General features: G+C 59.8%; 50 protein-coding genes and 1 pseudogene (1 of these 51 cut by a window edge). 18 read left to right on the top strand and 33 right to left on the bottom strand.

The genetic code is table 11. The annotated features are described in order from the left end of the window. Both BBF93_RS04945 and BBF93_RS04940 read right to left on the bottom strand, forming a co-directional pair. On the bottom strand, nt 1–784 hold the 5' portion of the coding sequence (locus BBF93_RS04945) for an amidohydrolase family protein (RefSeq protein WP_114105183.1). The gene continues 431 nt to the left of window position 1, outside the view; the window shows 784 of its 1,215 coding nt (coding positions 1–784); its start codon is at nt 782–784; its stop codon lies off the left edge, out of view. Between the two features lie 206 nt (nt 785–990). After that, the gene (locus BBF93_RS04940; protein WP_255417590.1) at nt 991–2,001 is read right to left on the bottom strand and encodes a nitronate monooxygenase family protein; all 1,011 of its coding nucleotides are present in this window, start codon (nt 1,999–2,001) and stop codon (nt 991–993) included. Nucleotides 2,002–2,092: 91 nt separating this feature from the next. On the opposite strand from BBF93_RS04940, the gene BBF93_RS04935 reads away from it, so the two are divergent. Next, the gene (locus tag BBF93_RS04935; protein ID WP_233349277.1) at nt 2,093–3,004 is read left to right on the top strand and encodes a nitronate monooxygenase family protein; all 912 of its coding nucleotides are present in this window, start codon (nt 2,093–2,095) and stop codon (nt 3,002–3,004) included. A gap of 145 nt (nt 3,005–3,149) precedes the next feature. Here BBF93_RS04935 and BBF93_RS04930 read toward each other — a convergent pair whose 3' ends face one another. The 10 genes from BBF93_RS04930 to BBF93_RS04885 form a co-directional block, all read right to left on the bottom strand. Next, on the bottom strand, nt 3,150–4,004 hold the full coding sequence (locus BBF93_RS04930) for a DUF3237 domain-containing protein (protein ID WP_114105180.1): 855 nt from the start codon (nt 4,002–4,004) through the stop codon (nt 3,150–3,152). Continuing rightward, a complete protein-coding gene (locus BBF93_RS04925; RefSeq protein ID WP_114105179.1) occupies nt 3,928–4,896 on the bottom strand; it encodes a cytochrome P450 in 969 nt (322 codons plus the stop codon). Before BBF93_RS04925 ends, BBF93_RS04930 begins: the two co-directional genes overlap by 77 nt. A gap of 26 nt (nt 4,897–4,922) precedes the next feature. Further along, nucleotides 4,923–6,025 (bottom strand): IS3 family transposase gene (locus tag BBF93_RS04920; RefSeq protein WP_114105178.1). Its coding sequence is split into 2 segments (ribosomal slippage): nt 4,923–5,764 and nt 5,764–6,025, totalling 1,104 coding nucleotides; the frame shifts between segments, so codons are not numbered across the junction. A 174-nt stretch (nt 6,026–6,199) separates the two neighbouring features. After that, on the bottom strand, nt 6,200–7,270 hold the full coding sequence (locus tag BBF93_RS04915; protein ID WP_114105177.1) for an acyl-CoA dehydrogenase family protein: 1,071 nt from the start codon (nt 7,268–7,270) through the stop codon (nt 6,200–6,202). Further along, nucleotides 7,267–8,463 carry an acyl-CoA dehydrogenase family protein gene (locus tag BBF93_RS04910; RefSeq protein ID WP_114105176.1) on the bottom strand — a complete coding sequence of 399 codons (1,197 nt, stop codon included), beginning with the start codon at nt 8,461–8,463 and terminating at the stop codon, nt 7,267–7,269. The genes BBF93_RS04915 and BBF93_RS04910 overlap by 4 nt, the downstream gene beginning before the upstream one ends. A gap of 3 nt (nt 8,464–8,466) precedes the next feature. After that, a complete protein-coding gene (locus BBF93_RS04905) occupies nt 8,467–9,258 on the bottom strand; it encodes an enoyl-CoA hydratase-related protein (protein WP_114105175.1) in 792 nt (263 codons plus the stop codon). Next, entirely contained in the window at nt 9,255–10,538 is a 1,284-nt protein-coding gene (locus tag BBF93_RS04900; protein ID WP_114105174.1) for a MaoC family dehydratase N-terminal domain-containing protein, read from the bottom strand. Before BBF93_RS04900 ends, BBF93_RS04905 begins: the two co-directional genes overlap by 4 nt. A 27-nt stretch (nt 10,539–10,565) precedes the next feature. Continuing rightward, nucleotides 10,566–12,089: a class I adenylate-forming enzyme family protein gene (locus BBF93_RS04895; protein WP_114105173.1), complete on the bottom strand. Its 1,524-nt coding sequence runs from the start codon at nt 12,087–12,089 to the stop codon at nt 10,566–10,568. Nucleotides 12,090–12,179: 90 nt separating this feature from the next. After that, a complete protein-coding gene (locus tag BBF93_RS04890) occupies nt 12,180–13,385 on the bottom strand; it encodes an acyl-CoA dehydrogenase family protein (protein WP_114105172.1) in 1,206 nt (401 codons plus the stop codon). A 3-nt stretch (nt 13,386–13,388) separates the two neighbouring features. Beyond that, on the bottom strand, nt 13,389–14,501 hold the full coding sequence (locus BBF93_RS04885) for an acyl-CoA dehydrogenase family protein (RefSeq protein WP_162786414.1): 1,113 nt from the start codon (nt 14,499–14,501) through the stop codon (nt 13,389–13,391). A 91-nt stretch (nt 14,502–14,592) separates the two neighbouring features. On the opposite strand from BBF93_RS04885, the gene BBF93_RS04880 reads away from it, so the two are divergent. From BBF93_RS04880 to BBF93_RS04870, 3 genes are all read left to right on the top strand, one after another. After that, nucleotides 14,593–15,387 carry an enoyl-CoA hydratase/isomerase family protein gene (locus BBF93_RS04880; RefSeq protein WP_114105170.1) on the top strand — a complete coding sequence of 265 codons (795 nt, stop codon included), beginning with the start codon at nt 14,593–14,595 and terminating at the stop codon, nt 15,385–15,387. Between the two features lie 102 nt (nt 15,388–15,489). Next, entirely contained in the window at nt 15,490–16,278 is a 789-nt protein-coding gene (locus tag BBF93_RS04875; protein WP_114105169.1) for an enoyl-CoA hydratase/isomerase family protein, read from the top strand. Nucleotides 16,279–16,419: 141 nt separating this feature from the next. After that, the gene (locus BBF93_RS04870; RefSeq protein ID WP_114105168.1) at nt 16,420–17,211 is read left to right on the top strand and encodes an alpha/beta fold hydrolase; all 792 of its coding nucleotides are present in this window, start codon (nt 16,420–16,422) and stop codon (nt 17,209–17,211) included. Nucleotides 17,212–17,507: 296 nt separating this feature from the next. On the opposite strand, the gene BBF93_RS04865 is transcribed toward BBF93_RS04870, so the two are convergent. The 5 genes from BBF93_RS04865 to BBF93_RS04845 form a co-directional block, all read right to left on the bottom strand. Next, nucleotides 17,508–17,750 carry a hypothetical protein gene (locus BBF93_RS04865; protein ID WP_114105167.1) on the bottom strand — a complete coding sequence of 81 codons (243 nt, stop codon included), beginning with the start codon at nt 17,748–17,750 and terminating at the stop codon, nt 17,508–17,510. Between the two features lie 166 nt (nt 17,751–17,916). Further along, the gene (locus tag BBF93_RS04860) at nt 17,917–18,498 is read right to left on the bottom strand and encodes an acyl-homoserine-lactone synthase (protein WP_162786413.1); all 582 of its coding nucleotides are present in this window, start codon (nt 18,496–18,498) and stop codon (nt 17,917–17,919) included. A gap of 276 nt (nt 18,499–18,774) precedes the next feature. After that, complete coding sequence (locus tag BBF93_RS04855) at nt 18,775–19,176, bottom strand: helix-turn-helix domain-containing protein (RefSeq protein ID WP_114105165.1); 402 nt, start codon at nt 19,174–19,176, stop codon at nt 18,775–18,777. Nucleotides 19,177–19,359: 183 nt separating this feature from the next. Beyond that, nucleotides 19,360–20,649 carry a serine hydrolase gene (locus BBF93_RS04850; protein WP_114105164.1) on the bottom strand — a complete coding sequence of 430 codons (1,290 nt, stop codon included), beginning with the start codon at nt 20,647–20,649 and terminating at the stop codon, nt 19,360–19,362. A gap of 78 nt (nt 20,650–20,727) precedes the next feature. Next, complete coding sequence (locus tag BBF93_RS04845) at nt 20,728–22,164, bottom strand: TonB-dependent receptor (RefSeq protein WP_162786412.1); 1,437 nt, start codon at nt 22,162–22,164, stop codon at nt 20,728–20,730. Between the two features lie 28 nt (nt 22,165–22,192). Here BBF93_RS04845 and BBF93_RS04840 point away from each other — a divergent pair, with 28 nt between their 5' ends. From BBF93_RS04840 to BBF93_RS04820, 6 genes are all read left to right on the top strand, one after another. Beyond that, nucleotides 22,193–22,546 carry a hypothetical protein gene (locus BBF93_RS04840; RefSeq protein WP_114105162.1) on the top strand — a complete coding sequence of 118 codons (354 nt, stop codon included), beginning with the start codon at nt 22,193–22,195 and terminating at the stop codon, nt 22,544–22,546. Beyond that, a complete protein-coding gene (locus BBF93_RS04835) occupies nt 22,546–23,703 on the top strand; it encodes a TetR/AcrR family transcriptional regulator (protein ID WP_114105161.1) in 1,158 nt (385 codons plus the stop codon). Before BBF93_RS04840 ends, BBF93_RS04835 begins: the two co-directional genes overlap by 1 nt. A gap of 358 nt (nt 23,704–24,061) precedes the next feature. Further along, a complete protein-coding gene (locus BBF93_RS04830; RefSeq protein ID WP_114105160.1) occupies nt 24,062–25,402 on the top strand; it encodes a tetratricopeptide repeat protein in 1,341 nt (446 codons plus the stop codon). Nucleotides 25,403–25,583: 181 nt separating this feature from the next. Further along, nucleotides 25,584–25,718: a hypothetical protein gene (locus BBF93_RS19920; protein WP_255417581.1), complete on the top strand. Its 135-nt coding sequence runs from the start codon at nt 25,584–25,586 to the stop codon at nt 25,716–25,718. 65 nt (nt 25,719–25,783) lie between these two features. After that, nucleotides 25,784–26,467 carry a lasso peptide biosynthesis B2 protein gene (locus tag BBF93_RS20015; RefSeq protein WP_114105159.1) on the top strand — a complete coding sequence of 228 codons (684 nt, stop codon included), beginning with the start codon at nt 25,784–25,786 and terminating at the stop codon, nt 26,465–26,467. A gap of 12 nt (nt 26,468–26,479) precedes the next feature. After that, nucleotides 26,480–28,297, top strand: a complete 1,818-nt coding sequence (locus BBF93_RS04820; protein WP_114105158.1) for an asparagine synthase-related protein — start codon at nt 26,480–26,482, stop codon at nt 28,295–28,297. On the opposite strand, the gene BBF93_RS04815 is transcribed toward BBF93_RS04820, so the two are convergent. The 4 genes from BBF93_RS04815 to BBF93_RS04800 all read right to left on the bottom strand — a co-directional run bounded on the left by BBF93_RS04815 (nt 28,279) and on the right by BBF93_RS04800 (nt 35,443). After that, nucleotides 28,279–30,891: a S9 family peptidase gene (locus BBF93_RS04815; protein ID WP_162786410.1), complete on the bottom strand. Its 2,613-nt coding sequence runs from the start codon at nt 30,889–30,891 to the stop codon at nt 28,279–28,281. The two genes, BBF93_RS04820 and BBF93_RS04815, sit on opposite strands and share 19 nt — an antisense overlap. A gap of 95 nt (nt 30,892–30,986) precedes the next feature. Beyond that, nucleotides 30,987–33,731, bottom strand: a complete 2,745-nt coding sequence (locus BBF93_RS04810) for a TonB-dependent siderophore receptor (RefSeq protein ID WP_162786409.1) — start codon at nt 33,729–33,731, stop codon at nt 30,987–30,989. A gap of 134 nt (nt 33,732–33,865) precedes the next feature. Further along, nucleotides 33,866–34,792, bottom strand: coding sequence for a FecR domain-containing protein (locus tag BBF93_RS04805; protein WP_114105155.1), 927 nt, complete (start codon nt 34,790–34,792; stop codon nt 33,866–33,868). 24 nt (nt 34,793–34,816) lie between these two features. Further along, the gene (locus BBF93_RS04800; protein WP_114105154.1) at nt 34,817–35,443 is read right to left on the bottom strand and encodes an RNA polymerase sigma factor; all 627 of its coding nucleotides are present in this window, start codon (nt 35,441–35,443) and stop codon (nt 34,817–34,819) included. Nucleotides 35,444–35,549: 106 nt separating this feature from the next. Here BBF93_RS04800 and BBF93_RS20010 point away from each other — a divergent pair, with 106 nt between their 5' ends. Both BBF93_RS20010 and BBF93_RS04790 read left to right on the top strand, forming a co-directional pair. Continuing rightward, the gene (locus BBF93_RS20010; RefSeq protein ID WP_370454409.1) at nt 35,550–35,804 is read left to right on the top strand and encodes a helix-turn-helix domain-containing protein; all 255 of its coding nucleotides are present in this window, start codon (nt 35,550–35,552) and stop codon (nt 35,802–35,804) included. 117 nt (nt 35,805–35,921) lie between these two features. Further along, on the top strand, nt 35,922–36,149 hold the full coding sequence (locus tag BBF93_RS04790; protein WP_114105152.1) for a helix-turn-helix domain-containing protein: 228 nt from the start codon (nt 35,922–35,924) through the stop codon (nt 36,147–36,149). Nucleotides 36,150–36,357: 208 nt separating this feature from the next. Here BBF93_RS04790 and BBF93_RS04785 read toward each other — a convergent pair whose 3' ends face one another. After that, the gene (locus tag BBF93_RS04785; protein ID WP_114105151.1) at nt 36,358–37,188 is read right to left on the bottom strand and encodes a DUF3883 domain-containing protein; all 831 of its coding nucleotides are present in this window, start codon (nt 37,186–37,188) and stop codon (nt 36,358–36,360) included. A gap of 369 nt (nt 37,189–37,557) precedes the next feature. Here BBF93_RS04785 and BBF93_RS04780 point away from each other — a divergent pair, with 369 nt between their 5' ends. Both BBF93_RS04780 and BBF93_RS04775 read left to right on the top strand, forming a co-directional pair. Beyond that, nucleotides 37,558–37,968, top strand: coding sequence for a hypothetical protein (locus tag BBF93_RS04780; protein ID WP_114105150.1), 411 nt, complete (start codon nt 37,558–37,560; stop codon nt 37,966–37,968). 194 nt (nt 37,969–38,162) lie between these two features. Next, complete coding sequence (locus BBF93_RS04775; protein WP_233349276.1) at nt 38,163–38,516, top strand: excalibur calcium-binding domain-containing protein; 354 nt, start codon at nt 38,163–38,165, stop codon at nt 38,514–38,516. A 118-nt stretch (nt 38,517–38,634) separates the two neighbouring features. On the opposite strand, the gene BBF93_RS04770 is transcribed toward BBF93_RS04775, so the two are convergent. The 8 genes from BBF93_RS04770 to traG all read right to left on the bottom strand — a co-directional run bounded on the left by BBF93_RS04770 (nt 38,635) and on the right by traG (nt 48,824). Beyond that, on the bottom strand, nt 38,635–39,117 hold the full coding sequence (locus BBF93_RS04770; RefSeq protein WP_162786407.1) for a DUF4411 family protein: 483 nt from the start codon (nt 39,115–39,117) through the stop codon (nt 38,635–38,637). Then, on the bottom strand, nt 39,114–40,301 hold the full coding sequence (locus BBF93_RS04765; RefSeq protein WP_162786406.1) for an XRE family transcriptional regulator: 1,188 nt from the start codon (nt 40,299–40,301) through the stop codon (nt 39,114–39,116). Before BBF93_RS04765 ends, BBF93_RS04770 begins: the two co-directional genes overlap by 4 nt. A gap of 348 nt (nt 40,302–40,649) precedes the next feature. Further along, nucleotides 40,650–41,324, bottom strand: a complete 675-nt coding sequence (locus BBF93_RS04760) for an SOS response-associated peptidase family protein (protein WP_114105147.1) — start codon at nt 41,322–41,324, stop codon at nt 40,650–40,652. Between the two features lie 631 nt (nt 41,325–41,955). After that, nucleotides 41,956–43,743 (bottom strand): DUF4350 domain-containing protein, encoded by a 1,788-nt coding sequence (locus tag BBF93_RS04750; RefSeq protein WP_114105145.1) that lies wholly within the window; start codon nt 43,741–43,743, stop codon nt 41,956–41,958. Nucleotides 43,744–43,838: 95 nt separating this feature from the next. Then, entirely contained in the window at nt 43,839–44,006 is a 168-nt protein-coding gene (locus tag BBF93_RS19455; protein ID WP_162786405.1) for a hypothetical protein, read from the bottom strand. 419 nt (nt 44,007–44,425) lie between these two features. Next, entirely contained in the window at nt 44,426–46,144 is a 1,719-nt protein-coding gene (locus tag BBF93_RS04745) for an ABC transporter ATP-binding protein (protein WP_114105144.1), read from the bottom strand. 306 nt (nt 46,145–46,450) lie between these two features. After that, complete coding sequence (locus tag BBF93_RS04740) at nt 46,451–46,870, bottom strand: ribbon-helix-helix protein, CopG family (protein ID WP_114105143.1); 420 nt, start codon at nt 46,868–46,870, stop codon at nt 46,451–46,453. A 1-nt stretch (nt 46,871) separates the two neighbouring features. Next, the gene (gene traG, locus BBF93_RS04735; RefSeq protein WP_114105142.1) at nt 46,872–48,824 is read right to left on the bottom strand and encodes an IncP-type conjugal transfer protein TraG; all 1,953 of its coding nucleotides are present in this window, start codon (nt 48,822–48,824) and stop codon (nt 46,872–46,874) included. 388 nt (nt 48,825–49,212) lie between these two features. On the opposite strand from traG, the gene BBF93_RS04730 reads away from it, so the two are divergent. Genes BBF93_RS04730 through BBF93_RS04720 form a run of 3 tightly spaced genes read left to right on the top strand, consistent with a single transcriptional unit; the run spans nt 49,213 to nt 50,690 of the window. Continuing rightward, nucleotides 49,213–49,719, top strand: coding sequence for a curlin-associated protein (locus BBF93_RS04730; RefSeq protein ID WP_114105141.1), 507 nt, complete (start codon nt 49,213–49,215; stop codon nt 49,717–49,719). A 59-nt stretch (nt 49,720–49,778) separates the two neighbouring features. Next, nucleotides 49,779–50,180, top strand: a complete 402-nt coding sequence (gene csgH, locus BBF93_RS04725; protein ID WP_114105140.1) for a curli-like amyloid fiber formation chaperone CsgH — start codon at nt 49,779–49,781, stop codon at nt 50,178–50,180. 9 nt (nt 50,181–50,189) lie between these two features. After that, nucleotides 50,190–50,690 (top strand): hypothetical protein, encoded by a 501-nt coding sequence (locus BBF93_RS04720; RefSeq protein WP_114105139.1) that lies wholly within the window; start codon nt 50,190–50,192, stop codon nt 50,688–50,690. 49 nt (nt 50,691–50,739) lie between these two features. On the opposite strand, the gene BBF93_RS04715 is transcribed toward BBF93_RS04720, so the two are convergent. The 3 genes from BBF93_RS04715 to BBF93_RS04705 all read right to left on the bottom strand — a co-directional run bounded on the left by BBF93_RS04715 (nt 50,740) and on the right by BBF93_RS04705 (nt 56,714). Continuing rightward, nucleotides 50,740–51,890 (bottom strand): IS3 family transposase gene (locus BBF93_RS04715; RefSeq protein ID WP_114105138.1). Its coding sequence is split into 2 segments (ribosomal slippage): nt 50,740–51,641 and nt 51,641–51,890, totalling 1,152 coding nucleotides; the frame shifts between segments, so codons are not numbered across the junction. 522 nt (nt 51,891–52,412) lie between these two features. Then, nucleotides 52,413–54,371, bottom strand: a complete 1,959-nt coding sequence (locus BBF93_RS04710) for a nuclease-related domain-containing protein (protein WP_233349275.1) — start codon at nt 54,369–54,371, stop codon at nt 52,413–52,415. A 597-nt stretch (nt 54,372–54,968) separates the two neighbouring features. Continuing rightward, the gene (locus BBF93_RS04705) at nt 54,969–56,714 is read right to left on the bottom strand and encodes a DUF3363 domain-containing protein (protein ID WP_162786404.1); all 1,746 of its coding nucleotides are present in this window, start codon (nt 56,712–56,714) and stop codon (nt 54,969–54,971) included. Nucleotides 56,715–57,146: 432 nt separating this feature from the next. On the opposite strand from BBF93_RS04705, the pseudogene BBF93_RS04700 reads away from it, so the two are divergent. Continuing rightward, nucleotides 57,147–57,671: pseudogene (locus BBF93_RS04700) on the top strand (IS66 family insertion sequence element accessory protein TnpB); the annotation flags it as partial.

Below are 57,671 nucleotides of genomic sequence, written 5' to 3'. Positions count from 1 at the left end.
CAAGTACGCCCCCGCCCACCAGTAAGGTGATGATATCCACCGCATCATTCATCTGACGGGTATAGTTGAACATGCCGGAGCCAGGCCCTTTCAGGGCACGGATGTTCACATTCCCGACGCCGGTATGAAACACAAGCGGGATATTATTTTCGCCAGCGAAGGCGAAAATCGGATCCCAGCGGACGTCATTGTAATTGTCCATACCCTCCCAGAGGCAGAAGGCCGCATAGCCCAGCTCAGCGGTACGTCTGCATTCTGCAAGCGCGTCATCAAAATCGATACAGGGGATCATGGCTGCCGGGACAAGCCGTCCCTGTGAAGCCCTGCAATATTCCCAGGCCCAGTCATTGTATATCTGGCAGGCGGTCCGCTGACCTTCCCGGTCAGCAATCCGCGGCAACATAAGGCCGAGCGAAGGAAAAACGAGTTCTGCATCGACGCCGTCCCGGTCCATATCCTTGAAGCGGAGTTCGAGGTCACGCGCCCCCAGGCGCCGCAAGTCGACAGCACAATCGCTGACGAAGTTGTCCCTAGCATCCGTGCAGGCGCGATCCTCCCGAGCTTCAGCCTGGGCAGTAAAGGATGCGTCGCTCTGTCCGGTCTTGTGCGCGTGAAAATTTGCTTTCACCTTCAGGATTACCTGATCCCCGATACGGGTTATCCTGTAGTCACCGTCCTTTTCACCATGAATAACGAACTGCCGGAGATGATCAGGCATGTTCTTCGAGAAGAGATCTGGCGGTTCGGCGATATGTGCATCACAGCTGAATATGAATGGTCTCATTGCGGTCTCCCTGCTGGCTCCGGCTTATTCGGCAGCCCTCTGCAAGGTCCGCTAAAGCGCCCACCCGGACCATTCGGGAAAACACCTATAGAGATACCTTTTAGGGTTTCTGAGGCGATCCTGTTACGATCGATTGCAGTCCAAAAACCCAATATTAGATACCTTTAACAGACTTCCTACCCTGTGCCTGATCAGGCAGGAACAGACTACCGGCGCATGCGCGCCAGCCGCTGGTCCAGAATGGCTTCTGCCTCCGAAATGATGCGGTCGATCAGGACTTTACAGGTCGGAATGTCGTGAATAAGCCCCTGAACCATGCTCGCCCAATAGATCCCTTTTGAGAGATCACCTGTTTCAAGCAACTCCCGCCCTGCCTTCCCGTTAACGAGCTCGGCAACATCGGAAAATCGCGCGCCAGGAGCCGCCAGCCTTTTCACGACTTCATCAGAAACAGGGCTCTTTCCGACACGCGCGGTATTCTTCAGGCTGCGAAAGATCAGATTGGTTCCGCGTTCATCATTGTCGACATAGGCCTGTTTTACGTTGGGATGGATCCTTGCTTCCTGGGTCGCGCAAAAACGCGTTCCCATATTGATCCCATCGGCCCCGAGCGCTAGCGCTGCAACCAGGCCTCGACCATCCCCAAATCCTCCGGAGGCGATCATGGGTATGGAGACCTGATCTGCAGCGCACGGGATAAGGACGAGACCGGGAATATCATCCTCACCCGGATGACCGGCGCATTCAAATCCGTCGATCGAGATGGCATCAACCCCGCGCTTTTCCGCCGAGACAGCATGGCGAACGGACGTACACTTGTGCAGAATCCGGATACCGTGTGGCTTCAGCATTTCCCAGATTTCCTGGACGGCCGACGTGCCAGCGGTCTCGACGACCCTGACCCCGCAATCGATGATCGCCTGGGCATACGCCTTATAGTCTGGCGAATTCACGGTCGGGAACACAGTCAGGTTGACCCCGAATGGCTTGGCCGTCATCGACCGGCAACGGTCAATCTCGAGCCGTAACGCTTCCGGCGACGGCTGGGTCAGAGCGGTAAGAATACCCAGTCCACCGGCGTTCGAAACGGCCGCGGCGAGCTCTGCCACCCCGACACTCTGCATGCCGCCCTGAACGATCGGATGCTCGATTTCGAGCATCTCTGTAATGCGGGTTCTGATTGTCATCCGGCGCTTTCCCTGACTGCTTTCTTGTATTACTAGGTTATATATATATTTCTACGGAGTTCACGTCTTGTCAAACCGGATCAGGGCATTTGGTCCTCGCTTGCCACTGATGGCCGCGCCGATGTCGATCGCCTCAACTGTAGCCCTCGTCAGCGCGTGTTCCAGGGCAGGCATAACGGCCTGTTTTCCAACCCACAATGCCGCGCGCGATGGCGGGCTTGCCAGCTGGCTTTCCCGCATTCAGGCCGATCAGAAAGCGTTTGCAGATCAGGGCGGATGCCCGGCTCCGTTTGCCGTCAATATCAATGTCTCGCGGCATAAGCCGCAACACGTGCTGGATCAGGAAATCGCCGACTGCAGGGCCGCCGGGATAAGCATCATCACCTCAAATGCAGGTAATCCTGCGGAGCTCGTCAAACGCGTCCACGACTGGGGCGGTATTGTCATCCATGACGCAACGACCGTCGAGCAGGCCGAGAAAGCGGCGGCGGCGGGCGTCGACGGCCTCATGCTCGTCTGCGCCGGGGCGGGCGGGCTTGGCGGGCTCCTCTCACCCTTCGCTTTCGTCCCTAAGGTCCGCAGCTTCTTCGGCGGTATCATCCAGCTGGCAGGCGGCGTTGCCGACGGCACGGGTATCGCGGCGGCAGAAATACTTGGCGCCGATATGGTCTGCATGGGCACGCGCTTCATTGCGACCGAAGAGTCTGGCGTAGCGGCGGGCCACAAGCAGATGCTCGCCCGCGCCCGCATGAGCGACATTGTCTGGACCGAGAACATCGTTGGCATCGGCGCAAACTTCCTGCGTCCTTCCATCATTGCCTGCGGTCTGGATCCGGACGACTTGCCACAACTGACTGCAGATGGTCGTACAACCATGTCACGCTCCATAAAGCCGTGGGCTGATGTCTGGTCAGCCGGCCATAGCGCGGCTCTCATCAAGCATGTGCCAACTGTCGCATCCCTGATCGTTCAGCTCGAAGATGAATACCGGGAGGCATCCCAGCCAAGAAAGACTGCAGTTCCTTGTCCATAGAAATTGGCGCCCCCCCAATACGATGGCACGCATTGCGATCGTGACGCCGGGGCGCTTGCCAGCACTCGCTTCGCGCGACGGCCATTGGTGTTTGCTGAAGACAAGACTGGGACTGTAATAGCACGTTGGGAGCGGGAAAGCTCATTCAACGTACTTCGTAAACCTCATATACAAGTTCACTCATTCCCGTTGAACGTCCCTTGGCGATCGCCTGCACCTTGTTGAGCCAGGCGTATTTGGGATCGTTTGTTTCGAACAATGGCGCCACGATGATTGGAGCCCGGCCGGCCTGCGTATAGTCTGACCGCCCTTCGTATCGGACGAAAATGGTCGCCCCGTCATCCGTTTCGAGCGTTGCGCGGACGTCAACGTTCAGTGTTCCATCCGGCGATACGACGGCCCAATCCCCCGATGGCTGAGCGAGCTGATTTGCCTTGAGCCGGTCTCCTTCCCAACGCGCCTCTTCAATATCGACAATCATTCGCATCCCGCGAGGAGTATTCGGCATCACAGCGGGAACACCAAGTTTCAGAGTCACATTGGCATGCGGCACGAGCTGGATCCCGCCAGGCCGGCTGTCAGCGACTGTGGGCGCGGCTGCCGCAGCTGTACGCGCTGCCCTGGCGGCGATAAGCGGTTCGTTGGTTCCGCTCGCATAAAGTTCAGCCGCCCCCTCGCCGAGACGCTTTCCAGGGGTGAACCGAACGGGCATCTTCTTGATGCCGTTTGTGAAGTTGGACCTAAGTCGCGCAACCGGCCCATCGAAAGTGATATCCGGCAAACGGGTTAGCGTTTCTTCGAACATCGCTTTCAACTCGGCGCGCGCCAACATTCCGCCGAGGCAGCGATGAATTCCGCCAAGGGCGCCGAATGACAAGTGCTGCTTCGCATTCTTTCTATGAATGTCGAAGTTATCGGGGCTTTCAAAAAACCCTCTCGTCTCGGTTGCCAGAGCAATACCAAAGCATGACCCGGTCGCCGGACTTGATCGTCTGGCCATGCATGTCAAAATCTCTCAACGCTTTCCGGGCGAATCCAAGTGCAGGCGTTGTGAACCTAAGCATCTCATCGATCGCATTGGGAAGAAGCGAAAGGTTTTGCCTGATCTCATCCGCCAGGTGCGGGCGCTCAATCAGATCTGCTGTTCCATGAAGAAACTGGGTTCGGGTGGTTTCGTTTCCGGCCGTTGCAAGCACAATGAATGTCGCGCCAATTTCGGTATCGCTGAGTTTCCTGCCACCTTCTTCAGCATTCGCAATCATGGAAAACACATCGTTGAGCGGTGAACGTCTGCGACGCTGAGCCGTGCGACGCACGTAGGAAATCATCTGAAAGCCGCTCAACACAGACTTTTGATGGTCACTGAGTTCCGGGTCGGACTGACCAAACATCGCGTTTGCCCAATCGAAGAGTTTTTGCCTGTCGTGAGACGGCACTCCGAGAATATCCGCCACAATTTCGATCGGCGTATAGGCCGCTACGTCATGCCAATCACAACTTCCGCTCTCAATGACGGCGTCAATTGCGCGGCGAGCATAAACCTGCATGGCCTCTTCGAGCTTCTTGATCGCAGGCGGCGTGAAGCCATGCAGAATCGACTTGCGAATCCAAGTATGTTGCGGCGGATCGCACAGGATGATTGACCGATCAATCGTATTTGCAAGCTGCGCTTCTACGACTTCGAGAGGCGAGACGTTGGTTCGTGAAGAGAAGACTTCGACGTTCTTCTCGATCTCTGAAATGTCCTCGTAGCGAACAACGTTCCAGAATCCGCCATCAAACTGGCGAGGCGAGAATGTCAGAGGAGCTTCCTGTTGACCTGAGACCCAATTGGTCCCGCATTTGAATGGAGAGTCTGTCGTAACGTGCTCTGAGACCCAAATCTGGACCATTCCGGGCTGGAGTTTTCCAGCCTTTCTCACACTGGCGGACTGGTGACGCCGGCATGATTGATCAGCGACGCCGGGGGTTTGTTCCCGATGGCGCTGTGCGTTCTTACCGTATTGTAGTCTCTACGCCAACACTCCAGCTTTTCGCGGGCATCTGGCAGGCTCATGAACCAATTTGCCGACAGGCACTCCGCTCGAAGTCTACCATTGAATGCCTCGATGAACGCGTTGTCAGTCGGCTTGCCGGGACGTGAGAAGTCCAGGGTGACGCCGTTCGCATAGGCCCAGAGATCGAGATCCCGTGAGATGAACTCGGAGCCCTGATCGACCCGGATCATCTTGGGGTAACCTATCTGGCCGCAGATCCGGTCCATCGTCTGGACGACATCCTCACCCCGATAGTTGTAGCGCGCATCGATCGCTGGAACATATCTCGACCAGGTATCTACGACCGTCAGTATCCGGAACTTGCGGCCTGTCGCCAGCTGATCGTGGACGAAATCCATCGCCCACACTTCGAGTGGCGAAACCGCTTCCTTGCGATCGCGGATGAGCTTGGCCCGCACCTTCCGCTTCGGATGTTTGTTGCGTAATTGCAGGCCCAACTCGTTGTAAAGCCGCCTGACCTTCTTCTGGTTCACGAACCATCCCTCCCGCCGAAGTATGACGTGGACACGGCGGTAGCCATACCGCACGCGTGTCTCGCAGATCTCCTTGATGCGCTCTTTCAACGCGGCCTGATCGGGTCGCCGAGAGTGGTAATGGAAGGTGGACGTGTCGAGCAGCAGGTTGCTGCAGGCTCTCCGGATCGACATGCCCCATTCCCGAACCGCCTCTTTGACAAGCTCTCGCTTACGACCAGGCCTTACGTCTTTCGTTTGAGCACGTCCTGTAACATCTCCTTGTCGAGGGAGAGATCAGCGACGATCCGCTTCAGTCGGGTGTTCTCGTCTTCGAGCTCCTTCAGGCGCTTCATCTCTGATGGCATCAGGCCGCCGTAGCGCTTCTTCCAGTTAAAATACGTCGCCTGGCTGATCCCGGCCTTGCGGCAGATCTCCGCCACCGGAATCCCCGACTCGCCCTGCTTGATAATGAACGCCTTCTGCGCGTCCGTGAACTTCGATGCTCGCATCCTTCTGTCTCCTCCCAGCCAGGTTCCAGGATACCGGAAACTCTAAGCCGAAACGATCCAGTTTGTTGGGGGCAGAGCACTGTCTCAGAAAGCGAAAGTAGTCATGCGGAACTTCTTTTAAGAATGCATCCGGATCAGCCAGATTTACCCCGCCGCTTGTGTGAGTGTTGATGCCTACCAACCTCCCATATTCGCTGCGCGTATCCGGTGCACGGCAGAACTCCCCAGATAAGCCTGATTGAATACCGACCGGCGGAACCAGATGTTCAGACCGTACTCCCACGTGTAGCCAATACCGCCATGGGCGGCGATGGCGTCGCGGGCCACTTCAGAAAACCGGTCGCAGATATGGGCCTTAGCAATGGCTGCTGCTCTTGAAGAATCCGGCAACTCTTTGTCCCAAGCATACGCCGCATACCAAAGCAGCGCGCGCGCCGGCTCAACATTCATTGCCATGTTTGCCAGCTGGTGCTTCAACGCCTGGAACTTGGCGATCGGCTGGCCGAACTGCTGGCGCTCCTGGGCGTAAGCGACACTGAGATCGACACAGTGTTGCGCGCCGCCCAGCGCATCGGCGGCAATCAGCACCAGCGCTGCATCAATGACGCGCTGAACAGCCGGGTCGCCGCCCTCAAACAGGATCTGCACCGGCGCATCCTGAAGGGTCACACTGGCGCATTTCCTTGTCCTGTCGGTTGACCGGACCGGTTCTACGGACACACCCTCGCCAGCCTCGGCAAGCGCCAGTCCACCGCCCTTGAGGCCCACGAGGAAGACGCCGGCGCTGCTGGCAGAGACAACGAACCTGACTTGTCCCGTGGCACGTCCGGCTTCGGATACAACGCCCCAACTCTCGGGAAGACCGTTGCCGCTGAAGGCGAGCCCGGCAACCACCGAACCGCCGGCCACATTCTGAAGGAAAGCTTCTCGCGCTGCCGAGTTGCCTGTCTGCGAAAGTGCGTAGGCGGCCAGCATCTGTCCCATAACCGGGCCTGGCGCAGCGCTGCGGCCGAGGGCCTCGGCGCAAAGCGCCGCTTCAAATAGTCCGAGCCCGCTCCCGCCCGCCTCTTCACTCAGCATCATGCCGGCAAGGCCGAGTTCCATCAGCGCGCGCCAGCTACCCGGTTCGAGATCCGCGTCCGCATCCAGAAAAGCCATCAGTTTATCGCGAGGCAGCGCATCCTGCACCGCGCCGAAGACGGTATCCTGAATAGCTGTCTGATCGCTGTCCGGATGAAATCTCATTTGCTGTGCTCCGCCGGAAAATCACGCGGCAGCCCCAGGCCGCGCTCGGCAATGATGTTGCGCTGGATATTGGTGGTACCGCCCGCAATGGAGTTGCCGAGTGAGCCCATGATCTGATCGAGCCATTTTTCAGGCCCGCGGCCTTTCGAGCCGGGAGACTCCGGCTCCAGCAAGGCGTCCTCACCAATGATCTCCTGCGCCGCGCGCGCGATGTCATGACCGATTTCGGTGAGGACAAGTTTCATCATCAGGCTGACGGAGCCGGGAGACTCGTCCGCAACGGCATGCGACATAATCCGGTAGCTGGAATAGCGATGCGCCATGACCCAGCCTTCGATGCGGGCCAGCATGTCGCGAATGAGGGGGTCTTCGATTGCCGGGCGCCCGTTGCGCTCGACTTCCCTGGCGACTTCGACAAGTTTTTCGAACTGGTTACCGAGGACGGCTGCCGATCCGATGCTTGCCCGTTCGTGCTTCAGGGTCGTGCGCGAAACGTTCCATCCTTCCCCCCGGTTTCCGACGATCCAGTCGGCTGGCGTTTCGGCATTGTCGAAGAAGAATTCATAGAACCCGCTCTCACCGGTCATCTGCCGGATGGGCCTGCGGGTGATGCCGGGCTGGTTCAGGTCGATCAGCAGGTAGGAAATCCCGTCATGCTTGCCAGCATCAGGTTCGGTTCTGACAAGGGCAAACATGTGCGTCGCCTGACCGCCCTGGCTGGTCCAGATCTTCTGCCCGTTGATGATCCATTTGCCGCCGGCGAGTTCCCCGCGGGTGCGGACCGATGCGAGGTCCGAGCCCGTGCCAGGTTCCGAGTAACCCTGTCCCCACACATAGTCTCCTGCCATGGTCGGGCGGATGAAGCGTTCCTTTTGCTTTTCAGTCCCGCGCTCAAGAAGAGTTGGCACCAGCATGTTCATGCCATTGCCAGTCACTTCCATCGGCGCACGCGCCCTTGCAAACTCCTCCCGGATAACCTGCGCCCGGATCACGTCGGGCGGCTGCTCCGAACCGCCATAGATCCTGGGGATGGAGCGGTAGAGATATCCGGCTTCCGTCGCCTGAAGCCGGAATGAGGCGATGAACGCCTTCATATCCGCCCTGTCGACATCCTTCGGTGTCCACGCGGTCTTCAGAAACGCGCGGACGTCCTTGCGAAAGGCTTCCGCCTCCGGTCCATAGCTCAGATCCATGCTCTATTTCCCGTCATTCTTTTTCTGGAGCGCCGCATGAATGCGGCCGGCAGCCTGGGTCGACAGGCCCATATAGAGGCTTTCCTGATCAAGGTGTTGCTCGAATACTCCGTCTTCGGCATTGTTGAGATTGGCTTTCATGTACCGCCAGCCCATGCGGGGTCCGGCAGCAAGCCGCCGTGCCACCTTCAGGGTCTCTTCGCGAAGTACCTCATCTGCAAAGACGCGCGTATACAGACCAAAGTCCAGCGCCGATCGGGCATCATACTTTTCGCCGAGGAAGAAAAGTTCCCGGGCTTTCCCGCTGCCGAGAATCTTCGGCCAGAACCAGGTCGATCCGAAATCTCCACTCCCGCCGATCCGGTCGAACGCCGACAGAAAGGTTGCTGAGGCACCGGCAAATCTGAGGTCACACGCTCCGGCGATCCCAATCCCGGCGCCTGCGACCGGGCCATTTACCATGGCGATGGTCGGCTTTCCCATTTCGTGGAGCAGGCGGGCCGTTTCCATATGGGCGCGGAGCCTCAGATGCCCCTGCTCTGTCGGCCCGCCTGTCTCAGGCGTTGCCTCGGCCGGCACCCGGCTTCCCTTGATGTCTCCGCCCGAGCAGAATCCCCGGCCAGCGCCGGTGACCACTACGCAGCCGATCGCGGCGTCCCGCGCTGCGTCTGCAACCGCATCCGCCAGCGGCGCCATGATCGAATCATTGAGTGCGTTCAGCCGGTCAGGCCGGTTCAGCGTTATGATCCGGACGCCGTCGGTATCCTCGAGGAGGACAGTGGCTTCCTCGCTCATGTCTTGGACAATTCCCAATGGCGCGCCATCATGCGGGCAGCTTCCTCGGCAAGGCCGGCCGGAACTTCCGGATACATCGCCATTCGGCCCCTGCGCGGCAATGCGATCGACGCAGTCGCCTTCACCGTTACTTCGTCCCGCTGATTGACAAACTGCGCCATAACATCGACGAGGCATTGCCCGTTCTCTTCGCGCTTACCGACCACCTCACCTGTGATAAACTGGGTGTCGCCCATATAGTTGAACTTGCGGATCTCGTCATGAACATGCGTGATAATCCCGTCATCGCCGGCCCAGTCCTGCAGATAGTGGAAAAGGTAGTTCTCGCGCATCACCCCATAATCATAGGCCATCGGATTACCGATCGCCTGCGCCCATTTCGGATCCCAGTGAAGACGCTGCGCAACATCGGGAATACCCTGTTCATTCTTGACGTAGAAGGGCGCGATCCTTTGGCGGTTCTTGTGAGCGAGACGTCCGACGGTCGGCGCGTAAGGCACAAATCCGTAGCCGCCTGAATGGAAGCAGATGACATCGGTGACGGTGAGCGGGCCTTTGGCCATCTTTCCAAGCGTGTCTCCGACAACGACATCTTCGAAGTAGCGCGTTTGCGCACCGCGAACGACTTCCGCGGCATAGACAGCATCGATCGCTGCCATATCTTCATCCGTATACGTGGCGGGTTCAATTGCAGCGTATTTCCCTTTTTTGGCCGCCGTCTTGCGTTCGGTCAGGATACGCAGGATGCGATAGACGGCCACGACCTCACCGCGCTGATTGACCTTCACGTCCTTTCGCGTACAGATCACGGACCGCCCGGAGAATTCCGAAGGTTTAACTTCGCATGTCTCGTCCCCATTATATGAGTAGATCGTATCGCCTGGTCGCATCGGGCGATAGAAATCCCAGGTAGACCCTGAAACAAAAACATGAATGCCGCGAAAGAGCGACTTCCGGAGTGCCTTGATTTCCTCAGAAGGCGGATCACCTTTCATGGGAGAATTGACCGAACCGATCATCATCCCTGGTGCGATCACGCCGCCCCACCGCGTACCGGCCGCATAGTCAGGATCGCAGAAAAGCGGATTGTCGTCACCGCAACCATGAGACCAGTTGCGGATATTGTCGATCGTGGCGGTCTGATTGTATTCACGATGTTTAGACGGGGACATGTGACCGAGCAGCTTCATCTGCCGCTCGATATCCTCGTCGGTGATCGTGTAATCGACCGCTTTTTTCCATTCGTCGCTTTCGAGAATATCGTTCTTGGACTCGGCCATCTTGTATCTCTCCCTCTGGGTCCACATTCAGGTGGACGCTTCAACCTGATTTTCGAACATGGCGCGTACTTCGGCGAGAATGGGCTTCAGAGAGGGCGTGCGCGGAACGTCCTCCACAAATGCAAACCGAACGGGCACCTGGTAGGCAATGAGCCGCTGCCGCGCGAATGCCTTGAGATCGTCCTCGCTGGGTTTGTCCGCCCCTGCCCTGAGGATAATGGCGGCCACAGGCACCGCGCCGAGCCGACGGTCAGGAATGCCCACTACGACGGCTTCCCGAACAGCCGGATGACTTTCCAGGACGGCATTTACATCGTCGGGATGGACCTTGAAGCCGCCCCTCAGGATGGCATTGTCGGCTCGCCCCCGGATGAACAGGAAACCGTCTGCATCGATCACGGCACGGTCTGTCGTGCGCAGCCAGGCATCCCCGTTGCCAAACTGGCGCGCCTTCATTTCCAGTACACCCTCTTCTCCCGCAGGGAGCGTCTCTCCCGTGACAGGATCGACAACCCGCCCGGTCACACCCGGCTGGAAGCGGCCGACACTGCCAGGTTTACTGGCGTAGTATTGCCGGAAATCCGGCAGCGACCAGCCGGCGACCGCGCCGGAAAATTCCGTAGCACCGTAATTCTGCAGGACCGGCAAATCATATCTATCGAGGAAAGCCTGCGTGATGGCCGGATCGAGCGGCTGGGCGCCTGTGCGCAGGGCCACGAGACTCGAAAAAACATCCCTGGGCAGGTCCGCGTCCAGAATCATGCGCAGCCCCGTCGGCACGGCGCCGGCCACTTTCGGCCGGTGGCGCACGATCGCATCGCGCCATGAATCAACGGAGAATTTTTCTATGATACAGACCTTGCGGCCCGCCAGGATCGTCGACAGGGCGTGCCACAGACCTCCGATATGCGCCATAGGGCTGTTCAGCAGCTGCACGCCCGACCGCAGTTTTGGCGGATCATCCGGATTCCGGCCCGTTTCATAGGACATCGCCGATCTGAAGCTCTGAAGGAATGCGTCGCGCTGCAGCGGAATGCGCTTGGGTGTGCCTGTGGTGCCACTGGTCAGCATTTCAATAATCACGCCGGGCTGTTCCCGGCGGATGTTCCGCCCCGTGATCTTTTCAAAACCGGGGCGGAGCCGCGCGCCTTTGAGAACCGGATGGGTCTCTATGATGGCGGTTCCGGCTGCTTTCAATGTATCCAACAGGCCAGGCCTGTCAAAATCCTCATCTATGCCAATGACCACGGGAAGATCGAGCTTTTCGAGATCGGCCCGCAATTTCTCTTCCGGCAGGACGTGATTGATCGACACCATCGTGCCATCCGTCGCTACGGCCGTGAGTATGGCGGCCAGAACATCGGGATGATTGCGGATCATGACCCCGATCCGGGCGCCTTCACCAAGACCCAGTTCCGCAAGGGCAGCCTTGATCGCGTCGATCGTCAGCTTCAGGTCGCCCCAGCTCGACCAGCTTTCATTGAAATCGATGACCTCGGCGGCCGGATCTATTTCGACAACCCCATTCAGAAGATCCGACAGAAACGACATTCCAGGGCTCCGGCAGTAACAGCTCAGCGGCGAACAGGTCTTCTTATATAACTAAGTGTGCCTTGTGAAAAGAGGCAAGGACAGCCGCGCTCACTTTAACTCACTGAAAGGAACACCCTTGTCGGCCCGCATTTCGCCGGGCATACCGAGAACACGCTCAGCAATCTGGTTGCGCAGGACTTCGTCGGCGCCGCCTGCGATTCGCAGGGCCGCGGACCATATGTAGTCATCCCAGAGTTCCCGCGTCTGCGACTCAGCTGGCTCAACAGCGAGCGCGCCAGCCCCCCGGATTTCCATCGCGATCGCGGAAGATTTCTGTAACCGGCTGGCATAGGAGAGTTTCATCATCGCCGCCAGCGCGCCGGGATTCTCTCCGCGCGACACCATCGTGCGTAAACGAGCCTGAAGGTAGGTCTGCGCCTGTTCCTCTGCATAGGCGGTTGCAAGGGAAAGTCTGTTTACGGACTGGTCCAGCGCCGTGCCCGACGCGGCGGGCGTCTCGGCGGCATATGCCATGAGGCTGGCAATCTTGCCTTCTTCGCCCTGATTGAGCCGCTCGCCCATCAAAACGGTCATGCAGCATGCCCAGCCGTCCCCGATGGCACCGATCCGCCAGGAATCGGGAATCCGGACATCGGTCAGGAAGGTCTCGTTGAAATCCGAAGCACCGGAAATCTGCCGGATCGGGCGGACCACGACGCCGGGGGTCTTCATGTCGATGACAAAGAAGGTCAACCCCTTGTGCTTGGCGACGGACGGGTCCGTGCGCACGACAAGAATCCCCCAGTCCGAATGGTGCGCCCAGCTCGACCAGACCTTCTGGCCATTGATGATCCAGTCATCACCGTCCCTGACAGCCCGCGTGCGGACCGCAGCAAGATCAGATCCGGCTGCCGGCTCGGAAAAGAGCTGACACCAGGTCAGGTCCCCTTTGAGCGTGGGCTCGACAAAGCGGGAAATCTGGGCCTCGGTTCCGTGCTTGCCGATAACCGGCAGGGCCATGCCTAGCCCGATCCCGATATAGGGACCCTTCGGGAGATTGTAGCGCGCCTCCTCCTCATCGAAGACGACCGCTTCAATGATCGTGCCTCCCCGGCCACCGAGTGCCTTGGGTAAGGTGATCCCGGCATAGCCCCCGTCATACTTGGCGCGCTGCCAGGCTTTGCCCCGTGCAACCTGTTCGCCATCGGAAATCTGCTGGCCCGCGGCAAGGGCGTGAGCTGGCGCTGTCTTCTGAAGCCATGCCCTGACCTCGGAGCGGAAAGCGGCCTCTTCCGGTGTGTCGTTGAAATCCATGTCTTATGCTGCCTCATTATTCTGTGTCCGGACGGTGTCCACGAGACGCCCGGCCCAATAGTCTTTTGGTCCCAGGGTGAGGGCCAGGGTGCGTTCCCGCCGATAGTAGAAATGGCAGTTGGCCTCGAAAGTGTAACCGATCCCGCCATGGACCTGCAGGTTCTCGCGCGCCGCAGCGGCAAGTGCGTCGAGAGATGTGAGGCGGGCTGCTGCCGCAGCCACGGCAAGCTGTCCGGGCGCCTCCGTTGCGGCCCAGCCGGCAAAATACGCGTTTGATCGCGCGAGCTCCGTCGCCATCAGGATGTCGGCAAGCTTGTGCTTGATCGCCTGATAGCTCGCGAGCGGCCGCCCGAACATCTGACGCCCCATTGTATAGTCCCGCCCCATCATCACGCAGGCTTCAGCCGCGCCGACGGCTTCAAAAGAGGCCTGCACTGCTGCACGGTCGAGAAGCGCGCTGATCCGGGTTTCCCCGCCCTGTGGCATGAGTTCGGCACGGGCCGCCCGGAATTCGATTTTGTAATGGGGCCGGAGCTGGTCGAAACTCTGCAGGCGTGTCCGCTCAATTTCAGGCTGGCCCATATCCACCAGCGCGAGCGCTTCCTGTCCTTCGGCAACGCATTGCACAACGGCCAGGCCTGCAATACCGGCATCGGCCACGGGAAACTTGGTCCCCGTAATTCTGCCATGCTCGAAGCGCACGCCCGGCTGAGCAGGACGCCATCCCGCCTTTCCTTCCGCGCTGGCGAAGGTTGCGATCTGATCCCCGCTGGCAAGGCCGGGCAGCCAGTTCATCTTCTGGGCTTCCGTGCCCGCCATGACGAGGGCGTCAGCCGCGCAGACAATTGAAGAGAAAAAAGGCACGGCCGCATTGGCCCGCCCGAGGGCCTCACTTATGACGCCGAGGTCGAGATCCGTCAGGCCCAGACCGCCATAGGCTTCGGGAATGCGCGCGCCCGGCAGGCCCATTTCGCAGAGCGCTCCCCATGTCACCTCGTCCCACTCGGCCTGCGCATCGACAAGTGAGCGCAACCGGTCATAGGGTGCGTGCTCGGCCAGCAGGCTCCGGGTTTGGTCCGCCAGCAGTTTCTGTTCTTCTGATAGATCGAAGTTCACGCTGTCCTCACCTTGCATTTTCTTTGGGGTACAATATCGACTTATATAACTAGGTCAATTAGCATCATGACAAACAAGGGAGACAGACCCAGTGACTTACGAGACCCTTCTTTTTGACGTTTCCAACCATATCGCCACGGTAACGCTCAATCGGCCCGAGGCGATGAATTCCTTCACGCGGAAAATGATGGATGAATGCGCCGAGGTCTGGCGCCACATTGCCGAGACGGACGATATTCACTGCGCCGTCCTGCGTGCCGCCCCGGGCCGGGCTTTCTCCACGGGCGTTGACGTCAAGGCGGCCGCCCAGCCCGGCGGTTCGGTCATGCATGACAATATCTGGACGGCCGAAGACCCCGGCGAGAAGCTCGGTCCCAAGTCCAATCGCTGCTGGAAACCCGTGATCTGCGCCGTACATGGCATGGCCGCCGGCGGAGCCTTCTACTGGATCAATGAAGCGGACATTGTGATCTGTTCGGAAGACGCAAGTTTCTTTGATCCGCATGTCACATACGGAATGACTGCGGCGCTCGAACCCATCGGCGCCACCTACAGGATGCCGCTGGGTGATGTCTTGCGCATGGCGCTTCTGGGGAATGATGAGCGGATCTCGGCAGAAACCGCGTTGCGCCTCGGGCTGGTGACGGAAATCACCGCCAATGAGGCGCTCTGGGACCGCGCGCAGGCGCTGGCCGAGATCATCGCCGCCAAGCCGCCCGCGGCCACGTCCGGCACGGTCAAGGCAATCTGGGAATCGCTGGACATGCCGAGATCCGTCGCGCTGCGCACCGCCCTGAAATACTGCCAGATCGGAAATCCGGTCGGCACCTCGCAGGTAGACCGCGCGGCCCTGATGGGCACCCGCCAGGGATACACGGTCCGCTAGCCCCGCCCTGCCCCCCGCGAACCATCCTCCAGGGCAAAACAGTTCGCCCTGGGTCGATCCGCCGAAGTCCTGCCGCGCGCAGGCATCTCAGGAGCCTGTTTCTTGACCTTCCAGAATGTCCTTTTCGAAGTATCCGGCGGGGTCGCAAGACTAATCCTCAATCGCCCCGAAGCGGCCAATGCGATGAACCTCGACCTGCTTCGGGAACTCGCAGAAGCCCTTCTCGTCTGTGAGGAGTCGGCGGATGTCCGAAGCGTCATCCTGACCGGAAGCGGCCGCTTCTTCTGTGCCGGTGGCGACCTGGCCGCCTTTGCAGACGACCTTGAGCGGTTGCCCTTCTTCCTGAAGCAGCTGACCTTTCATCTGCATGCAGCGGTATCAAGGATCACGCGCATGCGCCAACCGGTTGTCGCCGCCGTCAATGGCCCGGCGGCTGGCGCCGGCATGGCCCTTGCCGCCGCCTGTGACCATGTCCTGAGTGCGGATGCCGCAATTTTTACCATGGCGTATACCGCTGCAGGTCTGTCCCCGGACGGGGCGAGCAGCTGGGTCCTGCCACGACGGATCGGCCCGGGCCGAACGCGGGAACTGATGCTGACGAACCGCCGCCTTTCCGCAACAGAAGCGCTTGACTGGGGGCTGGTCAATGAAATTGTTCCGGCGCCGGGCCTGGCAACACGGGCCCAGAATGTCGCCGGACAGTTTGCAAACGGACCGACGGCCGCTTTCGGAGAGGTCAAGGCGCTCCTTGCGAGCGCGGCAACCCATCCGATCGAAACACAGATGGAACTGGAGGCGCGCTCCATTGCTGCCTCTGCCCGCACCTGGGACGCGCGCGAGGGCATTGAAGCGTTCGTGCAGAAACGCAGGCCCCGGTTCACAGGCAACTGACACATGCGCCGCCCTCCCCAATCTGAAGCCAGAAAAAAAACATTCCAGCCTGTCTCAGGTACTGGAAGCAGGTGCCAACAGCATTTGTCATCGACCTCAGGGTGTCAGAGGACAAGTAACTCGTCTTAACGCGGAGAACAGATGACGGACTCATGCTCCCCCGAAGCCCTGGCCCTTCTCGAGACGCTGAAACCGCCAGCGCCTGTGACAGGTCCCGGTGGCAACCTGATGCCGTTGTCGGCACGCGTAACCATAGACGGCGCGGAAGGAGCCATAGGTGCCTGGCGTGCAGGCTCCGGACCTGCGATCCTGTATGTACACGGATGGGGTGACACCCACCGGGTCTGGAAACGCTTTGTTCAGACGGCGCTGGCCGATGGCCACGCGGTTATTCTTATGGATCTGCCAGGGCATGGCATTTCCAGCGGCACGTTCACAACCTATCACAATGCAGGAGAAGCGATACTGGATGTCTGCCGTGCCACAGGACCAGTCTGGTCTGTGGTTGCTCACTCTTTCGGGTGCATTGCAACAGCGCGCGCAATCGAATGCGGGCTCGGGATCGAAACGGCAGCGTTGATCGCGCCGCCTGTGCCGGGTGAGACCTCGCACTGGATCACGCAGTGGCGGACGGCCGGCACAAGTGAAGATGTTATCCGTGAAGTCGAAGACCTCTACCTCGACCGTACGGGCGTCAGCCTCACACCGTTCGACCTGCGCAAAGCGCTCAGTTCGTGGGAGGGTGACCTGCTTTTTGCCGCATCATCAGAAGACAAGGTCACCCGGATAGAGCCCATTCGTGACCTCGCTGCGAACCTTCCGGCGGCAACCTTCGATGGCAGTTTCCAGTCAGGTCACCGCGATATGCCCGATGACCCGGATGTCATCGCGGCTGTATTGTCCTACCTAGACTGCCCCCGCGGTGCCTACTGAACGACCGCCGTCTACCGGTCAGTCCACACGGCTGACGGCTCAACCAGCATCGCCCGATCTGGCGTCGGCGCAGCCCGGCTGATCCCGAACGAAGACGGAGGGCGGCGGCTCTTGGCACACGGCGCAACTGCCGCCGGATTGCCCAGCGCGCGCTGCTGGCAGACTATTTCTTCTAAGAGGAGACCTGCACTGAATGAGCGGCTGGGACCGGGACGAGTCGGGAGATTATACGCCGCGCCCGCCGCCGGCCTGGGTCTGGCTGCTGGCGGGCGCTGCGCTCCTGCTCGTCCTGTTTCTCAGTCTGAGGGGATAAGGTCCTCTGTCTTCTCCAGGGACGCGCCGAGGTTCAGGAGCAGCTTCCTGGCAATCAGCTCTATTCGTTCTTTGAGGTCGCGCGCCGTCCCTTCAAGGGCGGATTCGTCGATCCGGAAGCTGACCGTCACCCGGGCGAGGGATTTCGGGTGGGTGAACTGGACGGACACATCGAGGTCCTCCAGGTCGATCTTCGTGTATCTGAAATCCCACAGGTTCTTACGCATGGTCGTGTCTCCATTATCTGGCCGGGCCATTCCCGGCCCCGACATCTGACACGCGCCGATAGATCTGCGTTCCCCCCTAACGGGATTCTGCGCGCCCGGACCTTGTCCGCCCGCTCCCGCATACCTCCCCAGGCGCCTGTTCAGTCAGCCGCCCGCCGGCAACGCGTCAGGCGATGCATCCGCCGGTCTGATCGAGTCCGGCCGCAATCAGACCGGCCACCGTTTCCGGAGGGATACGCAGGCGATTGATGAAGTGGTCGAGCGCCCCGAGGCCCACCTCAGACACGGCCGGGACCCAGCCCCCGCCTTCGGCCAGCCGGATGGGATCGCAGAGCGGCCGTGTCGGGAAGGTCTCTGCCACCTGCGGAAAACTCTCATGGCGGATCAGCCAGATCAGGTGCCGGATCTTCTCATCAAGGCACCAGGCGGTGATCCCAAGCCCCAGACGGCCACGGAGTCTGAACTGAGCCAGCGTGTCTGGAACGCTGACGGTATCAATCACGAGCCGCGAACATTCCCAGATCTCCGGACCGGAAGGAACTTCGCAGAGCGGCGCGAGGAATTCTCCCAGCATATGCGGCGCCGTCGTCGGGTTGAGCCGGACGCAGGCCTCCACCCGGCGCTCCTCTCCGGCCAGCACATAGACGGACCCGTCCGTGTCAAACCGGTCGCGCCCGGCCTCCGGGAACGCGCGGGCGTAGATACCTGGCGGAGCCGCGCTGACCACCGCCTCGCGCAGATCAAACATGGCATCAAGGAGGTCCCTGTTCTGCCTCCGGGCATGGGGGCCGATTACCCGGAACATCCCTGCCTTTCCTGCCGGCCCTCCGGCGCAAAGTCTGACGCCGGAAAATCCCAGCCGTCCGCGTGCGAACATTCACCTGTTGAAGCAGGATACACACCCGGCAACCCGTGCGTGTCGCCCGCCTCCGACTCTGAATCAATGGTGCTGCAGCGCGTCATGAGGGGACTCCTGATGAGTACCCTATACTAGAACATGAAATCTACTTTTAAAAGAAAAAGCTCAACTTTTCGCTGACATCGCCCGCAGCACTGCGACCATCATTTTCAGATCTGTTTCCGACTCGGTCCGTGCCAGCAGCCAGCCGGCCTCTTCCCGCAGAGCGTCGAGCCGGCGCGCGGCTTTCCCCGGCCCGCTCTGACCGGTAGACTGCTTGGGACGGGTGAAGAGCGATGCGATCGATACGCCAAGGACCGTCGCGACCCTGTCGATCATCCCCGCGCTGAGCCGGTTGCTGCCCGTCTCATACTTCTGGAGCTGCTGGTGACTGATGCCCAGATCTGCAGCCACCTCCATCTGGGTTCTGCCCCGCCGCGTCCGGGCCTGCCGCACATTCTCACCGACGACCCGGTCCACCTCTGTCGGTGCCCGTGAGGCCGACGCCGTTTTTTTCGACTGTCCCATGGATATCCCGGCTCCTGTTCAGCCCCCCGGCTGAACGTTTAACGATTATAGGAGGGCGATCATCACCCGTCGAGCAGCAAGGCTGTGTGTTTCCGGACAATTCCAGCTCCCTGCATGCAGGCCCGCCACAAACGGGCTGCGGCGCACGCAACCGCGCAGGCGGGCCCGTCAGCATAGCGGGTTTCAGTCCTCGCCGGGCCCGTACAGGGCTTGGCGCACGCGGGCGGTCAGTTCAACAGAGCCGATATCGTCGGGGATGACCTGCGTGAAGACGAGGCCTGCGAGATCATTCTTCCGGTCGATCCAGAACCCGGTACTGGCCCAGCCGCTCCACCCATATTCTCCGACCGCGCCCGGCGGCGCGCCGTCCGGCTGATCGACCGTCACATAGCCGCAGAGCCCGAACCGCGTGCCGGCGCCCCGACCGGACGCGGCAAGGGGTGCCTCCCCGAACTCCGGCCCCAACTGGTTGCTGGTCATAAGGGCGACCGCCTCAGAGCTGAGAACCCTGCGCCCGGCAAACATCCCGTCCGCCAGAAGCATCCGGGCAAAATTCATGTAATCCCCGGCCGTCCCGACAAGGCCCGCGCCGCCATATTCAAGAAGGGGCTTTTCCAGATAGCTGCCGCCATAAAGGGGCGCATCGCCCGCATGGGTCAGCGTCCCGTCCGTGCTGCGGTGATAAAGCTGCGCGAGCCGCGCGGCCTTCTCCGGCGGAACGTAAAAACCGGTATCGTCCATACCCAGCGGCGTCAGAATGCGCTCCTGCAGATAGGTGCCAAACGTCTTGCCGGAGACGACCTCAACAATCCGGCCCAGCACCCCCATCGATTCCCCATAGTTCCAGACAGTCCCCGGGTCTGCGACGAGCGGCAGCGCCGCGAGACGCCTGACGTGCGCCTCCAGCGTTTCAGCCTGCCTGTTCTCGATCGCAAATACACCTGCCTGGTTGTAGTCTTCCTGCACCGGACCAGGCAGTATCCTGTAGCTGAGCCCGGATGTGTGGGTCATCAAATGCCGGATGGTCAGCTGCCCGGCCGCAGGACGCAGCCCCTCCTCCGTGCGGACCGACATATCGGCGAACTCCGGCAGATAGTCCTTGACCGGATCCTCCAGGCTGATCAGCCCGTCATCAAGAAGGGTCAGAACGGCCGCGCAGGTCACCGGCTTTGTCATGGAGTAGAAGCGGAAGATCGTGTCTTCGCTGACCGGGACGGCCTGCTCCAGATCGGCATAGCCCCGGGCATGGGTGTAGATTTCGCTGCCCTGCGAGATCATGACCAGCGCGCCGGGCACCTGCCCTTCCCGGACAAGGCCGTCTGCTGCGCTTCCGGCGGCGCCGGCACGCTGAGAGAGTATTTTCTCAGGGGCGGCCCGTCCGTTCCGGCCCTCTTCTGCACTGGCGCAGGACGTCAGAAGGAGGGCGCTCGCGGCCGTCAGCGCGTTTTGAAGGATGCCAGGTCGTTTGGTCATGGGGCTCTGCAACTCCTGCTCAGCCAGAGAAAAAATCACCGGCGCCCGGGAGGACGCGCGCCGGTGCCGGAAGGCTGCCTAGAGGGCAGGCCGCCAGGTAAGCTTGAGGAACACTTCCCGGCCGCGCGAGACGACCGCGCTCTGATCGCCTGGCACAGCCGTCGTAATCCCGCTGCCGCCGCCGGTCAGCGTGATCGGCGCTGACGCATTGAAAGTGTATTCATCCGTCAGGTTTCGTCCGATGACGGACACCTCCCAGCGGTCATCCTGGCTGAACAGACGCAGCGAGGCGTTGAGTTTCGTAAACGCTTTCTGAAGGTCATAGGGCGACTGGCGCAGATTGGCCGAATAGGCACTGGAATAGGTCGCATCCAGTCCGAGATCGAAGCCCATCCCGTTCCCGAGGGTCCCGGAATACAGAGCCCCGGCCGTCGCGGCCGTTTCGGGGGCATTGTTCATCTGCCGGCCCGACAGGTCCTGCTGCAGGAACGCGCCCGTGACGGGATTGAGATTGATATTGCACCCCATGGCCGGGGTCTGGCCAAGATAGCAGCCCGACAGAAAATCCTCAAACTTCGCGTCATTGAGCGCCAGCGAGCCTCTCAGCCACAACCCGTCCAGAGGTGTGCGCCAGTTGGCGTCTGCTTCAATGCCCCGGACCTTTGCGGCGGCCGCGTTCAGGACCTTGAAGGAAATCGAGTCCGGATCAAACGCCCCGACCTGCAGGTCTTCGTAATCATAGTCATAGGCGGTCAGGTTCACGACCAGCTGGCCGGCAAGCGTGGCCTTGATGCCGCCTTCAAACCCCGTGACAATTTCCTCATCGAAAGTGTTGGCGAAATTGCCCGCCGCGATGGCACCATTGGTGAAACCGCCATCGAACCCGCCGGATTTGAACCCTTCCTTGTACGATCCGAAAATCATGACGCTGTCGCTGACATCGTACGACACCGTCAGTTCCGGTGAGAGATTGTCAAAGGAGAGCGTGTCGCGGACGAGATTGGCGGTAACATCTACCCCGCGCCGGAAGAAACGCAGGCTCTTGTCCTCTTCTGAATACCGGACGCCGCCTGACACTTCGAGCCGGTCGGTCACGTCCCAGATCAGCTGTCCGAAGGCCGAGAACGCCTCCTGATCCTGGAAGGTCTGCTCCTGTCCGATGGCAAATGACGCCGGCGGGAAGGCCGTGATCACGGCGTCCTGCGCCCCATAAGTGTCGCGCGTCTCATAGAAGGCGCCAACCGTGAAGTTGACCGGGGCGTTCCAGTCGGAGGCAAGGCGCACTTCCTGGCTGAACTGGCGCATTTCGAACGGCAGATAAGGCACCAGCAGGACGGCGCGCGGCCCGATGGAGGCATCATGCGCATTGACCTCGTCAAAAAGGTAATAGCCCGAGACAGACGTCAGCGTCAGATCCGGGGTCAGATCATAGTCTGCCTGCAGGGTGCCGAGGATCTGCTGATTGTTGCGGAAACCGATGCCGTTCCGGCTGGGCGCGCCCGCCGCCAGAGCCACATCTTCGGGGCGGCCGTTGCCGGCATAGATGTCCCGGCCCGGCTTGCAGGGAAATGACCGGCTGGTCGAGGTGGAGGCCGGCTATGAGGCCGTGTCGCAGGACGCCTACTACCAGGCACTCTATTCGGACCGGATAAATGACAAGGTCGGGGTGCGCCTCGTGGCGCGCTACTCTGATCTGAACGGATATTTCAAGGTCAGGTCGGTGCCGTCGAATGGCGATCCGCTGATCACGCCGGCCCCGTTCAGCCGCTGGCCGGGCGGTGAGGAGTTCTTTGCGCGCGCTACCGTCCTGGTTGAGCCGAATGAGGCGCTGAGGATCCGGCCGCGACGTCCCGGAAAGGGTCAAAACAGGAGGCGATTCTCCGGGAGGCGGCGCTGATGTTTAACGAACACGGCATCGGCGCGGTGGGATTTGGCGATCTTGCCAAACGCATGGGTGTCGGCCGGGCGACCTTCTATCATTATGTCGCGGACCGGGAGGACCTCATCTTCCGCTGCTACCAGCGCAGCTGCGAGGCCGAAACCGAGCGGCTCGACCTTGCCAGTGAGGCTCCCACGGGACTTCCCCAGGTCCTGGCCTTCATGGAGCTCAGCCTCTCAGCGGAAGCGGAACAGACCGCGGTGATCGTCGATACGTCTGTCCTGGGAGACGCTCACCGGACCATCATTGAACGGGCGCAGCGCCGCAATTATGACCGGCTCGCCGCAATGATCGGGGCGGGAATCGATGCGGGCAATATCCGTCCCTGCGATGAGCAGCTGATCGCCCGTATTTTGCCTTCCATCATCCTCTTTGCACGGATGTCCGGCCGGTGGCTTCCGGGAAGGCCGGGCGCCGCCGACCCGGAGGCGGTTGTCGATTTCATTGCCAACGGATCGGCCGCGCGCCGGGACACCGACATCCGGGTCTACAAGAACGCCGACGATTTTGCCCGGATCACGCTGGCCGATTTCGGGGACCGGAAAATCTCGGACCTGAAGATGGAACAGATCCTGATGAAAGGGTCCTGGCTGATTAACCGGCATGGCGTGGCGAACGTGTCCCTCGAGGATGTGGCCGGCGCCATGGGGGCCACACGCGGGACCGTCTATCACTATTTCAGTGACCGGGAGGACCTGGTGCGCAAATGTCTTGAGCGCAGTTTCGAGATCTATGATGCCTTCGTCGACTATGCGGCCGCCCATGGGCGCAATGGCCTGGAAAAGGCAGCGATCGTTTCCCATCTGAATACGCAGGCCATGGCCGGATCCCTGCAGCCGGTGGCTGGCTGGATGGGCCTCGACGCGCTCTCGCAGGCTTCGCAGAAGCATGTGACGAAGCGCCTTCGGGAAGTCCTTGCCCGGACCGAAGCCTTTGCCGAAGAAGGCATGGCCGACGGCAGCCGGCGCCGCCATGATCACAAGGCGGTCACTGTTGCCCGCGCCGGCGCCTATCTCTGGATCCCGAAATGGATCGGCGATATCGAACAACCCTCACCGCACCGAATTGCCGATGAGGTGGTGGCGCTGTTCAACCTCGGTCTCGCAGCAGGCTGATTTGCCAGGGCAATCAGACGTGCCCGCAAAAGTCCGCCCAGCTGATTCGCACACCTGACCGGGCTCCCTGAAGGGTCATCATCTGCGGAAGCCCACCGTATACGTGCCGCTGAATCATCTCCGGGTCTGAGCGATGCCGGACGAGGACAATTCCACCCCACGACTGCGTGCACAGCGGGCCTTCTTGCGGGGCAGATGGTCCGGCCCACACCGCCCGCCTTTAGCGATCCTGCACCCATCTGACATTAGGCATCCGGTCTCGGAACGGGCGCCGACCACGATTTAATGAATTCACCTGGGGTGGTTTTTATTATCACCTTTTGATAGAATTCCTGCCTCATCAGAAGAGGCAGGCAGGATGACGCAGGACGCTCCCGGTGACCGGGCTCCCATACGAGACCAGCGCCTCCGGCGAGGCCTTGCCTGGCTGCGCGGCGGCAGGCCGGATCTCGCCCTGCCGCTTCTCAGGACGATGCAGGAGAACCAGCCCGGCGACCCGCTTGTTACGCTGGCCCTCGCCACAGCGCTCCTTCGCAACCAGAACCCGGACGCCGCGCTGGCGGCATTTGACAGCCTGCTGACAGACCATCCCGAACACACAGGCGCGCTGCTGGGCCGCGGCCTCTGCCTGCATGCGGCAGGCGATGTTCCCGGCGCGCTCGATGCATTCCGCTGCAGCGTGGCGGCTGATCCCCTTTCCTGGCGCTGCTGGCAGTCCATCGCCGACACGACCCCGCATGAGGATGAACGCGTCCATGCCCTGGAAGGCGCCGCCGATGCGCTGGTCGTCCGATGCCAGGCGCCGTCCCCTCCCGCCTCCCTTCTCGCAGCCCTCACAACGGCGCTGATCGACGCCCGGCAGCCAGGAACAGCAGCCCGCATCCTTGAGCCCCGAACTGCGTCTGACCGCCCCGATCCGGTGCTCCTGCGCGCCCGGGCCCGCGCGCTCTATCATGCCGGGGCGTATGACGCCGCCTTCGTCGAAGCCGCCCGTCTCTGGCACGCGATCCAGGCGAGCCCGCCAGCAAACCCTTCCACAAGGCCGTTCAGCCCGGCACATGCCACCGATGTGTTGATCGAGATACGGTCCCTCCTGTCCGCTGCAGGGGTCGACACTTTCCTCGTTGCGGGCACCCTGCTCGGTTTCCACCGTCACGGCGCCCCGCTCGCCCATGACCGCGACATCGACCTGGGCGTGGTCCGCACCTCAGCCGGTGGACCCGACATCGCCGGCATTCTCCGCGCTGCGCCGGGCATGCTCCTTCCCCGGATCGCCAGGCCGGGTGACCGGTATTTCGGCCTGATGCACAAGGGCGTCGCCATCGACATCTTCGTGCATGAGAAGTCCGGCCAGCATATCTTCGCCGGTGTCAGCCACACGCCCGGCGACCTCCGATGGCGCTTCTCGGATTTCGGGCTCATCCCGGCCCGCTATGCCGGGCAGACATGGTCCATCCCCTCAGACCCCGGCCGCTATCTCGCTGAGAGCTATGGCCAGGGCTGGCGCTCCCCGGATACCGCATTTGCGTCCGCCGTCAGCTCTCCTGCTCTATACGATACGAGCCCCCATGTGCGGGGCTATTATGCCGTCATGCGCGCCATCCGCGCCCTCTCCTCCGGCGACAGCGTCAAAGCTGCCGCCCTGATCGCTGCTTCTCCCGTGCCGCTGCCCCCTCACGATACGCAGCCTACGGACTGAAAAGACAGTTTCCCGCCCACCCCGCCCGGCGAGCCCCGCGGGTCTCTCCGGCATGCGCCAACCTCCTGAAAACATTCACAATTTGTAATCTTAAGTCACGTTGACTCTACCTTAGATTGCTACCATTCTCCCCCGGTCGCCCGGCCAGCGACAAAGAACCCCAAACCCAAGGAGAAACACCATGAAAGACCTCATCAATGACACTCCGGTCACGGACGACGTCGACCTGATCGAACTCGGCTCGGTCTCGGAAGAAACCAAAGGGATCGGCCAGGTCGAAGAAGAGTTCGCTGGCGGCCCGAATACCCGTCTCTGAATCAAGCATACGGTGAAGGCGCACCGAGTGCGCCTTCATTTGCTCACCACTTTCGGCTGCGACACATGATCTATCTCCGAAGCCACATACACTTCTGCCAGCTAGGCAATGTCACTGTGTTCATGGATATCCGCGCAGATCGTTACTTTTCGCTGCCCGAAATCGCCAGCGCAGCTTTTACTGAGCTTTGCGCGCCAACGGGAACCGGCCTATCGCCTCAGGCCCAATCGCTCGCCGTCCGCCTAGAAGCAGAAAACGTCATTACACGGGATCCCCGCCTGGGCCGTCCTCCTTTCGAACCGAACACGGAGAGATTTAAGAGGTCGATTTTCGATCTGCCCAGAAATGCATTTTCCGCTCCCGGCGCTAAAGACGCTATTCTGCTGATGTTAAGCGTATCAGATCTTCGACTGCTTAATCGGCAGAGAGGTTTCTTGCCAACATTGCTGCCTCGTCTATCCGCTTGGAAGGCAAAGATGGACCCTGGAAATCAGCGGCATCAAGACGCCATCGTCCAAGCCCAGAAATTCTTACAGCTTGCCCCATGGTTTATCAGCTCACGGGATGCCTGCCTTTATCGAAGCGCCCTTCTCGTCAGGTACCTAGCCCGCCGAAGCATTCCCTCCCAACTGAATATTGGTGTGCGCGCCGCCCCATTCAGTGCTCATTGCTGGGTCAGCTCAAACAGCCTTGTACTGAACGACCATCTGGAAACCGTGAACGAGTTCAGGCCCATATTTTCGGTATAGGCGGCGACCGATATGAAATCATTCCTTGCCTTCTACCCCACCCCCTCTTCTGAGCGAGCGGCCCGTGCTACCAGGGAACTACTGGACCGCTTGCAAAATCAGGCCCCTAAAAGCGCGACCTTCGATCTGAAATCACTTTCAGTGTTCGACTTATCCTACAATGGCGCAACCCGCTCCAGAGTGGCGATAGAAATGCCGTCGGGTGGGGAATGTTACCTCTACGGTGATCTGTTTCGCAGCGCCGTCAAAGGCCCCCAATCACCTGTCGAAGCTTTGACCGCCGAAGAAAAACGCCGCCTTGAAAACACCGGGGGCGCCTCTCTTCTCAAGGATTTTTGGGGTAGCTATGTGGGATTCTATCGGCACAAGGACGAACTTTTCATACTCGCGGACATCGCAGGAAGCATTCCCTGCTATCATATGGAAATAGATGATGTTCACCTGTTTTTCTCACACCTCGAACATTGCGATATCCTGGATCGCACCCGGCTTACGATCAACTATCCCTTCCTTCAAAGGCTGCTCGCATACGACAAAATACAAACTGGCGAGACCGGGTTGAAAGAGGTTGCAGAGCTCCTGCCAGGAATGCGGTGGCGGGTGGTTGAAGGCGTCCTTGCCAGGGAGCAGGTTTGGGACCCCCGAACGCTCGCTGCGGCGCCCCTGAAATTAAAAGACGCCGACGCCATGGACATGCTGCGGGATACAACCTTGTCTGTGGTCCAGTCTCGCGCAAATGCGCACGGATCAGTGACCGTCAGCCTGTCTGGCGGACTTGATTCCTCAATCGTTCTCGGTTGCCTCGCAAAGCATCGCTGGCAAGGAGATGTGAATGCCCTGCATCATTCCCTCGGTTCTGAGGACCCATCAGAGTACAGATTTGCCGATATGGTGGCTCAGGCAGCTGAGCGGGATTTGTTCGAGCTTCCCACCCCCATTGTTGAGACGTTGGAAGATCCCGAAACCCACCCGCTCTCAGCGCGGCCGCATCGCTCGTTTGGCGCCATCAATCCTCAGGCACTGGCGCAGCGGCATCACGCACCGCTAGGCGCCGCTGTCTTTACGGGGCAAGGCGGAGACCACTTGTTCCTGGCATCGGACCTGCCCCTTGGATTTGCCGATTATCTTCAAGAATCCCCAAGAGGGGGGCGCATACCTTCGGAACTGCTTTCGGCGGCCCGCTTGTCAGGCCTGTCGATCTGGGAAGTGCTTAAGCAGACGCTACCCTATACTGTGGGACGCAAACCGGAGAGCAGCCTGTTGGCGGCCATTCAGAAGCGGAGCACAGATGTGAATTCGGAAGCCTTGTTCTCCGCTGATCTGGAGACCACGCTGCCGGATTGGGTGACCAACCCCCTGGATTTGCCGCCCGGCAAGTTCAGCCAGGTGAATCATCTCTTTCACATGTTTCAGATCAGAAGTGTACTTACCCAGCCAGGGCAACCCGAGACGTGCCATCCCCTTATTTCCCAGCCCCTGATCGAGCTCTGCCTCCGCCTGCCGGTCTACCAACTTTGCCTCAATGGCACCAACCGGGGGCTCGCGCGTGAAGCATTCCGGGAATACCTTCCGGACGCAGTCCGGCTGAGGGTCACAAAGGGCAACGCCTCCCGCTATTATGCCGCCACCCTGGAGCGCCATCTGTCAAAGATTGCCGCACGACTGGCGGATGGCGCCCTGGTTCAGGCCGGCCTGATCCGGAAAGAAGACGTCCTCCACTTTATGTCGGCAGACGGAATTACTTTGCGCAAATGGCGCCGCATGGCATTGATCTATTACGCAATAGAAGCTTGGCTTACGCGCTGGTCAACTTATTTGCGGCAAGGCTGATCTTCACATACAGCTGGCAAAACGCCGCTCTCAATCAGGAAGGCATCTGTCTGGTGCCACAAATCCCGCAGATTGGCGGGGGACGATGGGCCATGCCCCTCGCCCCAATAGCGGACGTAACGCGCCTCTTTGCCTGCCCTGTAAAGCGCTCCGAACATTTCGTCGTACTGGCTCATATCGAAGTAATCCCAGTCCGAATGAATGAGCAGGACCGGCGCAGATACCCCGCGCGCGAGGGCGACAGGGCTTGAGCGGGCATAGGCTTCAGGATCATCCAATGCGCTCTCACCGAAACCGAAAGGACACCGGTGATCGGCCCCCGTCCCTAAGCATTCGTAGCGCCAGCGATTGTCCCCGCCATTCTGATCAAGATGAAAGTATCTCATCAGCCCCCGTCCGCTGAAATAATGGCTGAAGAAATCCGCCCAGCCGTTCATAGAAATTGTGGCAGCGAACCGGTCCGACTGAGTGGCGACATAGAGAGACGCTGCTCCACCCTGGCTGAACCCGTAAAGCACGGCGCGGCCTGGATCTGCCAGTCCTTCGCTGACAAGCACATCAAGGGTCTGCTCCAGCAAGTCGTCGAGGCCAGCGATTGGCCCCTCTGGGGTCGCCACCATGTCCAGCGGAACCGGTGGCATCATGTAAATGAACCCCCGTGATGTCCAAAGATCGGCGAGATTTGGCGCGACCCAGGGCATATCTCCCAAGGACCGGCATGCCGGCGCGCATCCGACCGGATAGACGTCGATTACAACAGGATAACGCCGCCCCGGCTGATAGTCTGGAGGGAGGAGGAGGCAACCGTCAACGCGCCGTTGCTCACCGTTTTGCGAGCTGAGCGTATAACTCAGTCTCCGGACGGAGGGCGGCAGCAGGTGATTGAGGTGCCGGTTGATTCTCGCTAATTCCATGGCCTCCCCCTTCCGTCCCGTTAGCAACAGCCGCGTGGCGCTGCCGTCTTTCACCGTCACCAGGAGCTCACCTCCCGGGCCCGCAGCAAGGACGCGCGCGCCCTCTAGTCCTGGACGTGCAACGATTGGAGACGCCGTTGGATCTGAAAGATCGACCATAGCAATCGCGCTGTCCCCATCGGGACCAAACTGCATAAGATTGATCCGGGGCGCTGGATCCAGCCTGGTGCGCTGGTACCGGAAAAAGAACTCATTCGCCCATCCATGGGCTGTATTCGATCTGTAGACCAACCTTCCAATCGGCCCTGCGGGTAAGCCAGGAAACGCCTCTGCCGGCCTTCCCGGGACAAGGCGGTAAACCCCGTCCTTTGCGAGGACTTGGACACCGTTGTCCAACAAATGAATGATCTCACCGGCAGGGTCTGAAATCTTTGCAGAAAGGTTCTCGGCCCGCCCAGCCCTGTCAAAGTAAAACCAGTCATATCTCGCCGTGCCTGTCTTCCTTGCAAACGCGATCAGGCCGGTTCCAGCAGGGGCTGCGCGCACGGGTCCAGCAGGATGCTCTCGGTTTCCGGGATCGCGCCGGTCCGCCAGCTCATAGTCTGCGGGCGTCTCTAGGATCAGCTCTCCGCTCGCCCTTTCGACAAGGCGGTAGCGGCCACTCTCAACCGGTCCGGCCATCGGCCAGGCAAAGTAGGCAAACGCCTGCCCCGAAGCGCCCCACGCCACAGAGTCCGGATCAAGATTGCAATCACAGGTCAGTTCACGGACAGAATTATCCATAAGATCCATGAGACCGAGGGCATATAGCCGATCAAACATGGGGTGGGTTTCACGGGCTTGCGGCGCAGCATCAGCGGGCGGCCTGCGCCGTTCGCCGGCTTTACTGATCAGGAGATACCGGCGGTCAGGGGATAGTTGGCCTCCCGCATGCCGGCCGTTACCAATGAGTTGCTCCCGCCCGGTGCGGATATCGAACCGCACGAGCCCGCCAGCGTCCCAGGCATTTGCATCAAGCTCACGCCTGCTTTGGGCGACCGATCCTGTCGGCCGGCTACCCGACCACGCATCGTTCCAGGCTTGCACGAGATAGTCCGCGGTTCCTGCACGGTTGCGGAGTTCCGAGCCGGGAAGATCCCTGGGGCGCACCGGCAGGAGGAACGAGAAGTCATCCGTCCAGATGAGGCGCTCATTCCAGGCCGCAGGGGCCACATACATATCCCTGATGTCCGGCATGGACGCAAACCGTTTGCAGTCAGCCCCGGCGACCGGACAGGCTGCGAGCACGAAGGAACCGCGGGAATGCTCAAGCACCATCAGATGCGACCCTGAAGGAGAAAAGCCAATCAGATATTGGCTGGCGGACGGATTGAGCCCTGGGTGCGCTCGAGAGACCCCACTGGTTGAGAGGTCTCGCAGGAGAATTTTGTGGCCACTCAGCCCGCTTGCGCGAAGCCAATAGGAATAATCCCCGATCTTCTCATAGGGTGGCACCAGCGTGTATGCGAGCCAGCGGCCATCCGGGGAAAAATCGGCCGGACCTATGAACTCCACTTGGAGCATATCTTCTATGGTCGCAGGCCGTTTTATCACATGCACGCTCTGTTCTTCTGCCTGCAGGCTACCGACGCAGCCCGGCAACACGCCCAGCAGGAAGGCGCTCAGAATTGCCCGGGACAAGCCCCGCCATCCTGCCCTGCGCCCATCGCTACCAGCGCTTTGCAGGCGCCGGCCAGCCACAATCGGGGCCAGCCGGATACCGTCAGGGGCCAACATCAGAAAGCCTTGCTGATCTCGAAGGTTACAAACCGGCCAAGCGGGGTGGCGTTGGCAGGGTCGTAGCCAGTCAGGCGGAACCGGCCAAGAGAGGGTGTCGAGGGCGGATCCTGATCGAGGACATTGACCGCCGAAACGCTGAGCCTCAGCCCATCCGCCAGGCCTGCGCCGCTAAATTGCTTGGTCAGGGTCACGTCAACAGTTGTCCAGGAACCGATGCCACGAGATAGCGCGGTGCTGTCGGTCTGGTACGACGCAAGATGATTGACGAATGCGTTGGCAGACCATCCATCGACTTCAAATCCGGCGCGGCCGCGGATCTTGAAGTCTACAGGATTGTACAGCGTGTTGAGAATATCTACGGGCGGAGCGCTCGGAGAGGCCTGCTGATTGAAATCGAGAATGTAGCTGGAGTTGATACCGGCCGACAGGCGTCCCCAATCGGTTGACTGTTCCCAATCCAATTGCACATCCAATCCCCGCGTTTCAGTGGAGGCGAGGTTGCGCGTCACCGACGCAAAATTGATGAACCCGATATTCTCGGGCCCGGTCGCGCCGCCAGCGAGGAATACGATCCGGCCGTAATCCTGGAGCGCCGCCTGTACCTCGGCCTCGGTCGGGAAAAACACGACCGTCCCTGCCGGCAGGGAGGCAGGATCCTCCCAGGCAAGGCTTGGGGCCCAGGATTCTGGCAGGTTACCCGGGATCGGGGTCGCGCCAAGCCGGCCTTCAAAGCTGATATCGTAATATGTCAGCCGTGCCTCAACTGAATGCTGGCCAACCGTCTTGGAATAATCGGCCCCCAGAGTGAATGCTTCGGAAGTCTCGGCATTAAGGCCAGGCGCTGTACCGTTCACGACCATGAAATTCACATCGGCAAGCGACGGATCGGGTAGCGGAATTCCGAGAAGGTTCCGGTTGAACGTATACGGCATGATTGCCACGGTCTGGTCGAGCGCGCCAGATCGTCCGAGCGGTGGCGGCGCGAAGGACGTGCTGTAGGTGCCCCGGAACCTCAGAGCTTCTGCCGGCGCCCAGAGAAGCCCGACCTTCGGATTTCTGGTCGATCCAAAATCAGAATAGTCTTCCAACCGGGCCGACACGTTAAGTTCAAGCCGCTGCATCCCGGGAAGTGCATTGTCCGCGCCTATGAGGGGCAGTTGCACTTCACCGTAAAGGGCCGCCACATCCCGGTCCCCATCGCGCGATACTTCGCCGGTGGTGACATTCCGGTTGGTAAAGTCCTCCTGCCGGAGCTGCACTCCCAACGCGGCCCGAATGTCTCCGCCTGGCAGGGTTAGCACACGCCCCTCAAATTGTCCGCCTACCGACCACATATCAGAATGAGAGACCTGGACACCGAGGCTCCGCACCGTTGGCGCAAGCGCTGTGACGGACCTGTGGGTCCGGACCTGGCTGAAGCTGCCATCGGCCCGGAATGCCCAGTCCCCGCTCAGCGCGTAATCGGCGGCTGAGGACACGGTCAGCACTTCCGAGACGGGACGGTTCACCACCCAGTTGTCGCCCGTCGTCAAAGCATAGTTGCGCCCCTCCGCCTCGCGCCGGGAAAATAATGCGCTTCCTGATAGCTGCAGGGCGGGTGTCACAGACTGATGCGCCGCCAGGAGGATACTGTGCCTCTCCTGCGCCGGCAGCAGGTCATACTCGAAGGAAGCTGGCGCCGGCCGGCCATCAAGATAGGTCGGCGCCGAAATACCCGGCCGGTCCAATAGGGTAAGATTATCTCGCTTGAGGAACTCATAGGAGGCAAGCAGGTTACCCGTTTCCCAAGCTGTCCCGAATGTCTGGGCATACCGGGCTTCTGCCATCTCGCCAGATGTCACCGTGCCGTATCGTCCCGACAGCTCCACGCCCTCAAAGTCGCGGCGCAGAACGAAGTTCATGACGCCGCCGACCGCATCTGCGCCGTAAATCGAAGACGCGCCATCGGTCAGGACATCCACGCGTTCGACCGCCGAGAGCGGGATCAGGGACAGGTCAACAAAATCCCCGATCTGGGAAGCTGGCGCGATCCGGTTCCCGTTCAGCAGGGTCAGCGTTGCCCCTGCGCCCAGGCCCCTTATGTTGGCGCCGGTCCCGAATGACTGGTTCTGGATGGAGTTAGGATCACTCGGCGTCCCACCCGGCAAAAATTCGGTAGACCCGCCCCCGAAGTTCTGCGGGAGCGTCCGGATGAACTGCTCCGTGGTCGTCACGCCAGATCCCAGGATATCCTCCCGCGAATAAATCTGCAGCGGTGAGCTCTCCGGCGCGATCCCGCGCAAACTTGTCCCCGTAACCGTAACCTGCCCCAGCCGCTGCTCCCCAACAGAAGATGCCGCTACCAGAGGCTCCGCGCCTGAGGGCGTCCGGGCTGGCGCCGTCCGGACCGGCGGCGGATTATTCCCAGATCCTCCCTGCCGCACCCGGATTACGTAACCATTACCGCCCGGCACAGCCTCCAGCCCCGTCCCCCGCAGCAGTGCCCCCAGCGCCGCGCCAGCGTCCGCTGTGCCATCTGTTCCGGCAGACATCTTTCCCTGTACGACCGCTTCGGTGAACACAACGGCGACCCCCGTCTGCTCACTGAAGACCTTCAGCGCCTCCCCGAGAGGCGCCGCCGGACCCGAAATCTCCGGAGTTCCTTCCGACTGCGCAAAGGCCGGACCGGCCAGCAGGACATGAGACAAAGAAAGAGCGGCAGCGCCCGCGAGGCGGCGCCGGAAAGACATTGAACGATGCACGAAATTCCTCCGAAAGTCGGTTGACCCCGGGCAGCCCCTGCGCCGCCCTCACATCAACAACGGAGCGGACTCTTTCTTCATCGGAAAAATATCGGGGCCTACAACAGGCTACACCAACCGCCCACGGATTATCCTCACTCGCCAGCAGGAACAATCCGGATTTCGGCGGCCGACCGTTCAGCCCTCACCGGAAGGAACACTTCCATGGCTGCGGCAAAGCCTTCCTGATCCCCGGCCCGGAAAGACCCGCTGAGGCGTTCCTTTGCGATGCGCTCATCAATCCGCAGCTTGGTCTCGGAGTAGCGGTTCATTTCGGCAGCCGCCTCTTCGAGGGTCACATCGGTGAACGGGATCATTCCGCCCTGCCAGGCGGTCAGCTGCTTGGCGTCTACCCGGGCCACGTTGACGCCGCCGGCCACCATCGAGAGCTGTTCGCCGGGTGACAACAATACCGGCCCGGCTTCGCCAGCGGCGACCTGCACCAGCCCCTCCACCAGCGTTACCCGTACGCCCTCTGGCGGTAAGTAGACCTCAAACAGTGTTCCAAGCGCTTTCGTCTCCGAGCCGCCCGCCGCCACAACAAACGGCCTAGGGCCCCGCGCCACATCAAACAGTGCCTGCCCTTCAGAGAGGGTCACCTGCCGCGCGCGTTCTGAGTAGACCACCTCGATCCGGCTGGCCGTATTGAGCCGCACCTGGCTGCCATCGGCCAGCACCACCGTGCGCTGCTCCCCGACGGCCGTGGCATAGACATCCGGTGACATGACTAGCTGATCATCCGGCGCGGCAGCGAGCCGTGGAAGGATCGAAACCGCCGCCAGTACGACTGCCGCGGCGATCCCCGCTACAGCCCACCTACGGGAGGGTCTCCGCGTTTCAAAGCGTGAGCGGTCCAGCGTTTCCATGGCGCTTTCGACCTGCCGAAAGGCGTCGGCATTCTCAGGCTTGCGCTCCCACGCCAGGAAGCGTTGCCAGAGCTCAGGACTAGCGGACTCATTTGAGAGCTCAGCATACCAGCGTGACGCCTGCTGGAGCGGGCTCTGAGGCGTATCGCTGGACATCCGGTGCCTCTTGCGTTCTGCCGGTTACCGGCCGGGCGGGAGGCGCCGGCCCTCTGCACGCGCAAGCCCCTCGGCCAATTCGGCCACGGCCTCCGCGATCGCCACAATGACTCCCGTACGGGACATAGACAAGCGCTTTTCAATCTCAGCGTAAGTCAGTCCCTCGATCCGGTGGAGCAGCAAGGCCTCGCGCCGGTGCGGGGCCATGGCATCAATAATCTTCTGCGCCGTCTTCAGCCTATCAGCATCCATGAGCTGTTGCTCCGGTGTAGGAGACTGGTCGCAGGCAATGAGGTCAGCCGCTTCCCCGATCTCAACCGAGGCCTGCCGGCGCCGATGGTCCCCCGACCGCAGGAAATCCAGTGCCCCGTTACGCACCAGCGTGAACAATAAGGGCCTCAGCTCCTCAATCCCTTTGTCCGGATAAGCCCGCCGCGCGCTCAGAAACGCCGCCTGCACAATATCCTCAGCGTCCGCCCGATCGTGTACCCTGGTCCTGCAGAACCGCACCAACTGCCGGTACTGGCTCCGGAAGAGCTGTGTGAGGGCAGATATCTGCGCTTGGGATTTGTAAACACCGAACGCATCCGCTGATCCTGGCGCTATTCGTCCAGCCAACTTGGCTCTGTCAGTTTCTGTCGACTTTGTCATGTTGACTGCCACCCAAACTCACCTGGCGGCTTCAAACGTTACCTAAACGCCCTGAATCCCGACCCCAATATTCGTACTATAGTACGTAGCAATATACTACTCAAGATTGCTTCGAAGCCTGTTGAAGCTGCGAGGTGTCCTCTCGAAAACTTTGAAGGAAGTTAGAAAACAACGTTCACTTTCGCAGGATGCACTCGCGCATGTCGCGTGTATTGAACGCTCGTATTTGAGCGAGTTGGAGAAACAAGTCTCGCGCCAAGCTCGGCGCATTGGAGAAGTTGCCCCCCCTTCCCTGCCAGTGCACAAGAGCTGCCCGCAGTGGAAAATTCTACTAGGAGCCGATCTTCGGCAGTCGATTTAACTTCTTTTCACAGATTAATGCCCCAAACTCTCAGCGCTCAACTCTTCCAAGACAACCGACTTAAATTCGTACTATATTGCGTGGCATTATAGCACGCAACGCTCTTTCCATTTGTCCATGGAAATCCGGGCGATCTTTGCTGAAAACCTCAAAAAGCACAGGAAGGCTGCAGGTCTTTCGCAAGAAGAGCTCGCCCATATTGCGGAAATCGAAAGAGGCTATGTAAGTCAACTGGAACGGCGCTTGAACGCTCCAACAATTGATATGCTCGCTAAGCTGGCGAACGCAATTGGAGTGGAGCCTTATGAGCTTCTGAAGCCTGGGCAACGAATTCGAAAGAAGTGAGCAAAAGCCGTCGTTCATTGAGTTCCGAAATCTCAGAATACGGGCTCAGAGAGGCGTCAAGGTATCCGATCGCGTTTGCCCAATCCGCACTGGGCAAGTCCTGAATAGACATAGCTGCGCGATGCGGTTTGGACACGAGCGTGGTTGAACAGTACGGGGCCGGTCGCCCGAAATAAGCGTTATGACAGATCGGCAGGATTAAGCACCGCTAGCGAAAGGACGCCCGATAGGCCGTCGGCTCAAGCACGAGCGCCTGCTCAAGCGGCGGTTGGATTACAAAGGCCTTCGGTGCCCTGGCCCAATCGTAAAGCCGGAAGATCCGGAACCGGTCAGACGCTTCCTCCGCAAAATCTCGCTCGTTGCGCGTCAGATAAAACGGCGTGCGCTTGTGGCCGACGGTCGTTTTGACCTCCAGGAACCGTTCGCTCCCACCAAGGTCATAGGAAAGGATGTCATACCCTGCCCCGTCCCCAAGCTCCTGCGACACCCAGGACACCTTCCGGGCCAGATCAGGACGTCCCTCCTGAGTGAGCCGGATAATCTCGGAGTCGAATACACGCTTCTCGCCCGCCAGTCCGGTCTTGCGATTGCGGGCATCGCGGAGCGCCGGATCAAATTTCCGGGCAATCCGTTCGAGTCCCGGACTATCTGAGGCGGGCAGGCCCAATCTCTCAGGCGGTGGCTCCAGAGCCAGCTGACTTGCCTCATTGGCAGGTGGCGCGACAACATCCGCTTGCCATTCGGCGTCCACATATTGCTCGACGGCCTTAAGCAGCGCGCCCTGGAAATTCCGGGCGGGCGCATATCCCTCCAGCCAGGGCAAGCTCAGCCGTTCGAGCACGGCGCTGATATTCATATACTTGCGCTCCACCGAGCCCTTCGAGCGCCCCGTGCGGTCAACGATCAACTCATAGTGGCGTGCCTTGACGAAGGCCTCGCCGCGCAGCGACTTCGCCCGCATCGCAAAATAGTCAGCCACGATGAGATCGATCTCAGCTTTCGTCCATTCTGTCCCGGCCGGACCTGTATCTTCTGCCATTGGCAGCCCCCTCTTGCATGGAGTTATTCCAGGCTCTGCGGTCTCACTCAAGAGTGCCCGGATAGTTACAACCATCGGTGTGCCGCACCCGCAGTTGTCACAAACACTCGCTTCGGACGCATTTCTACCGCAGTCGGTGAGCGGGACGCCGCCCCATGTTCTTTGACACCCCGGTGAATTTCACGCTCATGTATACCCTCCCCCGCTCACGGCACGTGTAACATGACGGGAGATCATCGCGCATCGGGACGGTAAAGTTTCTTCCCAAACGCGAAAATACCTGGTTGGCCAGGATTTCCACAGCCGCCTTGCCCTTGACTCCCTACATCTCTGGAGCGCTTATGTTCTTCTTTTGTTCACGGGGCGGAGATGGCCAGGCACACTTACAATAAGGTTCCGGCCGACCGGATGGGGCGGCGGTTCGATCTCATTTATATCGCGCTGACACAAACCAGGGTGCGCGAGATCATCAATCATATTGGGTCTGGAGAATGCACCGGTTATGGGGAAGACAATGCGTTTCTTCAGGAGATCGCCGGCATCATCGACGAGCGTCTGCGTCAGGAACTGAAGCGGCAAAAGCATGTCGAAGCTACTGCCGCCACCGGAGCCACCGATCTCGTCTACAATGCCCTGAAACGGAACATAGAGACGGTGCGCAATGTGTGCTGGTCCTCCAAGCCGGCTGAGCACATCCTGCTGAGCAACCTGGCGCAGGCCATCAGCGAAGACATCGCGAGGGATGCGCGCCGCCGGATCAATGAGGCGGGAAGAAATTGAACCGAATATGTGGCTGGAATGATGAACCGGATTACGCGCTGCGAGCCCGCCGGTCTGGTTTTGGGGAGGGGTAGCTATCAGCGTCGTCGCCCTGATCGCGATGATCTGGCAATAGGACACTCGCCCTCAATCTGCGCGTGACTCACAAATCCCGCCGCAGTAGAACCTTCTCTGCCTGCGGGAGGGACGCATTCATGTCACAGATCTGGAAGAGTGCTGCGGCAGTGGCAAGCGCGCTGATGCTGGCCGCGCCTGCCCTGGCGCATGGCGGCGGCCTCAACGCCGAGGGATGCCATACGAACCGGAAGACCGGGGACTATCATTGCCATCGGTCTTCTTCCCCGCCACCGCCTCCCCCGCCGTCCCGCCCGGCCTATTCATCAGGCTTCACGGGAGACAGCTATCAGCGCCAGGACACGGACCGCCGCTCAGGTGCCTACGCCAACTGCACCGAAGCGCGGGCAGCCGGCGCGGCGCCGGTGCGGATTGGCGAGAGGGGCTACGGGTCACATCTTGACAGGGATGGGGATGGGATTGGGTGTGAATGAGTGGCTAGGATAGGGACGAAATCGGCGAGCAATTGCCACTCAATCTGCCAGCTTAGGTGATGCGCATGGCCTGATAATCGGCGGACCCTCACAATCTGCACCAAGGCGCTGCAGAACGTTAACTACCGATAATCCATTTTTCTGCTCGAATTACATCAATCAGCCTTACGCATGGCACTGAAAGTACTCTGCATACGTCAGGAATATTTGGGCGCTGCAGCTTGTTCGTGGGATACTCTTCAGTTAGTACGCTCATGCCTTTTGAGCGCGCCGTGGCTATTACAAACGGATCAGCCGCATATCGCGCCTTTCTTTCCGCAACAAGCCTCGGAAAATCTCTCAACACCTCACGCGCTGTTGCCTGAACATCTTGTTCAAACCCAACAACAAGATGGCCACGAGATTTCAGCCACTTATTCAGATCACTAGAACGCTTGCTTGTCTCATCGAGGACGGCTTCTGGAACCCACAGTCGTTTAGCGTCACCCAGCTCTTCGATGCGATCCCAAAGCGGAGGGAAATTCTCGATAGGATACCGCTCATCCCACGCAGCGATCAGCGCACTAGTATCAATACAATAACGGGTACCAGCTGCCGTCACGTGAATGCCGCCTGCGCAATGTCGGGAACCAGCTTGGATTGTGTGCCAAGATATGCGGCCGCGCTATTCAATGACAGCTTCCGCTCATAGTACCCCTGCAATACTAGCCGGGAATACGACCTACCCAAATGGGTTACGACCTGAAGGCGCCACGGAACCATCCCACTAATCTGATCTTCTTGGTCCTCTTTGTACTGACGCTCCATTCGCAAGAGCATTCGCGATACAAGAACCCCCGAGGCTTTGCCAATCTGCTGCAGCCTAACCAGTATAGCGGGCCTACTGACACTATACCGCGCTGCAAGTTCACTTATTTCCTCATCAGTCCAATCATCAGCCTCAGCACTCTTTCTGCGCACGATGCCGTCAGACATAATGACGTCTCGTGGTAGCAATACAGCTCCGGCCACTTTGTTACAAAACCTCTCGATAGCGCGCTCTGTGGGCGGCAGACGATCACCAACCTCGAACGAATTATCTAAGGCACTTTCGCCGATAACAATGTGCGCAAGCTCATGTAACAGGGTGAATATCCGCCCACCTCCCCTATCGCGACTATTTACTACGGCTACCGGCAACGGGCGCTGAGCGATAGCGAAGCCACGCACTTCAGTTAGGGGAATTTTGTGATGAGCACCACTCAGCGCAAAGACAAGCACACCGGCGTTTTCAACTGCGTCTCGCCACGCGCGGAATGCCCGACCAGTATCACGCCACTGCATTTGCGCTTCTACTGAAACGCCTAACCGTCCGCGAATTGCAGCGGCAACCTCCTCTGGACTGTCACCTACAGAGGCGGAAATGCCCAATGAGGGCGCTTCTTCACCGAGATCGTCGTAAAGCTCCAACGCAATCTGTCGGCGCTCTTGAGCAGCGCGGATTTCGAAAGCAAGCTTCGGGCCGACTATTGCAGGACCAATGTCCGTTAGCAGACGGAAGTCCTTAAGCGGCATAAACTCTTTGGGACGTTCCGTCAGAAACATCACGCTCAATGGGCGCTTATAGACATTCGCCAGTTTCTTCAGCTGCGGAACGCTCGGCGCGGCGGTCCCGGCTTCCCACGCACCGAGCGCTTCCGGCTTTACCTTGGCTGCCGCAGCAGCCTCACCTATCGACATGGAGGCAGAAGTACGCGCCCAAACTAATATGTCTGGCTCAACAAGTGCTTTGGGTGGTTTGGCCATAGGCAATCTCGCTACTGTAACGAACATCCATGCCGCAGGTTTGTTAAAGCGTCGTGCATTGCCCTCGTCATTAACCACCCCCGTTCCCCTGAAGATTGCATAATACCTAACCAAAGTTCAAGTTTGAATTAACGGCCTGGTGTCCTTGAGGCACGTAGCGCTTGCCCTTGTTCCCGCAACCACAACACTTTGCATTGCGCCGCATCGGCATCTTGGTCTTGCCCCTTCGTGTCAACTCGCTCAAAGCGATGTTCGCATCACCCAAGGTACGGGACCGTCGGCCAGGAGATCATCCGCCCGGCCGGCATTCCGGGTCGGCCAGACCGGCATCCAAGCGCTCGCGAGTACTTACGCGGAGCTGAGCATTATTCCCTTCTCCCCCAACGGACGTTGCAGCCTCAGGCTCTCTTCACCACCCGACATCCAATCGCGCAGATCAGCGGGATCTGTGAGGATCACCGGCATGGCCTTCGGGTGGATCGGCTTGACGATGCCGTTGGGCTCAGTCGTCAGGAAGGCATATAGCTCAAGCGCAGCCTGGGCACGCTGCCGCCGCGCCTTGCCTTCGACTGGCACAAGCCGGGTGTCGCCCTCCCAGGGCCGCCAGATGCCGGCGAAGAAGCCCTGCGCTTTCGTCGTCTCGAACCAGGCGTTCTCCCTGCCCTTGCCCGACACAGGCTCAGCAAAGGCGCTGAAAGGCACGAGGCAGCGATAGCGCGCCTCATAGAGATACTCCCGGTTCACATCCGTCCACCATCGGCTCTTCAGGTTACGGATGTTTGTGATGGGAGGTTCCCACTTGCCGTCCTTGTCTTTCGGCGACGTGGGCGGGAAGCCCCAGCGCAGGACATCTATCTCGTAGCCATCGCCCGCTGCGCGGATCACCGGGCCGTCACTGTCAGCGCCGACATAATCCTCTGCGAGATTGCCCGCCTGAGCGCCAAGCTTCACCTCGCCACCCAACGCCTTGTTGGCCGCGTCCATCACCCGGCCGGGGGATCCGAAGGAATAGAGGTTGCACATGGACGGAGTGAACGCCTGATGCGCCAACACGTCAATGGCGGGCGCGCTTCGTCTCCAACAGGTACTTGTAGATCGCAGCCTGAGCCGCCCAGCCTATGGGCTCGTGCCCCTTCTCCCAAGCGCTGATGCGCGTGTTGGGATAGGGGATTTCCTGCCCCAGCCTGTCAGCCAGCCACTGGCCGAACTCAGCCTGCTTGAGGCCAATAGATTTGCGGAATTCTCTGAGTTCAGCGCACGTCAGAGAGAGCCGATGAAAAGGGAGACCAGAATGGAAGTTCTATCTCTCGTCATCTCGATCCTTGGTCTGGCTTTGACCGCCATATCTCTGACCAGACCAAGGAAGTGGGATGACGGGGACGCCGGTAAACCGGCGGTCCCACATCCGGAAAGTATGGAAAGGACAGCTGAAATGCAAGCCCTGCCCCTATCCCTCGCGATCCTCTGCCTGATTGGCGGGATCGTGGCGCTGGCGTCAACGCGGCGCGCCTGCCCCCAAAGCCCCCCCCGGTGATCCATCTGCTGAGGCGGGCCTTCCTGGCGGGGCAACCTCAGGCGAGCATCCACGGAGCAAAACGGAAACCTAAATGGTATTCACTTTCAAGAACCGCCGCTCGTGACCTCTGTGCAACGCTCAGCAATCGGCAAAGCACGGCGTTGGCATAGGCTCTGGAAACAAACTGAGCATCGCCTTGAGCAAACATTCGACATGTCGCGCACGCGCGCGAGTGGCGAGTTCCGCATTTTCGAAGATCCCATGTGCGCCAGCAACCACGACAAACCCCGCGCCGAACTTTCGAGCGACCACAATGTCCTCGTAACGCGTACCATCCTCGGCGTCGAAAACATCGGTCTGCATGAGGGGCATGGAACCCGTCGAACCCGGAAACACGATGTGCTGCTTTGCTCTTGCAACGATCTCCCTTCTGGCCGGATCATCAGCACGGGGAATGTATACGTTGCCGTAGTCCTTCATCACGGCGGGCACGGGAAACCCGAAGCTGAGCAACAGGTTCTTTTTGAATGGGAGGTCAGTGGATTCACACAGAACCAGAAGGATGACGCCCGCCCCTACAATGTCCTGAAGAGCGTTTGCAGACTTCTCTGGGAAATCCTGGTTGAAGCGCGGGAGGACAATGATCTGCCGGTACGGCTCGATAAAGTCCGATGTGTTCAGCTTTTCGATCGCCTCGACATTCACATTTTGATCTTCAAGCATCTCCCGGAAACTGGAAAGACCCGTTTTTTCCATGTTCAGGGCACTGAAGTCACCGGATGAGTGCCCTTCATAAATGAAGATGCTGGCAGAAGCGCTGTCTCTTCCACCCTGCTCAAGAACCTCAGACACATGCTTGAACAGCAGCATGACGGACAAGGCTGCATTGATGAGCCCACAGAAGGAGCAGACGAAGAGGCCTGCCAGCAGGGCATCTCGAACAAATGGCGCATTTGCATCGAGATAGATATCACCATCGACCAGAACCAGGCCGAACAAGGAGCTGATGATGACAATGACCGAAGAAAATTGAAACGCCTTTGTATCCGAAGATATGAGGCGCCTGTATTTCATCTTGGATATAGTCTGAAAAGAGAAGGTGTAAACGAGGGCAGCAAAACCGATGATTGCCAGCAGACCCCCAATGGAAGCCGCAAAAAACGTGATGGCGATGTTCTGCCCAATAGTAAGATTATACCAGAATGCCAGCAATACCGTGAACGCCAGGAATGCATGGAAATAGCCGTGATCAAGATTCTTCGATGAGGGCTGAAGGCTGAATTTCCTGTTCTTGATGACCCCTTTTGGCTCATACTTGTTCGCCAGAGAATTCATGCGGGGCAACATGGAAAGGAACCCCGTCAGGAACCCGAGATAGATCAGTATGGTTGCCGGATTGCGCAGGACACCCTCTCCTGCCACGATCAATGCAAAACCTGCCAGAAATCCCACGATGAGAATAATGATCAGTGGCAAGATTGTTCCGATCAGCTGCGAACTCGGTCGTTTCTGTGATCGGCGAAGGACATCATCCATCAAGAGAATGAGAGCCCAGAAGAAAGCTGCATACAGAATGTATCCGGTGGCTGGATACAAAGACCGGTCAAACGATGCGTATATTGATCGCAGAGCGTCCGAGGAGTGTCTGACAAGATCGGGAACAAAGGGAACCTGCATGACAAGCGGCCCAACGAAATATCCCGCTGCCTTTCCAGCGAGCAAAACAATCACAGCAAGACTGGCAATGATGCTCGTGAAGAATGTCCACGCTATCACTGAATCAATGAGGTTCACCTCATCTGCAAGATTCAAGGCCGTTGCCCGTCTGCCAGAAATGAGCGCCCCTATCGGCCAGATCAGATAGCTCCAGGCAACGAGCCACGAGTTGTCGAACAGCGCCTGAAACAAATGCTGATACCAGTTCATTGAAGGCCCCCGCCAGATTCAAACCCAACGCCTGATGCGCTGAAAGCGTGGCTTCAAACTGCTTGGGAGCTCCATGTTAGGCAACAGAAATTATGTCATTTTTTTCCCTGATTTACCTTCAAATACAAAAATGCCCCGCCGCCTCCCGTGAAGGAAGCGGCGGGGCGAGTTGCGGCGGCTGGATACGAGGTGGAAACGGTCAGCAGGAAAACCATCCCGCCTTTTTTGCTGGCGCGAACTTCGGTGAGCAGGCGCCGATACATTGCGCGACCATTTGCTCCGCAGCACCACAGACATCAACGCCAAGACACTAACGCCGCTCAGGATGGCTGCCTCTGCCAGGAAAGAGGCTTCGCCCAATCAATGAGTCGCTCCAAGGACGGTTCCGGAATGATTGCTTTGATAGCTGGGCGAGAACAGGGGTCCAGCCAGCTTCAGCTTGGCGTTTGGTCAGTAGGCCTATGGCTGCCACTATCTCGAGAGTGCGTTTGATCGCGCACTCCGATCAGCCTCTCCCAGCAGCTTTCCTGCCGCTTGCGAGCCTGATACGCTGGCTTTCTAGTCAGTCGATTGAATATCTAGCTTTGAGGGCGGAACTTCACTTGACCACGAAAACGGATCGGAGCCACGACCACCGTGGCATCTGCCGCCGCCGCTCAATCGATGCTTGCTGAATGCATCCTCAGTCCGACTGAACTTTCCACATCCGGGCATAGGCGCCCTCTTTTGAAATCAGGTCCTCGTGAGTCCCAGTTTCCACAACGCGCCCTTGCTGAAGCACCACGATCAAATCCATGCCTCTCACCGCTGCAAGCCGGTGCGAGGCAAGGATCAGGGTGGCGTCGCCGATCCCACGGAACAGTTCTGCCAGAATGGCAGATTCGGTCATCGGATCGAGGGCTGACGTCGGCTCGTCGGCCAGGACCAGCCGGCAGCTCCGGAGCAGCGCCCGGCCAATAGCAAGCCTCTGCCGTTCTCCCCCAGACAGCCCCCCTGAGCCATCCCCCGTGACCAGGTGGCCGAGTTGCAACCGGCCAAGCATCTCCTCGGCGACTTCACCTCGAACATCCGTATCCGGAAAGCCTAGGTTGAAGGCGAGACTGTCCCGGAATAGGCCCGGCTGCTGAGGGATAAAGGCTATCTGTTGGCGGAGGTCCTCCAAATTGTATTCTCCGAGCGGCACACCATCAATTTGTACCCCGCCGCCAGAGGGTATCAGAAATCCCGGCACGAGCCGCAACAGCGTCGATTTTCCGCTGCCCGACGCGCCAACCAGCCCCACGCGCATACCTGGCCGGATGTGGAGGGAGATGTCCTTCAGAACGGCGTCGCCCGCCCCAGGCCGATAGCTGACGGATGTGAACGACACCGCCATACCGCCGTTTGCGAGAAGACAGACCTTGCGGACCCCAGCGCCTTCGGGAGGCTCGCGAAGAATATCTCCCAGACGTTCGATAAAGGCTGCGCCTTGCCCGATATCTCGGGCGGCATAGCCCAGCATCTCAATGGGCCGGACGATTTGGATCATATACGCGCTGATGAGCAGGAAAGCACCGGGCGTCATCTCACCGGTCCCGACCCGGTCCTTACCCATCCAGAGCACTGTGAGCAGACCCGCAGAAAAGATCAGGGTCACCAGCATTCCGTTGCGGAGCCGTACCGAATAGAAGCCCCGCCAACTCTGCCGGGCCTCCCCAAGGGAGTGATCCATCCGGGTGAGGATTGCTCGCTCGCCCGCCAGCGACTTGACGGTCTCGATATTGAGAAGGCTGTCTGCCAGACGGGCAGTAACCTCGATCCACGCCGCCGACACATCCCGGCTCGCCAAGAGCACCCGCGCTGCCCCGCCCCCAAAGGCCACAGCGTAGAGGAGCCCGCAAAGTACAAAGACAGACAGAAAGGCCAGATCGAGTTCACTGGCAATAATGGCGGCGATCAGGAAGATTTCGAGAAGGCCGGGCAAGAGGGTGAATACGCCGTGCAGCAACAACAACCGGTAGCCTTGCAGGCCATTCTCCAGGATCTGCACCAGCGCGCCGGGAGAGCGGGCCTGCACAAAGGCCAGTGGCAGCGACAGCGTGTGACGGACGACTGAGAGGGTGAACGTCCGAATAATATCCTGCTCTGCCCGGCCGTAGAAGAATGACCGCCCCTCAGCGGTGATCCGGACAAGCCCCAGCGTGCCCGCATACAGGCAAACCAGCAGCGCGGCGGACGGTGCGCCTTCCGTCAGGCGATCGACCAGGCGCGCCAGCAGAAGCGGCGCGGCAGCTGACAGACCAGCCCCCACAAAAACACACAGAATTGCCAGAACCAGCGCCCCAAGGCTCCGCCGATCGAGCGCGCCGATGAGAGGCCTCAAAGGCAGCTTCACACCCTCTATCCGCAGCCGTCTCACCATTCAGGTACGTTATCTTAAATTGCAATGTATTTCTACTTTAAGATTTTCCTCCAGGCGAACCCGTAAGGCGGGCACTTAGTCGCGTTTCCGGCGGGGGCCCTAAGGCCGCGTGCTATGGTTCGGGCCAGCGGTCGCCCCCCCCATTCCGAACCAATAATTTGACCCGCCACTTGACCGCAACGGCACCGATTGATTCAGTTATGCGAAAATCAGTTCTGATACGGACCAGTTAGGAGGGCGGCATGCATTCGACCGCCCACAAGCAGCAAGGGCCCTGTCACCATGCGCTTTCGTTGCTGAACATACTCAAAACCCTTCGCTGCCGCCGAACAGCCTCGTCAGTCTTTTGGACAAGACCTCTCCCCCTGTCAGCTTCCGGGCAACCTGCCCTATGAAGTGCTCAAACCGTCGCTGCCCAAGCGCATGCGCAATCTCACGCTCACCCTCCGGAATGGGATCCGTACGCGTCAGCCAATAGAGGACGAACTGGCCGAGCGTTTCCAGCGACAGGGCCAAATCCCGTTCGATCTCGCCCTGCCTCACTTCAAAGTCATCAAGCCGCGCGAGCAACCTATCTTCGAGTCCATGCCGCATCTCCGGCTCAAAATATTCCTGCAAGGCCTGCTCGATGATTGCGTTCTTCGTCACGCCCGGCCGGCGTGTCGCTTCCTCAAGCTTGTGATGCAGATCAGCCCGAAGGCGCAGATTGAGACGCGGCTTGCCCATGTCAGAAGTCCGGCAGGAAATCACTGCCACCTTTATCGAGCCCGTTTGCCCGCCGGATTGTCCTGGATTGGGGATCCTCTTCGAACGGGCTTTCTTCGTCCACATCCGGCACGGCCTCACTCCTGTCGATGCCTGGCAAATCTTGCTGCACCGGCCCGAGTTCCGGCTCCAGCATCAGGCCGCCAACGCTGCCAGCCCCACCTCCGCCACCCTGCCCGCCAGGCCCAGACTTGCGCGACCCCGCATGCCCCCAATCCTGCGGCCCTCCCTCTTCCGCGCGATCCGGCGAGGCGGCCGGGAGGACCCGCCGCAGGAAGTTGCCATCCTCGAAGTAGCGCAGCTTCTTCGCGCGCACGGGCGGCACGCCGGAGACCATCACGATTTCATCAGTGGCCGGTAGCTGCATGATTTCTCCCGGCGTCATCAAGGCGCGCTGTGTCTCCTGCCGCGACACCATCATGTGCGACAGCCAGGGCGCGAGCCGGTGGCCGGTGTAATTCTTCTGGGACCGCAGCTCGGTTTTCGTGCCGAGAGCCTCGGAGATCCGTTTGGCGGTGCGCTCATCATTGGTCGCAAACGCCACGCGCACATGGCAATTGTCCAAGATTGCATTATTCGGACCATACGCTTTCTCGATCTGGTTCAGGGACTGCGCGACAAGAAAGGCCCTCACCCCATACCCCGCCATGAAGGCAAGGGCGCTCTCGAAAAAGTCGATCCGTCCGAGCGCCGGGAATTCATCCAGCATCAGGAGCAGTTTTCGCCGGGAGGGATCAGGTTCCTGCTCGGTCAGGCGGCGCGCAATCTGGTTGAGGACGAGGCGCATCAGGGGCTTAGTGCGGGATACATCCGAGGGCGGACAGGCGAGGTAAAGGGACAAGGGCCGCGCCCCACCCACGAGATCTTCGATCCGCCAGTCACTCACGGACGTCACCTCAGCCACAATGGGGTCCCGGTAGAGACTGAGGAAACTCAGCGCCGTCGAGAGCACACCGGAGCGTTCATTCTCTGACTTGTTCTGCAGTTCCTGCGCCGCCTGGGCGACGACAGGGTGCGGACATGTTCCCAGGTGCAGCGTCGCCATCATCCGCCGCAACGTGGCGGCGAAGGTCCGGTCAGGATCAGACAGGAACCGCGCGCAGCCAGACAAGGTCTTGTCGTCCTCTGCATAAAGGACATGCAGGATGACACCTACGAGCAGAGCATGGGCTGTCTTCTCCCAGTGGTTCCGCCGCTCGAGCGAGCCTTCCGGATCGACCAGGATATCGGCAATATTCTGAGCGTCCCGCACTTCCCACGCGCCGCGCCGGACCTCAAGAAGTGGATTGAAACGTGGGCTCTTCGGGTTGGTCGGATCAAAACGGATGCAATCAGAAAAAGTCGAGCGCCATCCCGATGTCAGGGTCCAGTTCTCCCCCTTGATGTCATGGATCACGGCACTGCCGGTCCAGGAAAGGAGGGTCGGCACGACAAGTCCCACCCCTTTGCCTGACCGTGTCGGCGCAAACGCCATGACATGTTCGGGACCGGCATGGCGCAGGTACCGGCCGCCATAACGCCCGAGGAAAACACCGGACCGGGCCCGCAGCTTATGCCGGCCAACATCCTTCGCGTTCGCCCAGCGGGCTGACCCGTAGGTCGTGACAAACCTGGCGTCTCGGCTGCGGATCACCGAACCGATCACCGCCACAAGGATCCCGAACACGCCGCCGCTCGCCGCCATCAGTCCCGCCTTTGCGAAAACCACAGGCGCATATCCCTCATAAGCGTACCACCACTGGAAAAGCCGCCAGGGGAAATAAACAGGCTGATCCCCGACACGGAACCAGGGCGCCCCAAGTGCGCCGGAATAAGCCAGGGCGCTGGCCGCCCACTGCGTGGCATACCAGTTCGTCATTACAATGACGATCAGTACAATGCCAACCTGTCCAATCAGAATTTTTCCGGGATTCATCGGTGAGACCTCCAGCTTCCAAAAGAAGCAGCATCATCCCGCAGGCGCCCAGTGCCTGCCTAGTTGGACGCCATGCATACGTATGCAGACCCATCCAATGCCTCTCCTGCAGAGCTTGATTTTGGCGATCCACTCTTGCCGCGGGGGCATCTGCAATCCCCCACAAAGCAGTCCTCCGAATACAGGATGGTCGAAGGCAGAAGTTCGCCGGGGCCATCGCGATCATAATTGCTATTCGTCTACGGAGGGAGCTCCTGACCTGCGCGGGCCGCAGACATGAACGAAGCTGAACCGGCCATTCAAAGCGCGTTCAGTGCGGAGCAGTCAATCCTGTGCGGGATCGAGCGACACTTCAACCGCGCTCGAGATGAAACCAGGAGTCTGAAACATGAAACGTCTTCTCACCACGGCCGCTGCGGCCCTGATGGTCTTCAGCCTCGGCGCCGCGCATGCCGACCCCCGCAACCGGGTGCGCGTCGACCAGTCCGGCTATGGCAACGGCGCCGCTGCCGCCCAGCAAGGCGACCGCAATGGCACCGTCATTGTGCAGGGCGGCCGCGGCCAGTATGCGCGCGGCGTCCAGTCCGGCTACAACAACTTCCTCCGCATGGACCAGTACGGCACGCGCAACAGCGTCGGCACCGCCCAGATCGGCGAGAACAACTTGGCCGTGACCGGGCAGGACGGGCTGAACCTTCGCGCTGACACGATGCAGACCGGTTATGGCAACGTATCCGGCATCGCCCAGATCGGCACCAACAACAGGGCCGTGGCAGACCAGGATGGCTACAACAACACGTCCGGCATTATCCAGGTCGGCAATGGACAGGATGTGACGGTGCGCCAGCGCGGTGAAGGCAACATCTCCGTGGTCGTGCAGAGCGGCTACAACTGACACCTCGCGCGGGGAGGCCAATGCGCCTCCCCGCAACGCTCGTCCAAGGAGACACGCGGATGAAAACCCAATTGATTGCGGCTGCGCTCGCGGTGGTCACGGCCTGCGCCGCGCCGGTCCCTTCCTCGGCCTACGCCCTGTTGCCGCCGGAGGAAGCACGCCCCGAGGCGGCACCGGCAGTGTCGGCTGACTGTTCAATCCGAGAAACGAAAACGGACAGCGGCGTGCGGCTTGAAGCCGTCGTGCGGGCGCACGCTGCAGTTTACGCAACATATGATTTCAGTGTGACGGCGCAGGGCCCGGGCGGCGGGACGGATGTGACACAAGGCGGTGAGGTCGACCTGACGGACGGCAACAGCGCCACCGTTGGTTCGGCTGAATTCTCCGGCGGGCGTTACCACGCCTTGCTGACCCTGCGCGATGCGGGCGGCGAAATTTGCTCGGCTGAAAAGCTTTCCTAGGAGACCACGATGATCCGTTCCCGCAATATGATGCTCGCGAGCCTGGCGCTCGCAATCTTTTCTGTGCCGCTGGCGGCCCACGCCGATCAGGGGCTCGGATACCCAAAGCAGTTCCGGGGCGAGCAGAGCGTGGCAGCACCGGCCGCCGTGTCCAACCGTGTCTCGGTTATGCAGCAAGGCAGCGGAAACGGCGCTGGCGTGCTGCAGACGGGCAGCGGAAACACCGCCAACATCCTGCAGTTCGGCCAGGGCAATACCGGCGTGATCACGCAGGAGGGATCGGGAAACACGGCGTGCCTCATCCAGACTGGACGCAATCTCAACGGATCCATCCGCCAGGTCAGCGACAACCAAAGCGATGGCTTTCTGCAAAACCGTTGGGGCACAGCAGCGGTCCCGGTGCAGCTGTGCTCAGCCGATACGAAACGACGGGATCTGAGAGCCTATGCGGCGCCTAATCCCCGGGCCGATGTGCGAACTCGGACGCGACCAATGGCCCAGAGGCAATAGGCACCGGAGCGGGCGAGTACCCGTGACCTGAGCCCCTCTCGTCCCTCATTCATTTCGAGAGTCTGGCCCTTTCATAGTCCGTTGGTTGAGGTGTGGCGAGCGCGCCGGGAGCGGAGCTCCCCACATGCACGAGCGACCGGCGCGCTGCGGGCGTCAGCCCGCCCAGCGATGAGTGAGGCCGGTGGTGGTTGTAGTCGTGACGCCAGCGCCCGAGCATCCTGCGGGCATGAGCGAGCGTATCGAACACTTCTTCATTGAGGCACTCGTCGCGGAGCTTGCCATTGAAGCTCTCGACGAAGCCGTTCTGCTGCGGCTTTCCCGGCGCGATGTAGTGCCAGGCGATGCCGGTTTCATTCTGCCATTCGAGGACAGCGCGACTGGTCAGTTCGCTGCCGTTGTCTGAGACGATGGTTTCAGGCCTGCCATAGAGCCGGATGCACCGGTCGAGTTCCCGCACGACGCGTGCACCGGAGATCGACGTGTCGGCAACCAGCGCCAGGCATTCCCTTGTGTAATCGTCGATTATGCAGAGCATTCGGAACCGGCGAGCGGGACCGAACACATCTGAGACGAAGTCGAGGCTCCAGCGCTTCGACGGACCATCCGGCACCGGCATGGGTTCCCGCGTTCCCGTGGCGCGCTTGCGGCCCCGGCGACGCTTCACAGCAAGCCCCTCCTCCTTGTAGAGACGTCTCAGCTTCTTCTGGTTCATCACGATGCCTTCTCGCTCGAGCATGATGCCCACGCGCCGGTAACCAAAGCGGCGGCGCGTCGCCGCGATCTCGCGCATACGCTCGCGGATCTCCGGATTGTCCGGTTCCGCTTCCCGCCTGACGGTCTTCGGATCGACGCTGACCAGCCGGCAGGCTCGGCGCTGGGAGATGTCGTACTTGTCGATCACCTTCAGCGCCGCCGCCCGCTTGGCATGGGGCGTCGTCAGTTCTTTCCCAGCAGGTCTTTCAGGATCGACACATCCAGCATGCTGTCGGCCAGCAGCTTTTTCAGCCGGGCGTTCTCAGCCTCCAGCGTCTTCAGCTTGCGGGCGTCGGATACATCCATGCCGCCATACTTCGATTTCCATTTGTAGAACGTTGCCGCACTCACGCCATGGCGCCGGCAGACCTCTTCGGTCGCCATCCCGCGCTCCTGCTCAGCCAGGATCGCAATGATCTGTTCCTCGGTAAATTTACTCTTCCGCATCGTCTGTCTCCGTAACGACAGACTCTCCATTCAAATGCGGGACCAATTGGGTCTCAGGTCACCCGGAATCACATTTGACCTTTACGTCGGTGTTCGGACTTCGGCTGGCGGGCCGCCCTCATTCATTGAAACACTGGCAATCTGAGAGCTTTGCAGCTTCTGCTGGGACATACAAACTTGAGAGTATCGTGAGGTATCTGGGCGTTGACGTTGACCATGCGCTGGAAATCTCGACTGCCGTCGATCTGTGAGAACCTGGAACGGCAGGAAGCAAACTTCCCTGCCGTTCCACTCTCACTTCACAGGGGGCTCATTCTCGCCGGAAGGGGACGTTCGGCACTTCAGCCCCAACGTCCGACTTGGGCGCATTTTCAGACGTCGAACTATGTCGATAATCCAAGAAAAGCAGACACTAGTTGCGCGTGCGGTACGGTGGCCACTTTTTCTGCTTCTTGGCGCTCACACGGCGCTCGGCTCGCGCCACAGTTGCCGAACTGCTGATAGCGCGCTGGGGGCAGCACCCTAAGATTCTTCGTCCTCCGGCCTGTTGCCGCTTTTCAGTTCGGTAGCCGTGGATCTGAAAACTGACTGGACGTTTTTTGAATGTTCATCCTCTATCGAGCTGACCTCCCACGGATAGAGAAGCGGCAACATAGCATCGATCGGATTATCCGTGCCGACATCATTGAGGATGACGTACCAGCGGTCGGCTCTCCTGTCATATTTATGCTTTTGTCCGATGGAGTGCGCGGCGAGGCGTGATCTTTCATCTTGGCGCGCGACTATCGCATACGTAAACCCGCCGCTTCCGGTGAGCAGCGAAAAAGCCTTTATGGCCTTGCCGCGACGTACTTCTTCGCGCGTCTTTTTGATGAGCTCCGATAGTGTCTCTAGTGCGGAGCTGGAAAAATCATAGAGATCCAGTGCGAGGGCAGCTGCTATCGGATGAGTTTGTTGAAGCTCGTCCATCAGAGGCGTGACAAAAGGAAATTTAACGCGTTCCAGAATGCCCTCGGGTGGTTCGCGATCAACTTTCAGGTCTGCGGCGATCATGAAATCGTCGACGACTGTAGCGAAATCGCGATCGATTATCATCATATTAGCTTCTTCGGACAGAACGAGCTTGCTCTGTAAATGAAAGCCTATGAAATTGTATTCGCTATCGGAAATCATATTGTGGAACGCATCGGCGCGGCATTTGAGATAGTACAGGAGCTTGACTGGCGTGCGAAAGATGCGTGTGACGCAATCGAGCACACCCAAGTCCCAGATGACGGGCGCATCCTTTCCTTTACGTGAAAGCATGGCACGGGAAAGGAACGTCGCGGCCGGAAAGCCGTCGCTCAGTAAAACGAGGAGGAAAATACGCGGCAGGTCGGGGAATGTGACTTCATTCCCGTTGGGATCGACACCTCTAACGCTCGCGCGGATAAGCGCAGCGCACTCCTGAGCTTGCCGAAAGGGGTGCTGGATCGCTCCTTCGAAATCGACTTTCAGAGCTTTAGAGTCGCCAGCGCGCGCCTTCAGCGTTAAGCGCTTCGACTTGGCCTGACCAATCAGCAGGTACTCGCCGTAGACAACCAGAACGTCGATTTCGCCAACGACTTTCTTGCCCTTGTAGAGTTTTACGTTTTCAAACACATGCTCTTTACTGAACACTGTGCGGAGGATGTTTGCCGACGTTTCTTCAACGAAATAACCCCGGTTGTCGGAGGCAGTGGCGTTGTAGGCCGTGTCGCCTTGCATCCAGTAGAATGGGCTCTCGTAAAGCGACTCGATCAGTCTGTAATGGTTCGGGATGTAGACGTATTCTCCAAGGTCAATCAGCGGCGCGATGGTTACGGCGTTTACGGAGAACGGCGATACGAAATCCGCGTTCGCATTCATCGCGGGTGTCGCAAATCTGGCAAGGAACGCGGTTGCGCGTTCACCGAATTTTTCAACCAGTTCTTCTTTCGCGAGGATCAGGCTGTCTGTGAATTCATGAGCGCTGAATTTACGTCCTTCGCCCCGCATATGGCCAACCGCGCTCATCCTCTTCGTCATTTCGTGTACGATGTGCTGGCCGATGTCGGCCAACTCGTCGATCGATCCGCCAGCGTTCAATTTAAGCCAAGCTTCATCGCGCGCGTAGCGCATGCGCGCAAACTTATCGAATTGGTGGAGGTAGAAACTCTCCGCCCCGTAGTAAATCGCTTCACGCGCGAGCGGCCCGATTTCCGGTGAAAAGGAAGGCACTCCGGTTTCAGGATCGAACGTCGGGCGTGCATCCCAATTGATTGCGTCATGAAGTTCACGGCAAAGGCGGTCTACCTCCGCACCGAAGTTGGTAGACGGAGAATGAACCGTGTAGGTCCGTCCGTCTGTCGATTGAACAGCTAGCCCTAGCAGTAGTAGCAACTCGTTTTTGTTGAGCTTGTTAGTGGACCAGCGATAATCCGGATCGTCTGTGACTTCGCCTCTTTTCAGATCGACGGTCACCACCCAGTCTCTATAGATCAACGCCGAAATTTCGTGGAGCGCCCCGTCGCTTCGACACAGTTCTCCCAACTCCGAAAAAATTTCGCCGATATCTCTCGGTTTCTTTGGGCCTGTCGGCTCCACGTTTACTTCTTTCTGCGATATGGCATTAGATGCTGCGTTCCTGATCGGACTATAGCATGGTTCATGCTTTGTTCTAGGGCAATCTTGCTCGTGAGAGGAGAACAATTTCAGCAGTCGCTTTGCCGCGCTCACTCTCCGCTCGTTTGCTTAGATATCGATCCAGCTCCCATCAAATCATTCACAGTGGTCATCGTGTCCTCTGCTGTGGGGTTTTGAGGAAATGAGCACACCAATGCAACAATCGCCGGTTCGTATCGGGTGAAGTGGCATGACCGTTGTTGGGATCAAGCTGTCGTTAGTCATATCACTGTCGACCGGCCTATTAGGGCCAAAGACTGTCGGCCAAATCATGAGCTTTGAATGACTGTTCTTGCGCCCATTGCAGCCTTGCCGCCGCAAAAAAGTTGGCTTGCTGCGGCATGCGGGAAATGTTGGATCGTCAGTCCACACAAAAGTCACTTCATTCCCCACGCATCATCGATCCAATCCCCGCTCTATCCTAATCGTCCAGCTCACCCCTGCCGCCGTCCGGCTGAACGCCATTTCCCTGCCCCTGTGGCGCTCCATCTCTGGCCGCCACGGCACCAGCGCAAACTCCTTCGAATTCCCGAGCACCGCGAACCGCCCCTGCCCCAGGTCCATCACCTTCTCGAACCGGCCGTCAAACTGGTCGCCAGTCTCCATCTGGATAGCCGCGCGCCTAGTCGATGCACTGATCACGGCGAACGCTCTTTGTAATTCCATGGCGCGCAGCTTTGCGCGCAATGCCTCTCCCACCTCTTCGGCCCCGCTTTCGAGCCACTCCTTTTGTTGAAGGTAGGCAAGACGCGTTTGCCGAGCACGCGCCAGCTTCTCACCCGCCATTTCAGCGCCCTCCGTATCCAGCCAGGTCAGCCCAGCATGATGCGTCTGATCCGAGAGCGCCAACCAGGACCGGACCTCGACCTCAATCCGCCCCGTCCGCGCCGCATCATATTCGACGGCACGCACGGCATAGTCCTGCGGCACTCGCCAAACGCCATCGCTGCTGCGTTCCACAATGCGTGCGCGTCGCAAGGCTTCCAGCCGCCGGACATGTCCCTGCCGCCAGACAGGTGTTGCAGCAGGATCTGCCGCAGCATGCAGCGCGTCCGAATACACCCCGCCCGAACGCTCCGCGATCTTCAGGATGGAGGCATCCATCTCCCTCAGCTTTGGCGGCTGCTTACGGACTTCAACGATTGCGCCCTCAGGCGGGACCGCTCCCGGCTCCCGCACCCCCATGTCCACGACCCACCGGCCGCCCTCAAAATCCTCGACCACAAGGCTCCGCCGGTCCCGCAATTCGTCGTCGGGAACCGTCGCAACGACAGAACCGATCAGAACCGCTTTCTCCTCCGCGTACGGCTCGAACCACCGCAAAGTCTGATCTGCGCCCCGATCCCTGCGTTTTGCGGCGAGCACTTTCAGGATATCGCCGCGCTGTCCCAATGACTTCAGCGCGGCATCCCAGCCGGGCTTCAGAGTCCACGCGTCCTTGCCCGTTGGCAACGCGAGTCCAATCCCCTCAAGGTAACGGAGTCTCGCCCGCCTGAGCGCCGCTTCAAATTGCTCGCCCGCTCCCCTTCGGTCCCCTATCCGAATTTCGCCCTCGGAGGCCTCCGCAAGGATACCGCGATCGATCCCTGTGAACCGTTCCTGCGTCACCTCGCTCTGGCGCGCCTGCGCAATCTCCAGGTCCCGCCTTGGCCCGAGCCGCTCTGTAACGATTTCCTGCGCGCGGGATGCCATGCCCCGCCGGATGTAATCTGGCGCGATGACAAGATCCTTGCCCCGGTCGTCCTTTCCCCGGATGACGATATGCGTGTGCGGATGACCGGTATTGTGGTGGTCGACCGCCAGCCAGTCGAGGCGCGTCCCGAGGTCGGATTCCATCTGCGTCATCAGGGCCCGTGTCGTTTCCCTCAGGTCGCCCAATCTGGCCCCATCTTCGGCGGACACGATGATCCGGAATTGATGCCGGTCGCCGTCGCAGCGTTCAAGGAACCCACCCGCATCCGGCGCCAGCCCTGCACGCGTGTAAAGTTCGCCGCCCGTCCCGTCCCGCTGAACCCCATCCCTCTGGAGATAGCCGAGATGCGCCTTGAGGGCACCGCCCCCGCCCCCAGGACGTGCCCTTGCAACATAGGTCTTCACGACCACCCGGCGCATCCGGAAGGCTGGCAGTTTTCGGGGCCTCATTTCCAGGGCGCGCGCACTCGCGCCGCCTCGCCCCAAACCGGCCCCGCTGAACCGTGTTTTCCCGGCCGTGGGTCCAAGCCGTGCGGCCGCCTGCCTGACCTGCTTCGAAAAGCGATGCGCCCCGGTTCTTCCCCGGTCCCCGGCCCGCCCCAGGCGCGGGGTAAAGTCATCCGTCATGGGAAGAGTCCCTCTTAAGGATAGGACGCCCGCTAGACCTGCCCCAATCGCTGCAGATCGCCGCAACCCGGGCGCCTCGACCCGGTGCAAAGGGCACCGGAAAATCGTTGTGCAGGCAAGGCGCAAGGCAGAGCCTGGCGCCAGCTCTTTTATCTTGCCCTACCGGGTCTGCTGGTAACCGTCCGATGACTGCACATCGATTCCGGGTCGCAATAGTTCTCCATTTGGCCTTCCCTTCCTGGTGAGGAGCTGAACATGGATTTGAAACGTTTTGAGAACACCGCACACCAGAGCTATTGGAGCGTACATATTGAAGCCTGGCGTCAGAGCGGTGTGTCGCGCACCCGCTATTGCCGGGATCATGGTCTGAACCGGCATACGTTTGGGAGTTGGGTGATCTATCTGATGGGGCGCGACGAGGCGCGGAAACATGAAGAATATCAGGCCGATCTGCGCCGTGAACAATCCCGCAGGAACCTCGAAAAAGGCCGTTCCAGCAAGCGCCAATGCGTGCGGTTCGGGGCGCGTACGGACACGCGTAGCCGCGCCGTTCAGGCCTTCTGGGCGATGCACCTGGAAGCGCTGAACTGGAGCGGAATGAGCCTTCGCCAGTACGCGTCCGCCCTGAACCTTTCCCGGCATGCCCTGCAAAAATGGCGCACGCGGCATGAAGATGGCGAACTGGAAATCGACTGGCGGTCACAGCTTCATCCCTCTGCCCGTCCGCGCGTTAGAGATAGTGCTAGCACTAATGTCGCGGAAACCGCCTTGACAGCACGG

Origin of the sequence: Hyphomonas sp. CACIAM 19H1, from assembly GCF_003325995.1 — a bacterium.
In the GTDB taxonomy this organism is placed as follows: domain Bacteria; phylum Pseudomonadota; class Alphaproteobacteria; order Caulobacterales; family Hyphomonadaceae; genus Hyphomonas; species Hyphomonas polymorpha.
The sequence above is the reverse complement of the archived record's forward strand: the minus strand, read 5'-3'. Positions and strand labels throughout refer to the sequence as shown.

Excerpts from the sequence above, each read along its gene's own strand:
- BBF93_RS04915 (WP_114105177.1), bottom strand. The coding sequence starts at position 7,270 with ATGAGATTTCATCCGGACAGCGATCAGACAGCTATTCAGGATACCGTC.
- BBF93_RS04925 (WP_114105179.1), bottom strand. The coding sequence starts at position 4,896 with ATGGTCCAGATTTGGGTCTCAGAGCACGTTACGACAGACTCTCCATTC.
- BBF93_RS04890 (WP_114105172.1), bottom strand. The coding sequence starts at position 13,385 with ATGGATTTCAACGACACACCGGAAGAGGCCGCTTTCCGCTCCGAGGTC.
- BBF93_RS04750 (WP_114105145.1), bottom strand. The coding sequence starts at position 43,743 with ATGAACTGGTATCAGCATTTGTTTCAGGCGCTGTTCGACAACTCGTGG.
- BBF93_RS04730 (WP_114105141.1), top strand. The coding sequence starts at position 49,213 with ATGAAACGTCTTCTCACCACGGCCGCTGCGGCCCTGATGGTCTTCAGC.
- BBF93_RS04720 (WP_114105139.1), top strand. The coding sequence starts at position 50,190 with ATGATCCGTTCCCGCAATATGATGCTCGCGAGCCTGGCGCTCGCAATC.
- BBF93_RS04910 (WP_114105176.1), bottom strand. The coding sequence starts at position 8,463 with ATGGATCTGAGCTATGGACCGGAGGCGGAAGCCTTTCGCAAGGACGTC.
- BBF93_RS04790 (WP_114105152.1), top strand. The coding sequence starts at position 35,922 with ATGGAAATCCGGGCGATCTTTGCTGAAAACCTCAAAAAGCACAGGAAG.
- BBF93_RS04905 (WP_114105175.1), bottom strand. The coding sequence starts at position 9,258 with ATGAGCGAGGAAGCCACTGTCCTCCTCGAGGATACCGACGGCGTCCGG.
- BBF93_RS20015 (WP_114105159.1), top strand. The coding sequence starts at position 25,784 with ATGATCTATCTCCGAAGCCACATACACTTCTGCCAGCTAGGCAATGTC.
- BBF93_RS04860 (WP_162786413.1), bottom strand. The coding sequence starts at position 18,498 with ATGTTTGATCTGCGCGAGGCGGTGGTCAGCGCGGCTCCGCCAGGTATC.
- traG (WP_114105142.1), bottom strand. The coding sequence starts at position 48,824 with ATGAATCCCGGAAAAATTCTGATTGGACAGGTTGGCATTGTACTGATC.
- BBF93_RS04745 (WP_114105144.1), bottom strand. The coding sequence starts at position 46,144 with ATGGTGAGACGGCTGCGGATAGAGGGTGTGAAGCTGCCTTTGAGGCCT.
- BBF93_RS04820 (WP_114105158.1), top strand. The coding sequence starts at position 26,480 with ATGAAATCATTCCTTGCCTTCTACCCCACCCCCTCTTCTGAGCGAGCG.
- BBF93_RS04705 (WP_162786404.1), bottom strand. The coding sequence starts at position 56,714 with ATGAGGCCCCGAAAACTGCCAGCCTTCCGGATGCGCCGGGTGGTCGTG.
- BBF93_RS04805 (WP_114105155.1), bottom strand. The coding sequence starts at position 34,792 with ATGTCCAGCGATACGCCTCAGAGCCCGCTCCAGCAGGCGTCACGCTGG.
- csgH (WP_114105140.1), top strand. The coding sequence starts at position 49,779 with ATGAAAACCCAATTGATTGCGGCTGCGCTCGCGGTGGTCACGGCCTGC.
- BBF93_RS04800 (WP_114105154.1), bottom strand. The coding sequence starts at position 35,443 with ATGACAAAGTCGACAGAAACTGACAGAGCCAAGTTGGCTGGACGAATA.
- BBF93_RS04900 (WP_114105174.1), bottom strand. The coding sequence starts at position 10,538 with ATGGCCGAGTCCAAGAACGATATTCTCGAAAGCGACGAATGGAAAAAA.
- BBF93_RS04850 (WP_114105164.1), bottom strand. The coding sequence starts at position 20,649 with ATGACCAAACGACCTGGCATCCTTCAAAACGCGCTGACGGCCGCGAGC.
- BBF93_RS04870 (WP_114105168.1), top strand. The coding sequence starts at position 16,420 with ATGACGGACTCATGCTCCCCCGAAGCCCTGGCCCTTCTCGAGACGCTG.
- BBF93_RS04835 (WP_114105161.1), top strand. The coding sequence starts at position 22,546 with ATGTTTAACGAACACGGCATCGGCGCGGTGGGATTTGGCGATCTTGCC.
- BBF93_RS04740 (WP_114105143.1), bottom strand. The coding sequence starts at position 46,870 with ATGGGCAAGCCGCGTCTCAATCTGCGCCTTCGGGCTGATCTGCATCAC.
- BBF93_RS19455 (WP_162786405.1), bottom strand. The coding sequence starts at position 44,006 with ATGTATCGGCGCCTGCTCACCGAAGTTCGCGCCAGCAAAAAAGGCGGG.
- BBF93_RS04765 (WP_162786406.1), bottom strand. The coding sequence starts at position 40,301 with ATGGCCAAACCACCCAAAGCACTTGTTGAGCCAGACATATTAGTTTGG.
- BBF93_RS04775 (WP_233349276.1), top strand. The coding sequence starts at position 38,163 with ATGTCACAGATCTGGAAGAGTGCTGCGGCAGTGGCAAGCGCGCTGATG.
- BBF93_RS19920 (WP_255417581.1), top strand. The coding sequence starts at position 25,584 with ATGAAAGACCTCATCAATGACACTCCGGTCACGGACGACGTCGACCTG.
- BBF93_RS04785 (WP_114105151.1), bottom strand. The coding sequence starts at position 37,188 with ATGGCAGAAGATACAGGTCCGGCCGGGACAGAATGGACGAAAGCTGAG.
- BBF93_RS04855 (WP_114105165.1), bottom strand. The coding sequence starts at position 19,176 with ATGGGACAGTCGAAAAAAACGGCGTCGGCCTCACGGGCACCGACAGAG.
- BBF93_RS04780 (WP_114105150.1), top strand. The coding sequence starts at position 37,558 with ATGGCCAGGCACACTTACAATAAGGTTCCGGCCGACCGGATGGGGCGG.
- BBF93_RS04895 (WP_114105173.1), bottom strand. The coding sequence starts at position 12,089 with ATGTCGTTTCTGTCGGATCTTCTGAATGGGGTTGTCGAAATAGATCCG.
- BBF93_RS04760 (WP_114105147.1), bottom strand. The coding sequence starts at position 41,324 with ATGTGCAACCTCTATTCCTTCGGATCCCCCGGCCGGGTGATGGACGCG.
- BBF93_RS04830 (WP_114105160.1), top strand. The coding sequence starts at position 24,062 with ATGACGCAGGACGCTCCCGGTGACCGGGCTCCCATACGAGACCAGCGC.
- BBF93_RS04840 (WP_114105162.1), top strand. The coding sequence starts at position 22,193 with ATGTCCCGGCCCGGCTTGCAGGGAAATGACCGGCTGGTCGAGGTGGAG.
- BBF93_RS04865 (WP_114105167.1), bottom strand. The coding sequence starts at position 17,750 with ATGCGTAAGAACCTGTGGGATTTCAGATACACGAAGATCGACCTGGAG.
- BBF93_RS04930 (WP_114105180.1), bottom strand. The coding sequence starts at position 4,004 with ATGGCCAGACGATCAAGTCCGGCGACCGGGTCATGCTTTGGTATTGCT.
- BBF93_RS04935 (WP_233349277.1), top strand. The coding sequence starts at position 2,093 with ATGTCGATCGCCTCAACTGTAGCCCTCGTCAGCGCGTGTTCCAGGGCA.